The 57,541-nt window shown below is 39.9% G+C and carries 56 protein-coding genes and 1 pseudogene (2 of these 57 only partly in view); 41 read left to right on the plus strand and 16 right to left on the minus strand.

What is annotated here, in order from left to right; all coding sequences use genetic code 11:
* Positions 1 to 28, plus strand: partial view of a 3-deoxy-8-phosphooctulonate synthase gene (kdsA, locus tag ACG59Z_RS11040; protein ID WP_000080538.1) — the final stretch only. 830 nt of this gene lie to the left of the window's left edge; only the last 28 of its 858 coding nucleotides appear in the window; its start codon lies off the left edge, out of view; its stop codon occupies positions 26 to 28.
* 45 nt (positions 29 to 73) lie between these two features.
* A complete protein-coding gene (eno, locus tag ACG59Z_RS11045; RefSeq protein ID WP_004701335.1) occupies positions 74 to 1,363 on the plus strand; it encodes a phosphopyruvate hydratase in 1,290 nt (429 codons plus the stop codon).
* A 97-nt stretch (positions 1,364 to 1,460) separates the two neighbouring features.
* On the opposite strand, the gene ACG59Z_RS11050 is transcribed toward eno, so the two are convergent.
* Positions 1,461 to 2,138, minus strand: coding sequence for a YetF domain-containing protein (locus ACG59Z_RS11050; RefSeq protein WP_311070836.1), 678 nt, complete (start codon positions 2,136 to 2,138; stop codon positions 1,461 to 1,463).
* Between the two features lie 265 nt (positions 2,139 to 2,403).
* Between ACG59Z_RS11050 and ACG59Z_RS11055 the strand changes: the two genes are divergently transcribed.
* From ACG59Z_RS11055 to ACG59Z_RS11150, 20 genes are all read left to right on the plus strand, one after another.
* Complete coding sequence (locus ACG59Z_RS11055) at positions 2,404 to 3,132, plus strand: sulfite exporter TauE/SafE family protein (RefSeq protein ID WP_400199336.1); 729 nt, start codon at positions 2,404 to 2,406, stop codon at positions 3,130 to 3,132.
* Positions 3,133 to 3,364: 232 nt separating this feature from the next.
* Positions 3,365 to 3,754, plus strand: a complete 390-nt coding sequence (ftsB, locus tag ACG59Z_RS11060) for a cell division protein FtsB (RefSeq protein WP_004701341.1) — start codon at positions 3,365 to 3,367, stop codon at positions 3,752 to 3,754.
* Entirely contained in the window at positions 3,720 to 4,436 is a 717-nt protein-coding gene (gene ispD / locus ACG59Z_RS11065; RefSeq protein WP_400199338.1) for a 2-C-methyl-D-erythritol 4-phosphate cytidylyltransferase, read from the plus strand. The genes ftsB and ispD overlap by 35 nt, the downstream gene beginning before the upstream one ends.
* Before the next feature lie 348 nt (positions 4,437 to 4,784).
* Positions 4,785 to 5,456 (plus strand): 3-oxoacid CoA-transferase subunit A, encoded by a 672-nt coding sequence (locus tag ACG59Z_RS11070; protein ID WP_400199339.1) that lies wholly within the window; start codon positions 4,785 to 4,787, stop codon positions 5,454 to 5,456.
* 18 nt (positions 5,457 to 5,474) lie between these two features.
* Positions 5,475 to 6,128: a 3-oxoacid CoA-transferase subunit B gene (locus ACG59Z_RS11075; protein ID WP_400199341.1), complete on the plus strand. Its 654-nt coding sequence runs from the start codon at positions 5,475 to 5,477 to the stop codon at positions 6,126 to 6,128.
* Positions 6,129 to 6,140: 12 nt separating this feature from the next.
* Positions 6,141 to 7,352 (plus strand): 3-oxoadipyl-CoA thiolase, encoded by a 1,212-nt coding sequence (gene pcaF, locus ACG59Z_RS11080; RefSeq protein ID WP_400199342.1) that lies wholly within the window; start codon positions 6,141 to 6,143, stop codon positions 7,350 to 7,352.
* 2 nt (positions 7,353 to 7,354) lie between these two features.
* The gene (pcaB, locus tag ACG59Z_RS11085) at positions 7,355 to 8,713 is read left to right on the plus strand and encodes a 3-carboxy-cis,cis-muconate cycloisomerase (protein WP_400199344.1); all 1,359 of its coding nucleotides are present in this window, start codon (positions 7,355 to 7,357) and stop codon (positions 8,711 to 8,713) included.
* Positions 8,710 to 9,495 (plus strand): 3-oxoadipate enol-lactonase, encoded by a 786-nt coding sequence (pcaD, locus tag ACG59Z_RS11090; protein WP_400199346.1) that lies wholly within the window; start codon positions 8,710 to 8,712, stop codon positions 9,493 to 9,495. Before pcaB ends, pcaD (ACG59Z_RS11090) begins: the two co-directional genes overlap by 4 nt.
* Before the next feature lie 42 nt (positions 9,496 to 9,537).
* A complete protein-coding gene (locus ACG59Z_RS11095) occupies positions 9,538 to 10,893 on the plus strand; it encodes an MFS transporter (RefSeq protein ID WP_400199348.1) in 1,356 nt (451 codons plus the stop codon).
* Between the two features lie 15 nt (positions 10,894 to 10,908).
* Positions 10,909 to 11,322 (plus strand): 4-carboxymuconolactone decarboxylase, encoded by a 414-nt coding sequence (gene pcaC, locus ACG59Z_RS11100; RefSeq protein WP_000997505.1) that lies wholly within the window; start codon positions 10,909 to 10,911, stop codon positions 11,320 to 11,322.
* Between the two features lie 10 nt (positions 11,323 to 11,332).
* A complete protein-coding gene (gene pcaH, locus ACG59Z_RS11105) occupies positions 11,333 to 12,058 on the plus strand; it encodes a protocatechuate 3,4-dioxygenase subunit beta (protein WP_000077913.1) in 726 nt (241 codons plus the stop codon).
* 14 nt (positions 12,059 to 12,072) lie between these two features.
* Positions 12,073 to 12,702 carry a protocatechuate 3,4-dioxygenase subunit alpha gene (pcaG, locus tag ACG59Z_RS11110; protein WP_400199352.1) on the plus strand — a complete coding sequence of 210 codons (630 nt, stop codon included), beginning with the start codon at positions 12,073 to 12,075 and terminating at the stop codon, positions 12,700 to 12,702.
* 69 nt (positions 12,703 to 12,771) lie between these two features.
* On the plus strand, positions 12,772 to 13,599 hold the full coding sequence (gene aroD / locus ACG59Z_RS11115; RefSeq protein ID WP_400199461.1) for a type I 3-dehydroquinate dehydratase: 828 nt from the start codon (positions 12,772 to 12,774) through the stop codon (positions 13,597 to 13,599).
* Positions 13,600 to 13,618: 19 nt separating this feature from the next.
* Entirely contained in the window at positions 13,619 to 15,070 is a 1,452-nt protein-coding gene (locus ACG59Z_RS11120; RefSeq protein WP_400199354.1) for a NosD domain-containing protein, read from the plus strand.
* Positions 15,071 to 15,129: 59 nt separating this feature from the next.
* The gene (locus ACG59Z_RS11125) at positions 15,130 to 16,449 is read left to right on the plus strand and encodes a carbohydrate porin (protein ID WP_400199355.1); all 1,320 of its coding nucleotides are present in this window, start codon (positions 15,130 to 15,132) and stop codon (positions 16,447 to 16,449) included.
* Between the two features lie 82 nt (positions 16,450 to 16,531).
* Positions 16,532 to 18,961, plus strand: coding sequence for a glucose/quinate/shikimate family membrane-bound PQQ-dependent dehydrogenase (locus ACG59Z_RS11130; protein ID WP_400199357.1), 2,430 nt, complete (start codon positions 16,532 to 16,534; stop codon positions 18,959 to 18,961).
* A gap of 632 nt (positions 18,962 to 19,593) precedes the next feature.
* Complete coding sequence (locus ACG59Z_RS11135; protein ID WP_400199359.1) at positions 19,594 to 20,061, plus strand: DUF6438 domain-containing protein; 468 nt, start codon at positions 19,594 to 19,596, stop codon at positions 20,059 to 20,061.
* Between the two features lie 135 nt (positions 20,062 to 20,196).
* Entirely contained in the window at positions 20,197 to 20,610 is a 414-nt protein-coding gene (locus ACG59Z_RS11140; RefSeq protein ID WP_111854082.1) for a YeeE/YedE family protein, read from the plus strand.
* 4 nt (positions 20,611 to 20,614) lie between these two features.
* The gene (locus ACG59Z_RS11145; RefSeq protein WP_400199362.1) at positions 20,615 to 21,028 is read left to right on the plus strand and encodes a DUF6691 family protein; all 414 of its coding nucleotides are present in this window, start codon (positions 20,615 to 20,617) and stop codon (positions 21,026 to 21,028) included.
* A 4-nt stretch (positions 21,029 to 21,032) separates the two neighbouring features.
* Positions 21,033 to 21,899, plus strand: a complete 867-nt coding sequence (locus tag ACG59Z_RS11150; RefSeq protein WP_400199364.1) for an MBL fold metallo-hydrolase — start codon at positions 21,033 to 21,035, stop codon at positions 21,897 to 21,899.
* A 93-nt stretch (positions 21,900 to 21,992) separates the two neighbouring features.
* Here ACG59Z_RS11150 and pcaU read toward each other — a convergent pair whose 3' ends face one another.
* The gene (pcaU, locus tag ACG59Z_RS11155) at positions 21,993 to 22,805 is read right to left on the minus strand and encodes an IclR family transcriptional regulator PcaU (protein WP_000030964.1); all 813 of its coding nucleotides are present in this window, start codon (positions 22,803 to 22,805) and stop codon (positions 21,993 to 21,995) included.
* A 42-nt stretch (positions 22,806 to 22,847) separates the two neighbouring features.
* On the minus strand, positions 22,848 to 23,768 hold the full coding sequence (locus ACG59Z_RS11160; protein WP_400199366.1) for a LysR family transcriptional regulator: 921 nt from the start codon (positions 23,766 to 23,768) through the stop codon (positions 22,848 to 22,850).
* An 88-nt stretch (positions 23,769 to 23,856) separates the two neighbouring features.
* Between ACG59Z_RS11160 and ACG59Z_RS11165 the strand changes: the two genes are divergently transcribed.
* From ACG59Z_RS11165 to ACG59Z_RS11180, 4 genes and pseudogenes are all read left to right on the plus strand, one after another.
* Positions 23,857 to 25,101: an acyl-CoA dehydrogenase family protein gene (locus ACG59Z_RS11165; protein ID WP_400199368.1), complete on the plus strand. Its 1,245-nt coding sequence runs from the start codon at positions 23,857 to 23,859 to the stop codon at positions 25,099 to 25,101.
* 17 nt (positions 25,102 to 25,118) lie between these two features.
* On the plus strand, positions 25,119 to 26,240 hold the full coding sequence (locus ACG59Z_RS11170) for a phosphotransferase family protein (protein WP_400199369.1): 1,122 nt from the start codon (positions 25,119 to 25,121) through the stop codon (positions 26,238 to 26,240).
* Positions 26,237 to 26,935 carry a histidine phosphatase family protein gene (locus tag ACG59Z_RS11175; protein WP_400199371.1) on the plus strand — a complete coding sequence of 233 codons (699 nt, stop codon included), beginning with the start codon at positions 26,237 to 26,239 and terminating at the stop codon, positions 26,933 to 26,935. Before ACG59Z_RS11170 ends, ACG59Z_RS11175 begins: the two co-directional genes overlap by 4 nt.
* Positions 26,936 to 26,950: 15 nt before the next feature.
* Positions 26,951 to 27,694, plus strand: a pseudogene (locus tag ACG59Z_RS11180) (SDR family oxidoreductase).
* 36 nt (positions 27,695 to 27,730) lie between these two features.
* Here the strand turns inward: ACG59Z_RS11180 and ACG59Z_RS11185 are convergent.
* The 3 genes from ACG59Z_RS11185 to ACG59Z_RS11195 form a co-directional block, all read right to left on the minus strand.
* Complete coding sequence (locus tag ACG59Z_RS11185) at positions 27,731 to 28,987, minus strand: OprD family outer membrane porin (RefSeq protein WP_400199373.1); 1,257 nt, start codon at positions 28,985 to 28,987, stop codon at positions 27,731 to 27,733.
* A gap of 109 nt (positions 28,988 to 29,096) precedes the next feature.
* Complete coding sequence (locus ACG59Z_RS11190) at positions 29,097 to 30,446, minus strand: spinster family MFS transporter (RefSeq protein WP_400199375.1); 1,350 nt, start codon at positions 30,444 to 30,446, stop codon at positions 29,097 to 29,099.
* Between the two features lie 415 nt (positions 30,447 to 30,861).
* Complete coding sequence (locus tag ACG59Z_RS11195; protein ID WP_004701395.1) at positions 30,862 to 31,329, minus strand: MarR family winged helix-turn-helix transcriptional regulator; 468 nt, start codon at positions 31,327 to 31,329, stop codon at positions 30,862 to 30,864.
* 149 nt (positions 31,330 to 31,478) lie between these two features.
* On the opposite strand from ACG59Z_RS11195, the gene ACG59Z_RS11200 reads away from it, so the two are divergent.
* The 13 genes from ACG59Z_RS11200 to ACG59Z_RS11260 all read left to right on the plus strand — a co-directional run bounded on the left by ACG59Z_RS11200 (position 31,479) and on the right by ACG59Z_RS11260 (position 45,759).
* On the plus strand, positions 31,479 to 32,588 hold the full coding sequence (locus tag ACG59Z_RS11200; protein ID WP_400199376.1) for an amidase: 1,110 nt from the start codon (positions 31,479 to 31,481) through the stop codon (positions 32,586 to 32,588).
* Between the two features lie 36 nt (positions 32,589 to 32,624).
* Entirely contained in the window at positions 32,625 to 33,773 is a 1,149-nt protein-coding gene (locus ACG59Z_RS11205; protein WP_080759699.1) for an acyl-CoA dehydrogenase family protein, read from the plus strand.
* Positions 33,774 to 33,801: 28 nt separating this feature from the next.
* Positions 33,802 to 34,161 carry a hypothetical protein gene (locus ACG59Z_RS11210; protein WP_000387554.1) on the plus strand — a complete coding sequence of 120 codons (360 nt, stop codon included), beginning with the start codon at positions 33,802 to 33,804 and terminating at the stop codon, positions 34,159 to 34,161.
* A gap of 4 nt (positions 34,162 to 34,165) precedes the next feature.
* Positions 34,166 to 34,699 carry a nuclear transport factor 2 family protein gene (locus ACG59Z_RS11215; RefSeq protein WP_400199379.1) on the plus strand — a complete coding sequence of 178 codons (534 nt, stop codon included), beginning with the start codon at positions 34,166 to 34,168 and terminating at the stop codon, positions 34,697 to 34,699.
* A 29-nt stretch (positions 34,700 to 34,728) separates the two neighbouring features.
* On the plus strand, positions 34,729 to 36,006 hold the full coding sequence (locus tag ACG59Z_RS11220) for a Rieske 2Fe-2S domain-containing protein (RefSeq protein ID WP_013197690.1): 1,278 nt from the start codon (positions 34,729 to 34,731) through the stop codon (positions 36,004 to 36,006).
* A 10-nt stretch (positions 36,007 to 36,016) separates the two neighbouring features.
* Entirely contained in the window at positions 36,017 to 36,502 is a 486-nt protein-coding gene (locus ACG59Z_RS11225) for an aromatic-ring-hydroxylating dioxygenase subunit beta (protein ID WP_002120925.1), read from the plus strand.
* Between the two features lie 10 nt (positions 36,503 to 36,512).
* The gene (locus ACG59Z_RS11230) at positions 36,513 to 37,250 is read left to right on the plus strand and encodes an SDR family NAD(P)-dependent oxidoreductase (protein WP_032053853.1); all 738 of its coding nucleotides are present in this window, start codon (positions 36,513 to 36,515) and stop codon (positions 37,248 to 37,250) included.
* Positions 37,251 to 37,284: 34 nt separating this feature from the next.
* Complete coding sequence (locus ACG59Z_RS11235) at positions 37,285 to 38,238, plus strand: PDR/VanB family oxidoreductase (protein ID WP_400199384.1); 954 nt, start codon at positions 37,285 to 37,287, stop codon at positions 38,236 to 38,238.
* Positions 38,239 to 38,283: 45 nt separating this feature from the next.
* Entirely contained in the window at positions 38,284 to 39,240 is a 957-nt protein-coding gene (locus ACG59Z_RS11240) for a p-hydroxyphenylacetate 3-hydroxylase reductase component (protein ID WP_400199385.1), read from the plus strand.
* 198 nt (positions 39,241 to 39,438) lie between these two features.
* Positions 39,439 to 40,353, plus strand: a complete 915-nt coding sequence (feaR, locus tag ACG59Z_RS11245) for a transcriptional regulator FeaR (protein WP_001077876.1) — start codon at positions 39,439 to 39,441, stop codon at positions 40,351 to 40,353.
* Positions 40,354 to 40,561: 208 nt separating this feature from the next.
* Positions 40,562 to 42,877: a primary-amine oxidase gene (tynA, locus tag ACG59Z_RS11250; RefSeq protein ID WP_400199388.1), complete on the plus strand. Its 2,316-nt coding sequence runs from the start codon at positions 40,562 to 40,564 to the stop codon at positions 42,875 to 42,877.
* 144 nt (positions 42,878 to 43,021) lie between these two features.
* A complete protein-coding gene (locus tag ACG59Z_RS11255) occupies positions 43,022 to 44,239 on the plus strand; it encodes a hypothetical protein (RefSeq protein WP_400199463.1) in 1,218 nt (405 codons plus the stop codon).
* Positions 44,240 to 44,271: 32 nt separating this feature from the next.
* The gene (locus ACG59Z_RS11260) at positions 44,272 to 45,759 is read left to right on the plus strand and encodes an NAD-dependent phenylacetaldehyde dehydrogenase (RefSeq protein WP_400199390.1); all 1,488 of its coding nucleotides are present in this window, start codon (positions 44,272 to 44,274) and stop codon (positions 45,757 to 45,759) included.
* A 56-nt stretch (positions 45,760 to 45,815) separates the two neighbouring features.
* On the opposite strand, the gene pcaD (ACG59Z_RS11265) is transcribed toward ACG59Z_RS11260, so the two are convergent.
* From pcaD (ACG59Z_RS11265) to ACG59Z_RS11295, 7 genes are all read right to left on the minus strand, one after another.
* Positions 45,816 to 46,595, minus strand: a complete 780-nt coding sequence (gene pcaD, locus ACG59Z_RS11265; RefSeq protein ID WP_400199391.1) for a 3-oxoadipate enol-lactonase — start codon at positions 46,593 to 46,595, stop codon at positions 45,816 to 45,818.
* Positions 46,596 to 46,605: 10 nt separating this feature from the next.
* Entirely contained in the window at positions 46,606 to 47,820 is a 1,215-nt protein-coding gene (pcaF, locus tag ACG59Z_RS11270; protein WP_400199393.1) for a 3-oxoadipyl-CoA thiolase, read from the minus strand.
* Positions 47,821 to 48,314: 494 nt separating this feature from the next.
* Complete coding sequence (locus ACG59Z_RS11275; RefSeq protein ID WP_400199395.1) at positions 48,315 to 48,968, minus strand: 3-oxoacid CoA-transferase subunit B; 654 nt, start codon at positions 48,966 to 48,968, stop codon at positions 48,315 to 48,317.
* An 18-nt stretch (positions 48,969 to 48,986) separates the two neighbouring features.
* Positions 48,987 to 49,658, minus strand: coding sequence for a 3-oxoacid CoA-transferase subunit A (locus tag ACG59Z_RS11280; protein WP_005305950.1), 672 nt, complete (start codon positions 49,656 to 49,658; stop codon positions 48,987 to 48,989).
* Between the two features lie 135 nt (positions 49,659 to 49,793).
* The gene (gene catA, locus ACG59Z_RS11285) at positions 49,794 to 50,714 is read right to left on the minus strand and encodes a catechol 1,2-dioxygenase (RefSeq protein ID WP_001081620.1); all 921 of its coding nucleotides are present in this window, start codon (positions 50,712 to 50,714) and stop codon (positions 49,794 to 49,796) included.
* A 161-nt stretch (positions 50,715 to 50,875) separates the two neighbouring features.
* Positions 50,876 to 51,166, minus strand: a complete 291-nt coding sequence (catC, locus tag ACG59Z_RS11290; RefSeq protein WP_000897236.1) for a muconolactone Delta-isomerase — start codon at positions 51,164 to 51,166, stop codon at positions 50,876 to 50,878.
* Between the two features lie 23 nt (positions 51,167 to 51,189).
* Positions 51,190 to 52,296: a muconate/chloromuconate family cycloisomerase gene (locus ACG59Z_RS11295; protein ID WP_001986121.1), complete on the minus strand. Its 1,107-nt coding sequence runs from the start codon at positions 52,294 to 52,296 to the stop codon at positions 51,190 to 51,192.
* Between the two features lie 100 nt (positions 52,297 to 52,396).
* On the opposite strand from ACG59Z_RS11295, the gene ACG59Z_RS11300 reads away from it, so the two are divergent.
* Both ACG59Z_RS11300 and ACG59Z_RS11305 read left to right on the plus strand, forming a co-directional pair.
* On the plus strand, positions 52,397 to 53,311 hold the full coding sequence (locus ACG59Z_RS11300; RefSeq protein ID WP_019458833.1) for a LysR family transcriptional regulator: 915 nt from the start codon (positions 52,397 to 52,399) through the stop codon (positions 53,309 to 53,311).
* An 81-nt stretch (positions 53,312 to 53,392) separates the two neighbouring features.
* Entirely contained in the window at positions 53,393 to 54,187 is a 795-nt protein-coding gene (locus ACG59Z_RS11305; RefSeq protein ID WP_400199399.1) for a TorF family putative porin, read from the plus strand.
* Between the two features lie 61 nt (positions 54,188 to 54,248).
* Here ACG59Z_RS11305 and ACG59Z_RS11310 read toward each other — a convergent pair whose 3' ends face one another.
* The 3 genes from ACG59Z_RS11310 to ACG59Z_RS11320 form a co-directional block, all read right to left on the minus strand.
* On the minus strand, positions 54,249 to 55,235 hold the full coding sequence (locus ACG59Z_RS11310) for an NAD(P)H-quinone oxidoreductase (RefSeq protein ID WP_396481307.1): 987 nt from the start codon (positions 55,233 to 55,235) through the stop codon (positions 54,249 to 54,251).
* An 83-nt stretch (positions 55,236 to 55,318) separates the two neighbouring features.
* Positions 55,319 to 56,764 carry a coniferyl aldehyde dehydrogenase gene (locus tag ACG59Z_RS11315; protein ID WP_400199401.1) on the minus strand — a complete coding sequence of 482 codons (1,446 nt, stop codon included), beginning with the start codon at positions 56,762 to 56,764 and terminating at the stop codon, positions 55,319 to 55,321.
* Positions 56,765 to 56,813: 49 nt separating this feature from the next.
* A protein-coding gene (locus ACG59Z_RS11320; RefSeq protein ID WP_151768174.1) for an acetoacetate decarboxylase family protein crosses the window boundary here: on the minus strand, positions 56,814 to 57,541 show its 3' portion. 166 nt of this gene lie beyond the right edge of the window; the window shows 728 of its 894 coding nt (coding positions 167–894); its start codon lies beyond the right edge, outside the window; it ends in the stop codon at positions 56,814 to 56,816.

Raw genomic sequence — 57,541 nt, forward strand, 5'->3', positions numbered from 1 at the left:
AGGATTCAAAAAGTTAGATACTCATTGATGCAGGAACTTGCATCGCGTTATTCATTCAACAGAGGAATTGTTCATGAGCCAAATCGTTGACATTCGTGCACGTGAAATTTTGGACTCTCGTGGTAACCCAACCATCGAAGCAGACGTCATCTTAGAATCTGGGGTGGTTGGTCGTGCATGTGCACCGTCTGGTGCTTCAACTGGTTCTCGTGAAGCTTTAGAACTTCGTGACGGTGACAAATCACGTTACTTAGGTAAAGGCGTTCGTACAGCAGTTAACAACGTAAATACGTTGATTCGTGATGCTTTGTTGGGTAAATCAGTTTTTGAGCAAAAAGACATTGATAACACAATGATCGCGCTTGATGGCACTGAAAACAAAGAAAAATTAGGTGCTAACGCAACTTTAGCTGTGTCATTGGCTGCTGCACGCGCTGCTGCTGAAGAAAAGAAACTCCCTCTTTTTCAATATATCGCAGATCTTCGTGGTCAAACAATTTTGACAATGCCTGTTCCAATGATGAACATCTTGAACGGCGGTGAGCATGCAGATAACACTGTTGATATTCAAGAGTTCATGATTGAGCCTGTAGGTTTCACTTCATTTGCTGAAGCTTTACGTGCTGGTGCTGAAGTATTCCATTCTTTAAAATCAGTTTTAAAGAAACAAGGTTTGAACACTGCTGTAGGTGATGAAGGCGGTTTTGCTCCTAACCTTCGTTCAAACGAAGAAGCAATTACTGTAATTCTTCAAGCAATTGAGCAAACAGGTTATAAAGCTGGTTCAGACATGATGCTTGCACTTGACTGTGCGTCTTCAGAATTCTATAAAAATGGTCAATACGTTTTAGAAGGCGAAGGCAACCGTGCATTTACAAGTCATCAGTTTGCAGACTACTTAGCTGGTCTTGTAAATCAATATCCAATTATCTCGATTGAAGATGGTCTTGACGAGTCTGATTGGGAAGGTTGGAGCTACTTAACTTCAATTCTTGGCGATAAAATCCAATTAGTTGGTGACGATTTATTCGTAACTAACCCTAAGATTTTACAACGCGGTATTGATGAGAAGGTGGGTAACTCAATTCTGATCAAATATAACCAGATCGGTACATTGACTGAAACTTTAGATGCAATCTACCTTGCTAAAGCAAATGGTTACTCAACTGTTATTTCTCACCGTTCTGGTGAAACAGAAGATTCAACTATTGCTGATTTAGCAGTTGGTACAGCAGCAGGTCAAATCAAGACTGGTTCACTTTGCCGTTCTGACCGTGTTGCTAAATATAACCAATTGCTTCGTATTGAAGAAATGACTAAAGCGGCTTACCGCGGTAAAGCTGAGTTCAAAGGTTTAAACTAATCTTTTGAATAATGCTTTGCTTATTTAAATATTGATGAAAAATTAATATTTAAAATAAAAGTGCTATTTCTACTTCTTAGAAATAGCACTTTTTTATTTATCCTAAACGCCGAGTTTTTAAAGATTCAGCCCAACTATGATGATGACAACGAGAACATTCTTGATCGAGTTTATTTAAAACCTTAGTCTCGCCACATTTCATACAAGAATAAAAAGTATTAATTTTAAGTACATCAGCTTTACGATAGGCGTCTGGGAATAAAGGTAGACCCCATTTAACATCTTCATCCTCATAATAAAGTAAGCTCAAAATACCATCGGATTCAAGCAGTGCTGTTCTGACTTGACCTAAATGCTCTACGTTTTGCTGGCGCATTTCTGAGAAAAATTCGTCATGAGAATATGTCTGTTTTTGGAAGTCTTTATAGACGAGAAGGCCATCTTTGACGACGCAAAGAGCTCTTCCTTCTAACAAGTTTTCAATTTTTTTATGCTTTACCATACCCCATGTAACAAAACGATATAATGAAAGAATAACTATAAAAGCTACGAATGCGTGGGCAATGGGTAAATCTTTAGTAAACATAGGATCGCCAGCAGCAGATCCTAAACATAAAATGATAGCCAGTTCGAATAAGGAGAGTTGCCGTATACCGCGTTTACCAGATAGTCTTAAAAAACTAATAATGATAATGAACATGACAGTACAGCGAATTAATATTTCTAAAACAAAGGGCCACGTCGTGTCACCTATAAAAATATTAGAAAGATCCATCTTTTTTCTCACTTATTTAAAATATGTATCAAAAATACATTTAAAATTCTTATCAAAATAAAAATTAAAAAACTATACTTTTTAGGTGGTTATTGGTTAAAAGTATAAGAAATATGTGTTTTTAAAAAGCATTATTCATCTAAGCTCATAGGTATTTAATTATTTTTGAAAAATTTTTAAATGCCAAAAATAGAAGAGAGCTATAGTACGATTTTAAAACCTAGACTATTGTAGATACTTAAGAATAATTATTTTGGTTAGGCCTATGATCTATGTAGCACTTGCTGTTATTGGGATTCTATCAGGACTGATTAGTGGGGTAGTAGGGACTGGGTCATCTATTATTTTGTTGCCTATACTTTCTTATATTTTTGGGGCGAAACTTGCGGTACCTATTATGGCGATTGCTGCAATCATGGGGAATATTTCACGTGTAGTGATGTGGCGTAAAGAACTTAATATTAAAGCACTTCTTTTATTTACTAGTTTGGGCATACCAGCAACGATACTAGGAGCCAATACCTTATGGATCATGTCACCTGTATTGTCTAATTTATGTATAGGTATATTTTTCTTCTGTTTAATACCGATTAGGCATTACGCCAAACGCCATAGTTTTAAATTTAGTTCATGGCAAATGGTTATTGCAGGTGGTGTACTTGGCTATATTACAGGCGTTGTTTTCTCGACAGGCCCTTTATTACTCCCAGTTTTTAATGGTTTCGGTTTAACGAAAGGAGCTCTCTTGGCGACAGAGGCAGCCGCTTCATTTGGTATTTACGTAACGAAAAGCTTAACTTTTGGTGCTCTAGGCGTTTTACAACAAAATATTTTAATTGCGGGAGTTGCTGTCGGTTTTTCTCTAATTATTGGTAACTATATTGGCAAAACTTTTGTAATAAAGATGTCTGAGAAAACTTTTAATTTATTGCTGGATTGTATGTTAGTGGTTGCTGGTTTTTCTATGATATTTGCTGTTTTTACTCATTCTTAAGAGTAACTTTTATATCCATAGATTGATTTATAAACAGTTGTGTTTATAAACATTATTTTCCTTTCCAATTGAGTTTAATTTTGACAAAATGAAACATGTCGCAATGGTCAATTTAAAGTAATATGACCATTCATAGTTTTGCAGGAATTTTGCAGGTATTTTGCATGTCGCTTGTAAATTGTCATACAATACAAAAACTTAATAAAAGTTTTTAATTAAAGCTCTTAATGCTATGTTAGAAGTATTTCGATCCACTTCAAGCAAACTTATATTGCTACTGGTTATTGTTTTAGTAGCTATATTGCAATATCAGTTCTGGTTAGGTGAGGGTGGTTATTTTCCTCATCAAGCGCTTATGCAACAGATCCAACAACAAGCTGAAGTAAATGATGAGCTTAAAGAGCGAAACCGCATTTTGGCAGCTGAGGTTTTTGACCTAAAAAATGGTACAGAAGCAATAGAAGAGCATGCCCGTCTTGATCTTGGTCTAGTTAAGCCTCATGAAACATTTGTTCAAATGAGTACAATTAGTACTAATTATAAGCCTATTTATATTGACCCGAACGCTAAAGTAGATTTGGAAACGAATGAGACACCTCCATCCCCAGACATCCCAGATTAAATTATGGGCGGTTATCCCTGCTGCTGGTTCGGGAAGTCGGTTTTCCAAAACTGAATTAAAGCAATATCAATACATTCAAGAAGCTACTGTTTTAGAGCATACAGTTAAACGTTTAACTCAACTTCCACTAAGTGGCTATGTCTTGGCAATTGGTGCACAGGACACTTTTGCCTCGACTTTAGCTTTTCAGGATAAACATAAAGCCCATTTTTGTAATGGTGGTGCTGAACGTGTGCACTCAGTATTAAATGCTTTGAGTTATCTATTGCAGATTGCGGATGAAAATGATTGGGTATTAGTACATGATGCTGCAAGGCCTTGTGTGACTTTTGAATGCCTTAACGCTCTCGTTAAAACTGCAGTTGAAACAAACCAGAGTGCTATTTTGGCAATTCCTGTGCGCGATACGCTAAAACAAGTAAATAAAGAACAGCAGATTGACAAAACTGTGAGTCGAGAGTTGTTGTGGCAGGCTCAAACTCCTCAAATTGCTAAAATTGGAACCCTTAAAAAAGCAATAGAAACAGCGCTAAAAAATAATTTGACCATTACTGATGAGGCGAGTGCACTTGAGTCTATGGGAGAAAGTGTACAGGTAGTCCTGGGGCGTTCTGACAATATAAAAATTACTTACCCCGATGATTTAGAACTTGCTCGCTTGATTTTACAATCACAAACTTAAGATTTTATATACAGAAAAGGTGGTAATTTTCACCTTTAAAATAGCCTAAGTAGGGGTGGTATTTCTACATATCTATTCAAAATAATTAGTATTTTTTTACAACTTGAATTTGTAAGATTGAATAAGTGATTTACTTAGATAATGTTCGATTATCGAACAAAAAATATTTATACCGAACAAAACCATGGTTTGATAACTAGATCAAATTACAAAAATTATCAAGAATGTTTAAAAGGAAATCTAAGGGAAACACTCGGGATTGAGTGAAATATCTATCTGTTCATTCTGCCTCTGTGTGCCTAAATCTCTTATCTATTCCTTCCTGAATGAGCACAATGGAGTTGTCTAATGATTGACAAAAGTAAGTCCTCACTAAGCGAGGTTCTATCGCAGATTAAAGATGGTGCAACCATTCTGATTGGTGGTTTCGGTACCGCAGGACAACCCGCTGAACTCATTGATGGTCTTATTGAACTCGGTGTTAAAGATTTAACTATTGTCAGCAATAACGCCGGTAATGGCGACTATGGTCTGGCTAAACTGCTTAAAGCTGGTTCGGTTAAAAAAGTAATCTGTTCTTTCCCACGCCAGTCAGACTCTTATGTGTTTGATGAGCTGTACCGTGCTGGGAAAGTAGAACTTGAAGTTGTTCCGCAAGGTAATCTGGCTTGTCGTATTCAGGCAGCAGGTATGGGACTTGGTGCTGTATTTACCCCAACTGGCTTTGGAACACTTTTAGCTGAAGGCAAAGAAACTCGCCAAATTGATGGTAAAGATTACGTACTTGAATATCCGATCAAGGCTGACTTTGCCTTGATTAAAGCCTACAAAGGCGACCGCTGGGGCAATCTGGTTTACCGTAAATCTGCACGTAACTTTGGCCCGATTATGGCCATGGCTGCGGATATCACCATTGCTCAGGTTTCTGAAGTGGTTGAACTCGGTGGATTAGATCCAGAGCATATCATCACCCCAGGTATCTTTGTACAGCACGTTGTTCAAGTACAGCCAGCACAGTAAGCAATAAGGAGAAATAACATGAGCTACCAGAAACTCAGCCGTGACCAGATTGCAAAACGTGTGGCACAAGATATTCCAGATGGCGCCTATGTGAACCTAGGCATTGGCTTACCAACCAAGATTGCAAGCTACTTACCTAACGATAAAGATATTTTCCTTCACTCTGAAAATGGTCTATTGGCTTTTGGCCCACCGCCAGCGGCAGGTGAAGAAGACCCTGAACTGATTAATGCGGGTAAGGAGTTTGTGACCATGCTTGAAGGCGGCAGCTTTTTTCACCATGGTGATTCCTTTGCGATGATGCGTGGTGGTCACCTTGATATTGCGGTGCTTGGAGCCTTTCAGGTTGCAGCGAATGGCGACTTGGCCAACTGGCACACGGGTGCACCGGATGCAATTCCTGCTGTGGGTGGTGCGATGGATTTGGCAGTTGGTGCTAAAAAAGTATTTATCACCACAGATCATGTGACCAAACAAGGTGAACCGAAGATTGTGGCTGAGCTGAGCTATCCGGTAACCGGTAAACACTGCGTTGACCGTATTTACACCGATCTTTGTGTGATTGACGTGACCAAAGATGGTTTAAAGGTGATTGAGAAAGTGGAAGGTCTTAGCTTTGGTGAGTTACAGGCTTTAACAGGTGCAACTTTAATTGATGCGACTCAAGGGTAAGGAAGTAGGGAAATGACATTAAAAAACGCTTATATCATCGATGCCATCCGTACTCCATTCGGCCGTTATGCCGGTGGCCTTGCACCTATCCGTGCCGATGACCTTGGCGCTGTGCCGATTAAGGCGCTCATGCAGCGTAACCCAAATGTAGATTGGGAACAGGTCGATGATGTGATTTATGGCTGTGCTAACCAAGCCGGTGAAGACAACCGTAATGTCAGTCGTATGTCAGCACTGCTTGCAGGTTTACCGTATCAAGTGCCGGCAACCACTATTAACCGTTTGTGCGGTTCTTCACTCGATGCCATTGCCATTGCTGCCCGTGCCATTAAAGCAGGTGAAGCAAACTTGGTGATTGCCGGTGGTGTGGAAAGCATGAGCCGTGCACCTTATGTGATGGGTAAGTCTGACAGTGCTTTTGGCCGTAGCCAGAAGATTGAAGACACCACTATGGGTTGGCGCTTCATTAACCCTAAACTTAAAGAATTGTATGGTGTAGACACCATGCCCCAGACTGCCGAAAACGTGGCTGAACAGTTTAGCGTGAATCGTGCAGATCAGGACCAGTTTGCCTTGGTGAGCCAACAACGCACCGCAAGCGCGCAAGCCAAAGGCTTTTTTTCTAAAGAAATCGTGGCAGTTGAAATCCCTCAGCGTAAGGGTGATGCTGTGGTGATTGATACCGATGAACATCCACGTGCATCGACCACACTTGAAGGTTTAAGCAAACTTAAGCCTGTGGTTAAAGCAGATGGTTCAGTGACTGCAGGTAATGCTTCAGGGATTAACGATGGTGCAGCCGCATTGCTGATTGCTTCTGATGAAGCAGTTCAAGCTTACAACCTCAAACCACGTGCCAAAATCATTGCTTCAACAGCGGTGGGTGTAGAACCACGCATTATGGGTTTTGCTCCGGCACCAGCGATTAAAAAATTACTTAAACAAGCCAACCTGACTTTAGATCAGATGGATGTGATTGAGCTTAACGAAGCTTTTGCTGCACAAGCTTTAGCAGTAACCCGTGATTTAGGCTTGCCAGACGATAGCAACAAGGTAAATCCAAACGGTGGAGCAATTGCATTAGGTCATCCGCTTGGTGCATCAGGTGCACGCCTCGTGACCACAGCCTTAAACCAGCTTGAACAAACAGGTGGTCGTTATGCCTTATGTTCAATGTGTATTGGTGTAGGTCAAGGTATCGCATTGATTATTGAGAGAGTCTAATCATGAGCCAGTTATATGCCAGCTTGTTTTATCAAAAAGACGTCACCGACATCTTTAGTGACTCATCTTTAATCACATATATGATTCAAGTTGAAGTTGCGTTAGCTCAAGCACAGGCAAAAGTTGGCGTGATTCCTCAGAATGCGGCTAATACCATTGCCCAAGTAGCTGAGCAGGCAATAGAAAAGTTTGACTTTTCCGCTTTGGCTGTAGCCACAGGCTTAGCTGGAAATATCGCAATTCCATTTGTAAAGCAGCTTACGGCAATTGTTAAAGATGTGGATGAAGATGCTTCACGTTATGTGCATTGGGGTGCAACGAGTCAGGATATTTTAGACACAACTTGTATTTTGCAATGCCGCGATGCGTTAAATATTGTGGAAGTACAACTTCAACATTGCTACACCACAGCATTACAACAAGCTAAGCAATATCGTCATCAAGTCATGATTGGGCGTACATGGTTACAGCAAGCTTTGCCAATTACTTTAGGCCATAAACTCGCTCGTTGGGCTTCTGCATTTAAGCGTGATTTAGACCGTATACAGGCTATGAAATCACGTGTGTTCACTGCTCAGTTAGGTGGTGCTGTGGGTTCCTTAGCTTCTTTGCAAGATCAAGGTTCACTTGTGGTCAGTGCATTTGCCAAACAGCTGAATCTGACTGTACCGACAAGCACATGGCATGGTGAGCGCGACCGTATTGTAGAAATCGCAAGTGTGCTTGGCATGATTGTCGGGAATACGGGCAAGATGGCACGTGATTGGTCACTCATGATGCAAACTGAAATTGCAGAGTTGTTTGAACCAACTGCAAAGGGCCGTGGTGGTTCATCAACCATGCCGCATAAGCGTAATCCAGTTGCAGCAGCTTCAGTACTTGCAGCAGCAAATCGTGTACCAGCACTTATGTCTAGCATCTATCAAAGCATGGTGCAGGAACATGAGCGTAGTTTAGGAGCGTGGCATGCAGAATGGTTAGCGATCCCTGAAATTTTTCAGCTTTGTGCTGGCGCATTAAGTCGTACTGATGAAGTTTTACAAGGTTTTGAAGTTAATGCTGAGCATATGCAGCAGAACCTTGACTGTACCAACGGGTTGATTATGGCAGAAGCTGTGATGATGGCGCTTGCTCCAAAAATTGGCCGTTTAAATGCTCATCACTTGGTTGAAGCAGCTTGTAAAACAGCCGTGGCTCAAAACCAGCATTTATCTGAGGTTGTTAGTCAGTTAAATGAAGTAAAAGAACATTTTAGTCAAACAGAAATTTTGGAAATATTTAAAGCAGAGAACTATTTGGGCAACATTCAAGCTCAAATTGATGCTGTTCTGCAAGAAGCACAAGGAGGAGACATAAAGTGAAACAGCTTATAACCAATCGACAAGGTAAGCAGCTCTCTGTATATACCGACGGATTAAAAGATGCTCCAGCACTTGTGCTATCTAACTCGTTAGGAACAGATCATGGAATGTGGCAGCCGCAAGTAGATGAGCTTAAAAGTCATTTTAATGTCATTACATACGACACACGTGGTCATGGTGAAAGTAATGTAATTAGTGACACCACATTGCAAAACTTAGCTGAAGATGTGGTTGATATTTTAGATGCCTTAAAAGTTGAAAAAGCTCATTTTTGTGGCATTTCAATGGGTGGAATTACTGGACTTTGGTTGGGTATTCATCATCCAGAGCGCTTTTTAAGTATTACTGTCGCAAATTCGGCGGCAAAAATTGGACAGGCTGAGGCGTGGTTGAGTCGCGCAGAATCAGTAGAACAAAATGGACTGGCTGAATTGGTTAAAACCACGCACACACGTTGGTTTAGCGAAAAATTCGACTATCAACATAATGTGGTTGCACAAACGACGATTCAAAGTCTGGCAAACACACCAGCACAAGGTTATGCCAATGCATGTCGTGCTTTAGCAGATGCTGATTTAAGAGATGAAATTACACAAATCCAAGTTCCGGTACTGCTAATTGCAGGAACGGCAGATCCAGTAACAACAGTAGCAGATGCTGAGTTTATGCAGAACGCGATTGAGAACAGTCAACTCGTGAAACTAGAAGCTTCTCATCTTTCTAATATTGAGCAACCGCAAAGATTTACTCAGGAATTAACTAGGTTTATTCAGCAAATCTAATAGCTTAGTAGTTTAAAAGGAATTGGCCTTAAGGAGGCAAACATGGCGTCTCAGGATTACGCTGCACCAAATAAAAGTATCGATGCTCAAGCATTAATTAATGATGCTCCACTCAGTAAATATCAATGGATGATCGCGATCATCTGTTTCTTAATTATTTTCACTGATGGTATCGATACTGCTGCAATGGGTTTTATTGCTCCAGCTTTGGCTCAAGATTGGGGAATTGATCGTTCTCAGTTAGGTCCAGTGATGAGCGCAGCACTTGGTGGAATGATTATTGGAGCTTTGGTTTCTGGCCCAACAGCTGACCGCTTTGGCCGAAAAGTTGTTTTAGCTGTTGCAATGCTTGTGTTCGGTGGTTTTACCTTGGCATCTGCTTATGCAACTAACTTAGATAGTCTAGTTGTTTTACGGTTTTTGACAGGTATTGGGCTTGGTGCTGCTATGCCGAACGCCACTACATTGTTTTCTGAATACTGCCCAACACGCATTCGTTCATTACTCGTGACATGTATGTTCTGTGGCTACAACTTGGGTATGGCTACAGGCGGTTTTATTAGTAGTTGGCTTATCCCGACTTATGGTTGGCACAGTCTATTTTTACTTGGCGGCTGGTCACCTTTAATTTTAATGATTCTAGTGATTTTGGTCTTACCTGAGTCTTACCGCTTTTTAATTGTAAAAGGTAAGAACCCAGAAAAAGTACGCAAAATCTTAAATCATATCGCTCCAGCTCAGATCCAAAATGCGACTGCGTTTCACGTACCTGAAGAGAAAACTGAGACAGCTCAAAAGAAAAATGTCTTTGGAATTATGTTTTCTAAACCATATGCAAAAGGAACGCTTTTACTTTGGTTGACCTATTTCATGGGACTCGTGGTTGTTTACTTGCTTACAAGCTGGTTGCCAACGCTTATGCGTGAAACAGGTGCGTCAATGGAGCGTGCTGCATTTATCGGTGGATTGTTCCAGTTCGGTGGTGTGGTAAGTGCCTTGTTTATTGGTTGGGCGATGGACAAATTCAACCCGAATCGAGTGATTGCTATTTTCTACTTTGCAGCAGGTCTATTTGCGATTGCTGTTGGTCAAAGCTTAGGAAACTCAACATTACTTGCTGTATTGGTTCTTTGTGCGGGTATCGCAATTAACGGTGCGCAATCTTCAATGCCTGCGTTAAGTGCACGCTTCTATCCAACTCAGTGCCGCGCAACTGGTGTGTCTTGGATGACGGGTATTGGGCGTTTTGGTGCGGTATTTGGTGCGTGGATTGGAGCTGTGTTACTCGGCAATGATTGGTCGTTTACCGCCATTCTTAGTTTATTACTCATTCCAGCGACCGCTGCTGCTGTTGCGGTATTTATTAAATCAATTGTTGCGCATACCGATGCAACTTAATAGAGGTCTATCACAATGAATGATGAACAACGCTATAAACAAGGCATTGAGGTGCGGACTGAAGTTTTGGGTGAAAAACATGTTGGTCGGTCTTTGCAGAACCTAAATGACTTTAACCAAGATTTCCAAAATTTTATTAGCCGTTATGCATGGGGTGAAGTGTGGTCTCGCCCAGGCTTACCACGTCATACCCGTAGTTTAGTGACTATCGCAATTTTATTGGCACTGGGCCGTGAAGATGAACTACGCATGCATTTACGCGCTTGTTTCAACAATGGTGTAACTAAAGAAGATTTAAAAGAGTTGATCTTACATAGTTCACTCTATGCAGGTTTACCTGCGGCAAACGCTGCAATGCATATGGCTGAAGAAGTCTTTAAAGAGTTGGGGATAGAAGTAAACCCAATTGCAGCGAAAGAACAGGATTAAGGAGATAAAGATGTCACAACATAGCTGGGGTGCTTACGCCCAACGTAATACAGATGATCATCCACCAGCGTATACGCCAGGTTATAAAACAAGTGTATTACGTTCGCCAAAAAATGCATTGATCTCTATTAACGAGACCTTAACTGAAGTCACTGCACCGCATTTTTCTTCGAATCTGTTTGGCCCAAAAGATAACGATTTGATTTTGAACTATGCCAAAGATGGTTTGCCAATTGGTGAACGTGTCATTGTTCATGGCTATGTTCGTGACCAATTTGGTCGCCCTGTAAAAAATGCACTTCTAGAAGTATGGCAAGCCAATGCTTCTGGTCGTTATCGCCATCCAAACGACAAGTTTATTGGTGCAATGGATCCTAACTTTGGTGGTTGTGGTCGTACCTTAACTGATGAAAACGGTTTTTATATTTTCCGTACCATTAAACCAGGTCCATATCCATGGCGTAACCGTATTAATGAATGGCGTCCTGCCCATATCCATTTCTCTTTAATTGCTGATGGTTGGGCTCAGCGTTTAATTTCGCAATTTTATTTTGAAGGCGATACGCTCATTGATACTTGTCCGATTTTAAAAACAATTCCTTCTGAAGATCAACGTCGTGCCTTGATTGCGCTAGAAGATAAAAACAACTTTATCGAAGCCGATAGCCGTTGTTACCGTTTTGACATCACTTTGCGTGGTCGTCGAGCGACTTACTTCGAAAACGAATTGACTTAATCAGGAGCACGAGCATGAACAACTGGAATTTTCAGGAATTAAAAGAAACTCCATCTCAAACAGGTGGTCCTTACGTTCATATTGGGTTATTGCCACAACAAGCAAATATTGAAGTGTTCGAAAACAACTTTAATAACCAGCTAGTACAAGACCAAACCAAAGGCGAGCGTATTCGTCTTGAAGGTCAAGTATTTGACGGTTTAGGTCTACCGTTACGAGATGTACTCATTGAGATTTGGCAGGCTGATGCAAATGGTATTTACCCAAGTCAGGCAGATACACGTGAGCAAAAAGTTGATCCTGCATTTCAAGGTTGGGGCCGTACAGGTGCAGACTTTGAAACAGGCGTTTGGAGCTTCAATACGATTAAACCAGGCGCGACAGTTGGCCGTAAAGGTTCAACTCAGGCACCACATATTGCATTAGTCATTTTCGCTCGCGGTATTAACTTAGGTCTTCATACACGTGTTTATTTTGACGATGAAGCTGAGGCAAATGCTAATGATCCGATCTTAAATAGCATTGAGTGGGCACCGCGTCGCCAAACTCTTGTTGCTAAACGTTCTGAAGAGAATGGTGAAGTTGTTTACCGTTTTGATATTCGTATTCAAGGCGATGACGAAACTGTATTTTTTGATATTTAAGGAACACCTAAGGCTACACCTGATTATTCATGGATATGTGTAGCCTTTTTAAGGATGAATGATATGAAAATGAAAACATTATTAAGCTTAAGTTTGCTTACACTCCCATTTTTTGTAGCACAGGTGAATGCTGAACCTGTTGCTTTGGCTGCCCAGACACAACCTGCTATGACAACAGTTAAAACGATTGTTCCGATCACTGCAAAAACTAAAGAGCAAGCTTTAGCTCAAGCTCAAGTCATTGCAAATACAGCGGATGCTGATTTAGCTGAGTTTCGTATCGATTTACTCAGTTTTGCAAGTGATACAAAACAAGTGATTGCATTAGGGCATGAATTAAAAAAGATTTTAGGCAATAAGCCAATGATTGCCACCATTCGTACCAAAAACGAAGGTGGCCAGCTTGAAATTAGTGATGCTGATTATGGTAAGACTTATCAGGCTTATTTAAAAAATCCGTTCATGGATTGGTTAGATGTTGAGATGTTCCGTGATCAAAAAGTTGTTTCAGAGATTGTTCAAAAAGCACATCAAAAGAAAGTGCTGGTGGTCATGTCTAATCACGACTTCCAAAAAACACCAAGCCAAGATGAAATAGAAAAACGCTTATTAAAACAAGATAAAATGGGCGCAGATATTCTCAAAATTGCCGTAATGCCAAAATCTAAACAAGATGTTTTCACTTTAATGAACGCAACTTTAAAGGTAAGCCAGCAAACCACTAAACCATTATTGACGATGTCGATGGGGCAATTAGGTACGATTTCTCGTGTTGCGACTGCCAATATGGGCGGAAGTTATAGCTTTGGCATGATTGGTCAGGCTTCTGCACCGGGTCAAATTGATGTGACCAAGCTCAAACAGATTTTACAAACAGTTCAACCAACAAACCCATAAATCATAAGGATATGATGAAATGAATACATTACGTTTAACTACTCTTGCATTAGGTTTGATGGTTTCAGGAGTAGCGGCAGCACAAACTTATGTTGTTGACCGTTATCAAGACGATAGCAATAAAGGCTCTTTACGCTGGGCAATTGAACAAGCCAATGCAAACCCAAGCGAAGCGAGTGACATTTTGATTCAAGCAGTAGGCAAAGCGCCTTATGCAATTAAATTAAATAGTGCACTTCCTGAAATTAAAGCTCCTGTCAAAATCATTGGTACACAGTGGGATAAAACTGGTGAATACATCGCAATTGATGGATCAAATTACATTAAAGGCGAAGGGGCAAAAGCTTGTCCTGGTGCAAACCCTGAACAGTACGGCACCAATGTACGCACCATGACTTTACCGGGTTTTGTACTACGTGATGTCAATAACGTATCTTTAAAAGGCCTAGATATCCATCGTTTTTGCATTGGTGTATTGGTTAATCGTTCAAGTAATAACTTAATTCAGCATAACCGTATTAGTAATAACTATGGTGGTGCTGGTGTCATGATCACGGGTGACGATGGTAAAGGTAACCCAACTGCGACAACCACCAATAACAACAAAGTCTTAGATAACATTTTCCAAGACAATGGTGATGGCTTAGAACTGACACGTGGTGCAGCATTTAACTTAATTGCGAATAACCATTTTGTTTCAACCAAAGCAAATCCAGAACCTTCACAAGGTATTGAAATTTTGTGGGGTAATGACAATGCCGTAGTTGGTAATAAATTCGAAAACTATTCAGATGGCTTACAGATTAACTGGGGCAAACGTAACTATATCGCCTATAACGAAATGACCAATAACTCGATTGGTTTCAATATGACGGGTGATGGCAACATTCTTGATAGCAATAAAGTACATGGTAACCGTATTGGTGTAGCCATTCGCTCTGAAAAAGACGCAAATGCAAGAATTACATTGACTAAAAACCTGATTTGGGACAATGGTAAAGATATTAAACGTTGTGAAGCAGGTGGTTCATGTGTACCAGATCAGCGTTTAGGGGCAATTATATTTGGAGTACCCGCACTTGAGCATGAAGGGTTTGTTGGTTCTCGTGGTGGTGGTGTGGTGATTGAACCATCTAAGCTTCAAAAGACATGTACTCAGCCAAATCAACAGGACTGTAATGCTCAGCCGAATCAGGGTATTAAAGCTCCTAAGTTAACAGCGAATAAAGGTTCAGTTACAGTAGAAGTTAATGGCTTACCAAATCAACGCTATCAAGTTGAGTTTTTTGGCAACCAAAATGCAGCATCAAAAGAAGCTGAGCAATATTTAGGAACAATAACAGTAGCTACAGATGCCGAAGGTAAAGCAAAAGCCAATTGGAAACCAACAGTCAAAGTTGCCTCAATTACAGCAAATGTGACTGATCGCTTCGGTGCTACATCTGAGCTCGGGTTTGTGCAAGTTAAATAACAAAAAATAAGGCGCCTCAAAACAGGGGCGCATTTCAGAAAAGACAAAAGGGACTTGAAATGCCAAATGTAATGAAACTGAGTGTGCTAACAATTGCTGTATTGGGCAGCCAATTTGCACTTGCAAATGAGCCGTGGTCACAAGACCGTCAATGGTTGCTAGGCGACTGGAATGGAAAACGCCAGCAATTAGAGCAGCAGGGCTATAAATTTACGGCTTCTATTATGAGCCAAAGTGCCACAAATTTAGATGGTGGTTACAACGACAGCAATACTTTTGAAAATGCTGCACAACTTTCTTTAGGTGCCAACTTCGATTTAGAAAAAATTGCTGGTTGGAAAGATACAACAGCGAGCCTAGTCGTGACTAAACGTGACGGTAATGCATTAACTCTTGAGCGTATTAAAGACCCACGTTCTAGCCAATTGGGCAATGCTCAAGAAATTTATGGTCGCGGGAAAATTTGGCGTTTATCCCAAGCATGGGTGAAGAAGGGCTTTGTTGATAATACTGTACAGGTCAAATTTGGTCGTATGGGAATGTCAGAGGACTTTAATAGTTCTCAATGTGAGTTTCAGAACTTATTGCTTTGCGGTGGGCAGTTAGGAAAATCAATTGGTTCAATTTGGTATAACTCACCAGTCGGTGTTTGGGCTACAAACGTTAAATATCAGTTTGCACCTGAGTGGACTTTAGGTGTTGGTGTGTATGAGGTCAATCCAGACAACATTAAAACAGCATCAAATAGTGATGGTTTTAATCTGGATATGAATAATGTGAAGGGCGCAACTATACCGGTTGAGCTCGCATGGAAACCAAAACTTGCAGTCTTTAATGGTTTACCGGGTGAATATAAAGTAGGTGCGCTGTACTCAACCGCAGAAGCAAATGATATTAAAACTGCGGGTAAAGTGCATGACGGAAAACAAAGCTTCTGGATTAATGCACAGCAACAACTTAGCCATGCCGGCCAAGATCCGAAACGCGGTTTATATGTCAGTTTTAACAGCGTTGTAAATGATAAAGCAACGACTTTTGTTCAAAGTACGCAACAGCTTGCTCTTTGGTATAAGGGACCGTTTGATAGCCGTCCAAATGATTCGATTGGTTTTGGTATTGCCAATTATGTAGTCAATGATCGTGCTAAAGATAAACAGATCGCGACAAACGAAAGTCATGGATATTACAGTTATGATTCGATTGCATCTGACTATATTCCAATTCAAGACGACGAGTTAAATGTCGAGTTGAACTATACCTATCAATGGTCTCCGGCCGTCATGTTACGTCCAAACATTCAATATATCCATCAACCTGCTGGTGTGAAAGAAGTCGATGATGCTTGGGTGGCAGGCCTGAGTGTAAAAGTTAATTTTTAATAATATTGATGGCTGGTTAGACATAGTTTAACTGGCCCAAATGCTTGAACTATTCGGGTTCAGTATATGTGGAGTAGGATCTATGTCTGAGTCAGATTCTAAGTTTCATATCTTATTCAAAATATGGTGTTTTATTTTAGGTTTAGCTTTATTGGCTACTGGTATTTTTTATATCGTGGGCGGTGGAAAGCTAGTATCTCTCGGTGGTTCTTGGTATTTCCTTATCTCAGGACTGTTTATAACCATTTCAGCAATTAGTATTTTCCGAAAAAAAGCGCTGGGCGTCTGGATTTTTGCGGCTGTTTTTGTTGGTACCGTAATTTGGTCACTCATTGATGCTGGATGGGAGTTTTGGCCGTTATTCTCGCGCTTAATGTTTCCTGCTGGTCTTTTTGCTGCGTTGTTATTTACCTTACCTTCAATTCGACGCTACCAATTTCAAACTAGTTTGGCATCTTCAGCCTATGCAGTAGGTGGCTTAGTCGTTGTGGGTATGTTGATTGCGCTCTATCAAATGTTCCAACCGCATCCAACAGTAGCAAGCTCAGGTGAAAAACTACCTTTAGTACCAGTTGACCCATCTAAAAAACAGGTGAATTGGGAAAATTATGGAAATGATGCGGGTGGTAGTCGCTTTGTTGCTCTCGACCAAATTAACCGAGATAACGTTCATAAACTAAAAGAAGCTTGGCGCTTTAGAACAGGTGATTTTACAACGGGTAGCGGTAATGGTGCCGAAGACCAAATGACGCCGCTACAAGTTGGAAATAAAGTCTTTTTATGTACACCACATAACAACATTTTTGCAATAGATGCCGACTCGGGCAAACAACTCTGGAAAGCTGAGGTGAACTCTACAGCCGATGCTTGGGAGCGTTGCCGTGGTGTTGCATACTTTGATTCAACAAAAGCACTTGTACAACCAACATTAGCTGGCGCAACTCCGGTAACTACTGTTGCGGGTAACACAACATGTCCACGCCGTGTATATACCAATACACCAGATGCTCGTTTAATTGCAGTCAATGCAGATACTGGTGAGCGTTGTGCTGACTTTGGGGTGAATGGAACGGTTAACTTACTCGAAGGCTTAGGCGATGGAACAAAAGCTCCACGTTTTGAAGTGACTTCTGCACCAACAATTGCGGGTACAACCATTGTGGTGGGTAGTCGTATTGCCGATAACGTAGCAGCGGATATGCCGGGTGGTGTAATCCGTGGTTATGATGTGATTACAGGCAAACTCCGCTGGGCATTTGACCCACGTAATCCTGATCCTAACCATGTTCTAAAACCGGGTGAAACTTATAAACGTAGTTCGGCAAACTCTTGGGCCGCAATGTCGTATGACCCGCAAATGAATACGGTGTTCTTACCTATGGGTAGCTCATCTGTCGATATTTGGGGTGGTAACCGTAATCCTTTAGATCATAAGTACAACACTTCTGTTTTAGCACTTGATGCAACAACAGGTAAAGAGAAGTGGGTATATCAAACTGTTCATAACGATTTATGGGACTTTGACTTACCAATGCAACCAAGTCTAGTCGACTTCCCATTAAAAGATGGTACGACTAAACCGGCTGTTGTGATTGGAACCAAATCAGGCCAATTCTTTGTTCTTGATCGTGTAACGGGCAAACCGTTAACTAAAGTGATTGAGCAGCCAGTGAAAGCGGCAAATATTCCGGGTGAGCAATACAGTTTAACTCAACCACGTTCAGTTGAAATGCCTCAAATTGGTAATCAGACTTTAACCGAGTCAGATATGTGGGGTGCAACGCCGTTTGATCAACTTATGTGCCGTATTAACTTTAAGTCAATGCGTTACGAAGGTTTATTTACTGCACCGGGCACTGATGTTTCATTAAGTTTTCCAGGCTCTTTAGGCGGTATGAACTGGGGCAGCATTGCTTTTGATCCAACTCATCGTTATATGTTTGTGAACGATATGCGTCTTGGTTTATGGGTGCAACTCATAAAACAAACCCCTGAAGATATCAAGATTCAGGCGAGTGGTGGTGAAAAAGTAAATACTGGTATGGGTGCTGTACCAATGAGAGGTACACCATATAAAGTGAATAAAAACCGCTTTATGTCTGCTTTAAGTATTCCTTGTCAAAAACCACCATTTGGTACGATGACCGCAATTGACATGAAAACTCGTCAGGTTGCATGGCAAGTGCCACTAGGTACAGTTGAAGACACTGGACCACTTGGTATTAAGATGGGCTTAAAAGCACCGATTGGTATGCCGACTATTGGTGGCCCTATGGCAACTCAAGGTGGCTTAGTTTTCTTTGCTGCAACTCAAGATTATTACTTGCGTGCTTTTGATTCATCTACAGGTAAAGAGCTGTGGAAGTCACGTATGCCAGTAGGTAGCCAAGGAACTCCAATTAGCTATGTTTCTCCTAAAACAGGTAAACAATATGTGGTTGTTACCGCAGGTGGAGCACGCCAGTCTCCAGACCATGGTGATTATGTAATCGCATATAGCTTAGAGAAGTAAGTAAAGAGGGCAAAAGGATAAATTTTCTTTTGCCCTTATTCTTTTTAATATCTTTTTTCTATTAAAGTGTTTATGTAAATTCTATAATTTTAAAGAGATAGCTTTACCAAGTAGTAAAAAAGTGCTTGAAGTTATTGCTAAACTTAAAATATTCTTATAAATGATTCATCCTAAACACTAGAGATAGCCGAACTATTAAGCATTTTTTTATAATGTTTTACCTATAAATAAAACTTTAAACTTTATTAAGTTTTGTTTAACTTAAGGTTGTGAATTTTAATTAAAAATAAACATTATTAGGTTTTTAACCTTGAAAAACAGGTTTTTTTTGTTGGAAAAACAAGCGTAAATATATACTTATATTATATTTAAATAATGTATCGCATTACGATAGAATGGTTCCCGCAGGTTATTACTACCCAGTAATAATTTGTATTTCAGGAATTTAAGCTTTAATTGGCTTAAGGCTCATCGAAAGATGGGCCTTTTTTTATGTGCTTTCTATTGCAATTTTTTTATAATATTAAAAATAGCCTAAGTATTATTAAATAAAAATATGAAAAATGAGTCTTTAATGACAATTCAGATATGATTTGTTAGATTAAAGCCACTTGATAATAATAGGTGATGTAATGAGATTTTTAGTTCTTGCAACTTTATCCGGTTTGGCTTTAATGGGTTGCGCTTCTGTTCAGCAAGCTCCGAATACACAAGAAACAATTCGCTATGCTTCTAGTCCATGTTTTGGTGCATGTCCAATTTACTCAGTAGAAGTGGCGCCTACAGGTTTAATTCGTTTTGAAGGTAAACAATATACAAAAACACTTGGTGTTAAAGAAATCCAAGGTAGCGTAAAAGATTATCAAAAACTTGCAGATGAATTAAAAACTTACCGACCTCAAACAGGGACTCAATCTAAAACTGCGGGTTGTCAGCAAACAGCAACCGACATGTCTAGCTATTACATTACTTGGATTCAACCAAATGGTATTGAAACAAAATTAAGCCATTACACAGGTTGTATCTCTCCAGCAAATAATAGATTGAATAAAGTCATGGAAAAATTACCTGAACAATTAGGCATTAAAGATCTAATTTAGTGACAAAAGCCCCAAAATCTTGGGGCTTTTTCTTGTTAAGAAGAATTATAAACTCAAAAGTTTTATATTAAGTATTTCTAAAAGAATCAGCGTATAATACAGATTATAAAAACATATATTGTTAAGAGTGGTTATATGTCAAATATTGTCTATGCTTTTTTGGGTGGTTTATTACTCGGCATCGCAACAGTTGGATATTTATATATAAATGGTCGTATAGCCGGAATTAGTGGATTGCTTGCTCAAATCATTAATCCTACTAAAGATACTTTTAAAAGTTCTGCATTCTGGTTCATTGCAGGACTCGTGATTACACCTTTCATATATGGTTATTTTTATCAGCCTGAAATTGAAATTAAAGCCAATACATTTGCACTTATTTTAGCAGGTGTACTTGTTGGTTTTGGAACACGGCTAGGCTCTGGATGCACAAGCGGCCATGGCATTTGTGGTATGAGCAGGCTATCAAAACGCTCAATGATAGCGACAGCAGTTTTTATGTTTGCTGGGATGTTAACCGTTTATATCATTCGTCATGTGCTGGGGTAATCTTGTGAAAAACATTTTAGCTTTTATATTTGGTGGTTTGTTTTCATTAGGCTTAATGATTTCGGGCATGTCGAATCCTGAAAAGGTATTAGGTTTTTTAGATATCTTTGGGCAGTGGGATATCAGCTTAATGTTTGTGATGTTAGGTGCAATTGCTGTGGCATTTATTCCATTTCAAAAGGCTATAAAAAGTCCTAAAACGCTTTTTAATGAGAAAATTCAATTACCAATGAATACACAGATTGACCAAAGGTTAACTGTTGGTGCTTTTATTTTCGGTATAGGCTGGGGAATAGCAGGGATATGTCCAGCGCCAGCTTTAACACTTATCGGATTAGGACATTTTGAAGCGCTGTATTTTATTGTGGCAATGTTATTAGGAATGTTTATTTACCGAGTCTTAAATAAAGGAAATTAAACCTATGCAACAACCTCTAGTAAAAGATTTTTTTGATGAAAACACCAATACTTTTAGCTATGTTGTTGCGGATTTAGCGACTCGTCAATGCGCGATTATTGATAGCGTGCTTGACTACGATGCAGCTTCAGCCACTACAAAAACAACCAATGCTGATCTGATTGTCGATTATGTCTTGGCTGAAAACTTTAAAGTGCAATGGATTTTAGAAACCCACGTCCACGCCGACCATATGACTGCTGCCCAATATTTAAAATCTAAATTGGGCGGTGATATTGCAATTAGCCAGAAGATTTCAATCGTACAAGAAACATTTTCCGCTATTTATAATTTTGATTTTAAGAAATTCAATGAAAATCAACCGTTTGATTATTTATTTGAAGATCATGAACATTTCAAAATAGGGGATATAGAAGCCTATAACATTCCTACACCAGGGCATACACCCGCTTGCTTGAGCTATGTGATTGCCGATGCTGTTTTTGTCGGTGATACTCTATTTATGCCTGATTATGGCTCAGCGAGATGCGATTTTCCTAAGGGAAGTGCTGCTGCACTTTATGATTCGGTACAAAAACTTTATACACTTCCTGACAACATGCGCATGTTTTTATGCCATGACTATAAGCCCGAAGGTCGTGATGAATATGTCTGTCAAACAGATATTAAAACCCAAAAGCAAAGCAATATTCATTTAAATCGGCGCGTTTCCAAGGATTCATTCATAAAAATGCGTCAAGAAAGAGATGCTACTTTGGCAATGCCAAAATTAATTCTGCCTTCAATTCAAATTAATATGAACGGTGGAAACTTTCCGGAACCTGAAGCGAATGGCATCCGCTATTTAAAAATTCCATTTAATTACTTTTAGAAATAGCCTAAGCATTTATTTTAAATCGTTTTCATCCTCTAAATAGCCTAAGCGAATAATAAAATTTACTCTATAAAATAGCCTAAGTAAGATTTAAAGAACTTGTCTTAAGTCCCGCGAAGTCTCTTGCAATAAAGGCAGAATGTGTTGAACCAAATATTCTTCAGTTGTTTTCATGGTCGGAGAGACAATATTTAAAGCTGCAACAACTTTAAAGTCTTGTCCATAAATTGGTACGGCGAGCGCATGAACGCCTAATTCGTGTTCTTCACGTGAATAACACCAATCTTGTTCTCGAATCTCTTGTAGTAACTCTAAAAATTTATCATTTTCAACATGTGTATATTTGGTTAGACGTTGAAGAGGATATTTTTGGAGCCAATCTAATTGTTCTTCTTGGCTTAAATGTGCCAGTAAAATTTTACCCGCCGATGTCGCATGAGCAGGTAAGCGGTTACCCAAATGCAAGCCATATGGATTTACGCGGTCAGTTTGTTGGTGGGCAGCACTACGAGCAATGGTAATTGCTTCATAACCATCAAGTACCATCACTGAATAAATGAGAGAGGTTTGGTTAGTTAACAGATTTAATAAAGGCTGAGACACTTTTGGAAGCTGAGCTGCGCCCAAATAAGCTCCTGAAAATTTAAGAACTTTCGGGGTTAAATAGTAATAGTGGCCATCTGACTCAAGATATCCTAAGTATTCTAAAGTTAATAAGTGACGTCTTGCTGCTGCTCGGGTAAGTCCTGTTTTTTCAGCAGCCATAGAAATATTTAAACGATGTTGATTACTGCTAAAGCTATCTAAAATCGCCATGCCTTTACCGATGCCAGCAATGTAATCTTCATGACGAATCGTTTTTTTGTTGTCCTGATTCTGGATTATCCGTTCATCTTTACTCATTACTGGTCCTTGTACGATAGAAGCTTAGTAGATCAATTTGCTTTATTGAAAAAGTTTAATAATTTCATGTCGCAAAAATTGATGCCTTAAATTATCCCTTAAATCTTCGTGCCAAAACATACCCATTTTAATATTGGTTATCTCAAAAGGCAGAGAATGTAAGCAAATTTCAGGACTATAAGATAAATGCTGCAAAATCATACGAGGCATGGTCAGTATCGCGTTGGCTTGAGCCGCCAGAACTTGTAACGCCGTTGAGTAGTTTTGACAGCGCATAAATACATTTCTTGAAATTTTTTGATGCTGGTTTAAATAAATATCTTCAAGCAAAGCACCTGTACGGCGTGATGAAACACCAATGTGTCGTCCATTAATATAACGAGATAAATCGACTTCTTTAAGTTGGCTGCAAATGACGAACTCATCTGTTACCAAATGATCAAAGGTAATTTTTGGAGATAAGTATTGTTCTAGGTCAATCACGAAATCGAGCTGCTGCGTCGCCAAGTCCGCCATAATATGTTTTCGATCGAGTTTCATACTGACAAATTGCAAATCTAAATTAAGATTTTGAAAATGTTGAGCAAGCCGTGGAAGAATAATCGGTTCAATCTCATCATGAACGGCGATTTTTAAGTTTTTTAAGCTTGTTGGATCAAAGACATGTTTCTGTTGGCTAATATTTTGAATCGTTAAAAGTGCTTGCTTAACATTTGGATAAATCTGTTCTGCAAAAGGCGTTGCAGACATTTTATTGCCTACACGTATAAATACATCATCTTCAAGTTGCTGACGTAAACGCTGCAAAGCATGACTTGCTGCTGACTGTGTAATATTGAGACTGCTTGCTGCATTTGAAATACTTTTTTGCTCATAAATTGCGATAAATAGCGGATATAAATTGATATCAATTCGGTGAAAAAAGCTTAAGTCTAAACCGTGAAGGTTATGAATATTATTCATGTGAAGGTATTTAATAAAATCATTTCATTCATATTAAGTTTCAAGTTATGTTGATGTAAAGACCAGATAATCATGTAAGGGAAAAAGAATGTTTGAACTCTCCAAGAAAGCTCAGGATTTTACCGAGCGAACAAGAAAATTTATTTTAGAAGAAATAGAACCTGTAGAAGCAAAATTTTGGGAAGAAGTTCACGAGTTAAATCCAGATGGAAACTGGAAAAAATGGCAATGGCCTGAGCTTTTAGAAACTTTGAAATCTAAAGCAAAGCAAGCTGGTCTTTGGAATATGTTTTTACCCGATGAAAAGCTGGGTGCAGGTTTAACTGTTCAAGAATATGCGCACATAGCTGAATTAACTGGCCGTAGCTTATTGGCACCAACCGTTTTTAACTGTAATGCACCAGACACAGGAAATATGGAGTTGTTATGGCGCTATGGTAGTGAGCAGCAAAAACAGCAATGGTTAGAACCTTTATTGGACGGAAAAATTCGTTCGGTTTTTTGTATGACTGAACCTGATGTTGCTTCAAGCGATGCAACCAATATGCAAGCGACTGCGCTCATCGATGGTAATGAAATTGTTTTAAATGGCAAAAAGTGGTGGTCGTCTGGTTTAGGTGACCCAAATGCTAAAGTCATTATTTTTATGGCACATACTCCAGATGAAACCAAAGACCGTCATCATCAACATTCTATGGTTTTAGTACCGATTGATACGGCGGGTGTCGAAATTCAACGAATGTTACCTGTGTTTGGTGACTACGATGCACCGCATGGACACGGTGAGGTTCACTTTAATAATGTTCGAGTACCTCTTGAAAACTTTATTGGTGGAGCTGGCCAAGGTTTTGAAATTGCCCAAGGGCGTTTAGGACCAGGGCGTATTCACCATTGCATGCGCTGTATTGGAGCTGCTGAAAAAGCGCTAGAAATGATGATTGATAGAGGCATGTCTAGAACAGCGTTTGGTAAAGAAATTTTAAAACTTGGTGGTAACCTCGAACGCATAGCCGATGCGCGAGTCGCCATAGATCAAGCTAGACTTTTAACCTTGTATGCTGCTTATAAAATGGATACTTTAGGAAATATGGCTGCTTTAACAGAAATATCTGCAATTAAAGTAGTGGCTCCGAGTGTTTTAGAAAAAGTAGTCGACATGGCAATTCAGCTACATGGTGGTGCGGGCGTTTCAAGAGATACACCATTAACTGGTTTCTTTGCTCAAGCACGCAGTTTACGTTTAGCTGATGGTCCAGATGAAGTACATAAAGGCATGATTGCCAAATTAGAGTTGGCCAAACGTGGTTATTTCGGTCGTCATAAGAAAGTATAAGTTTAAAGGAAGTTAAGATGTCTGTAATTGATATAGGCGGTGAAGTACGTGAAGGTGAAGAGCTTGATATTGGGGCAGTGGAAAACTGGTTAAAAAGCCAAGGTGTTGAGTTGGTTGGCCCAGCAGTCGTTACTCAATATACGGGCGGGGCGTCGAATTGGACTTATCGTTTAAAGTATGAAAATACCGATTTAATTTTACGTCGTCCTCCAAAAGGAACAAAAGCGAAATCGGCCCACGATATGGCCCGTGAATATATGGTGCAAAAAAATCTTGCGCCTTATTATCCCGTGCTTCCTAAAATGGTGGCACTTTGTCAGGATGAATCGGTCATTGGTTGTGATTTTTATGTCATGGAACGCATCGAAGGTATTATTCCCCGTGCAAAATTACCGCCTGAGCTTGGCTTTAATGAAGAAAATGTTCATGAGCTCTGCGTAAATGTTATTGATAAGCTGATTGAGCTACATCAAATTCCTTATGAGAACACACCTTTAGCTGAACTAGGCAAAGGTGCGGGATATTGCCGTAGACAAGTTGAAGGTTGGGATAAGCGCTATGAAAAAGTCCGTACAATCAACGTTCCTTCATTTAAATATGTTCGAAAATGGCTAAACGATAATATCCCTCAAGACTCTACGACTTGCATTATTCACAATGATTGGCGTTTTGATAATGTGATTTTAGATCCAGAACATCCAACGGAAGTAATTGGTGTGTTGGATTGGGAAATGGCGACCTTAGGTGATCCATTAATGGATTTGGGCAGTGCTTTGGCCTATTGGGTTGAGCCCACGGATAATATGATTTTTAGATCGACACGCCGTCAGCCTACCCATTTAAAGGGAATGTTCTCTCGTAAAGAAGTCGTTGACTATTATTTGCAAAAAACTGGTCTGGAACCTCAAAACTGGACTTTTTATGAAGTCTTCGGTGTATTCCGTTTAGCCGTGATTGCTCAGCAAATCTATTATCGTTATTACCATAAACAAACCCGAAACCCTGCTTTTAAAGATTTCTGGATAGTGATCCATGCACTACATATCAGAGCTTTAAAACTTATCGCCCAGCAAAAATTACAAGAATCGGAATTTGCTCAGCAATCTCTACAGAAAATACAGGGTATTTTAAGAAGATGACCACAATTTATCTGGTAAGGCATGGACAGGCATCATTTGGTAAAAGTAACTATGATGAGTTGTCTGAAAATGGTGAAGCTCAAGCGACTTTATTAGGCCAATATTTTAAGAAAATATTGAAAGAACAACCTTATGTAGTTGCAGGAACTATGCAGCGCCATGAACAAACTGCAGAGCTTGCACTAAAAGAATGTTTTCCAGATGCGGTAATTCATCATAATAATTTATGGAATGAGTTTAACCATCAACAGGTTTTTGCTCGTTATGAGCCGCGTTTTGAACAGCCTGAACTATTAAAAGCTGACGTGGCGCAAGAACAGAACCCACGCGCATATCTTGCCAAAATATTTGAAGGTGCCATTGGACGATGGACAGATGGTGACTTTCATCATGAATATGATGAGTCTTGGCCACACTTTAAAGAAAGAGTCGAAACAGCATTGCAGCAACTTTGTGATGAGTTAGCAAAAACCAAACCTCGCTATGCAATTGTTTTTACCTCGGGTGGAGTGATTTCTGTAGCTATTGGAAAACTGCTTGAACTCAGTCCTAATCGAACTTTTGCGTTGAATTGGGCAATTGCTAATACAAGCCTCACGACTTTGCGTTTGGTTGGAAACGAAGCTCAGGTTTTAAGTTTAAATGAACATCATTTTATAAAAGCTGAGCGTCCAGATTTACTGACATGGATTTAAAATAAGGATAAAAGCATGGCAAAGACGATTTTAATTACAGGTGCAAGTTCTGGATTGGGCGCGGGTATGGCGCATGAATTTGCAGCAAAAGGTTATAACTTGGCGATTTGTGCACGCCGTTTAGACAGATTAGAAACTTTAAAAACTGAACTTGAAAATCAGTACGGTATTAAAGTAATTGCAAAAAGTCTGGATGTCACCAATTACGATCAGGTTTTTGAAGTATTTCGTGCCTTTAAACAAGAATTTGGCTATTTAGATCGAATTATTGTAAATGCGGGAGTAGGCAATGGTCGCCGTATTGGTAAAGGTAATTTTGAAATTAACAGAGCCACGGCCGAAACAAACTTTATTTCTGCTTTAGCACAGTGTGAGGCATCGATTGAAATTTTTAGAGCGCAAAATGCAGGTCATTTGGTGGTCATGTCATCCATGAGTGCAATGCGCGGATTACCAAAACATTTATCGACTTATGCGGCAAGTCAAGCTGCTGTTGCTCACTTGGCTGAAGGTATTCGAGCTGAATTATTGGATACGCCAATTAAAGTCTAAACAATTTTCCCAGGCTACATTCGTACTGAAATGAATGAAGGTGCTAAACATTTACCTTTTGAAGTCGATGCAAAAACAGGATGTAAAGCTTTAGTCAAAGCTATCGAAAAACAACCTGTAAAAGCGTATGTACCACAGTGGCCATGGCTACCAATGAGTATTGCCATGAAGGTTTTGCCTTTAAGATTAGTCAATAAATTAGGATAAAAAATTACCCCCTAAACTTTAGGGGGTAATTTTTATTTAGAATTTTTTGGTGTAATTGACGAATAAGCGGTCTTCGCCAAAGTCATTACCATGTTTTACGTTGTAATCAATACGAATATATTGCAGGGCAAAGCCTTTTAAGAGTGGCTGCTGAAAGGCATAGTTCAGAATGACATTGGACTCAGTTTCGTGGTTTTTCTCACCATTAGCTGCTTTAAAGTCATGACCGTAAACATATTTCACCATTGCGTTTAAGCCCGGAACGTAATCTTTAAAATCGTAGCCGTACATGACATGGTAAGACTTTTCATCTTCTTTAAAAAAGCCCGTGGCATTCCAGTTAATGAAATAAGTTTCTGGTAAGAAGCCATCTGGTAGCGGGTAAGCCGACTCACCGATAATCTGTTGATAACCCAAACCAAAGGTATGGTTTTTTACTTTAACGGTTTCAAGTAATCCAATGTTCTGCGCATCAATATCAAAAGTATTGCCGTCATCTTTTGCATTAAAGTACTTAAATTTAGAGGTAAGAGCAAAAGTTGGTTGCTTCCAATTATGCTCAAGGCCAACATAGTGTTTGTTATACAGATCTTCTAAATTACCAAAATAATATTCACCCTTTAAAGACGGCGTAAATTGATATCGCAGGTCAATGTAGTTCAAACCATCAGATTCTTTGGTAATTCCATTTGATGTAAAGGAAAACTTTTTAAAGTCTTCTTCATTTCGTGGCGACACTTTTTCCACTCGGCCAATTTCAGCATAGAGTTGATCTGAAAGTTGTGACTTTAAGTTGGTTCCCCAATACGAAGTGAGTAACTGACGACTAGCATCTACGGCAGTTACAGGTAAATCTAGCCAGAGTTCACCCACACTTAATAATGTTTTGTTATAGCCCAGCTTTAAAGTCGCGCCGTATTTTAAATAGTCTGAAGCCTGAGATTGCGTTTCTTTATTAAAAGGCAGAACAGTATCTGCGACATGTTTGTCTGAACTTAAGCGCACAGCATATTGAACAGATGCATCAGCCCCAATCGTAATCGGCTTATCTGCTATGACTAATGGAGTGTCATGCATTTTTGATTTATAAAATAAAGATGCTGCCTGAGACCAACTACCAGTATCTTTTAAGGCATCGTTATCAAAATTACGGTTGATATAGGCATTCTTTAAAGTGAATTTCCATTCATCTTCAGTTTGCTGATTTGGATTTGCGGCCCATGAGTTGCTGCACATCAGTAATAAAGTGGCAACGGCTAAAGTGTGTGGTTTAAAACGGTGAAATAATTCCATAATCCATTTCCCAGATGTATGCCAGTCCTCGGCACTACGTAATTTTGAATATTTCGGTACTCTCTAAGCGTTTAATTAGAGAGTACATTTTTGCAATTGGTGATACCTATTAATTTAATTTTTCAAGCTTCATACTTTCACTAAAGAATTTGCAGCCTTTAAAAAGCAGAATTAGAGCCAGTACACATGACAGACCACCCACAATAGATAAAGAAGAACCTACCATTAACGGACTACCAAAAACTTTATCTGTAATAATTGCTACCAATGTTGTACCAATACCGAGTCCAATTAAGTTGCTCACCAAAAGGAATAGGGCAGAAAGGCGTGCTCTAAATTGATTTGGGGCTAACATTTGTAATGCTGTTGCCGAAATTACTAGAGGGAAAGATGCGAAAAACATTGCAGGAATCAGTAAGCTGACTGAAAGCCATAGCTGATCTGTTTGGGTAAAAAAAACAATTGGAATAATTAGGCCAACAATTCCAATCACACCTGTGAACATCGGTGCATCTTGGCGTCCTTTTTTAATAAACCAGTCGTTTAGCCAACCTGCACAAAACACGCCTAATGTATTTGCAATTAACAGAATTGTGCCGAGCATGTAACCTGTTTCAGTCGGTGCAAGTTGAAACTTTCGAATATAAAATGCAGGTGTCCAGCTAGTCAGGCTGTAGAGTGCCATTGCATAAAAGGTAAAACCTAAATAATGACAAGCAAATGTTTTCGAATGCTTTTTAATAAACTGAAGACATTGTGAGAATTTAACTTGGTCAACTTGTCCATTTTGATTGAGCTGTTGGCCTTTACGTGCAGGGTCTTTAACGGTCAGAATAAATAGCAGACCAATAATGATGCCAGGTAAACCGACTACAAAAAAGGCAATTTGCCATGCTTTAAGTGCGCCTAATAGTGGAGCTTCAATGAGCGTTACGCCTTTAAGCAAATTAATGACATAACCGCCAACTAAAAAGGCGATACCACCACCTAAAAAAGCACCAATTGAATAAATTCCGACAGCACGACCTAGTTTGTCCTTACTAAACATGTCGCTGAACATTGAATAAGCGGCTGGAGATAACGCAGCTTCACCCACACCGACCGCCATACGGCTCAGGAACAGTTGAATAAAGTTTTTACTTAAACCACAAGTTGCCGTTGCTAGGCTCCAAACAATAATCCCGATTGAAATCAATTTTGGTCGTGAAAAACGATCGGCAATATAGGCTAAGGGTAAACCCATAACCGCATAAAACAGTGAGAAGGCAAGGCCATGTAATAGGCTAAATTGTGTATCTGAAAGTTGGAGATCTGCTTTGATGGGTTCAATCATCAGCGCTAGAATTTGGCGATCAATAAATGAAAATATATATGCCAACATACAAAGTGTGACGACATACCATGCATAAGCATTGCTTTTCTTTTGTGTCCTTTCAACAGCGATATTACTTTGGTTCATACACTTAATCCTTATGTATAAAACGCTTAAAGAAATTGATATCTAACTTTTATTATTCCTCTGAAGTTTTCGATATTTCCCCCTTTTAGATAAGAATAATAAATAGGCTAGAAATGAGTAATTTGGTCTCGTACAGACCGGAAGAGTGTGTCTAAACCCGATTAGAGTTAATGGGATTTTAAAAATCATGGAATTATTATTTTCTTTTTATATGTAAAATTCCATTACTTATTGAGTATGTTAGAATACCTAAAAAGTATGTTAAGTAAACAGATAGTAATAATTTATTGGACTAAGAAACTGATTTTTATTTATTTTTTAATATTAAAACTTATTTTAATAAAGAGCAGCGAGAAAAGAAGAACTATTTTCAGGCTGCTCTTGAGCGTATCTAACCCGATATCAAGTCAAATAATCAACTTGATGGCATGAGATCAAATAATTTTTTTAACTGGTGATTTAAATTGTGAAGCTCATCTTCTGAAAAGGCATTTAGGATGCCTGCCAAGGTAACCACACTAATTTGATTAATCTGTTCAACCAGCTCAACACCTTTGGGAGTTAATTTCACCATCGAGATGCGTTCATCGGTGGTAGAAGAGTAGACCTCGACAATTCCATCTTCTACTAAGCGATATACAGCTTTTGTTGCCGTAGTTAACTTTAAGGTAGAAAGATTAGCGATATCGGTAATACTGGCTTCACCCAAAGCATTAGTACTTAAAATGATTTTACGGCGTGTATTATCAATACCTAGTTTTTTTATTGATTTTTCAATGAGTTGTGAATATTTTCCGTTAACTTGGGAAACCCAAAAAAAAGGGAAGTTTTGAATACTCGACGGTTCTTTATTAGGAAGAAATTGTTCTAAATGATCAAGCATAGCTAAGCAATAACTTAGTGAAAAAAGGGTAATCCTATTATAAACAAAATTTTGGATATTTCCTTGGGAACAAATTATAAAAAATACTTGACAATTCCATTAAATTTTCCGATATTTTAATTAATGAATAAAAATACATGGAAAAGTGAATGAATATTATTAGCCAAAGCGTGCACAAAGGAAGTGGCAAGCTCAAGGTGATGGTCAAGGACACAATTGATATTCAAGGTCTAAAAACCATTGCTGGTAGTCGAGCTTTACTAAATGTTGAACCTGCTCAAGATGATGCTGAGGTGGTTAAAAACATTTTAAAAGCTGACTGTGAAATTATTGCAAAAACAAATTTGCACGAATTGGCTTTTGGCATTACAGGCATTAACCATGCTTTTGGTACACCCATCAACCCTAAATATCCTGAACTTATTCCAGGCGGATCTTCGAGTGGTTCGGCTGCGGCAGTTGCAGCAAAACAAGCAGATTTTACTTTAGGTACCGACACGGGCGGCTCTATCCGTATGCCCGCTGCGTGCTGCGGAGTTTTTGGTTTAAAACCAACTTTTGGCCGTGTGAGCAGAAAAGGCGTATATCCGCCGTCGAGTTCTTTAGATTGCGTTGGTCCTTTTGCAAATTCAGTCGAGATGATTGAAAAGGCCATGCAAATTATTGATCCAACTTTCAAACCTACGGAATTTACTCGTACACCAAAAATTGCTGTTCTCGATGTAAGCGCAGATCAGGTCGTTTGGAACTGTATTCATCAAGCACTTCAAAAAGCAAATTTAGAGACCGTTTTAGAAAAAGTTGAACATTTTGAAGCAGCTTATGATGCAGGCATGCAGATTATTAACTATGAAAATTGGCAAGCTTTTGGTGAGTTAACCCAAACAGGCTTAATTGGTTCTGATGTAAATGGTCGTTTATTAAAAGCAGCCCACACCACTTTAGAGCAAGTAAAGCAAGCAGAAGCTGTGAAAGCGCAGCTGACAAAGGAACTCGATGCTTTATTAGAAAAATATGATGCATTGGTTCTGCCGACACTTCCACAAATTCCACCAAAAGTTTCTGAAGCTGAAAACACGGTCGCTTTTTTGAACCTAACCGGTTTAGTTCGACCATTTAACTTATCAGGACATCCAGCCATTTCAGTGCCACTTGAAACCAGTGAAGGTTTGCCTGTGGGCTTACAGATCGTATCAAAGCATCAAAAAGATGAGCAATTATGTGCAATAGCTAAATTTTGTGTTGATGCAATGCAATAAATTACAAGGAGTTAGATGATGAATAAGTTGTCTAAAATGGAGTTTGCTTCTCAAGACAAAGCAGTTGATTTAGATGCTTTGTGCCAAGAAATTCGTGAGCGTGCCTGTGCAGGTGAGTTTGATAATCAGGCCTATGTGAGCCAAGACATTATCGAAAAACTTAAAAAAATTGGTGTTTACCGTGCCTTAGTGCCTAAACGTTTTGGTGGTGAAGAATGGTCACCGCGGCAGTTTTGTGAGTTGATCGAAACTTTATCTAAAGCTGATGGTTCAGTGGGTTGGGTGGCAAGTTTCGGTATGAGTCCTGCGTATTTAGGAAGTTTGCCCGAAGAAACGCTGAAAGAGTTGTACCAAAACGGGCCAGATGTCGTATTTGCCGGAGGTATTTTCCCACCTCAGCCTGCCGAAATTACCGATGAAGGTGTGGTGGTGCGCGGACGTTGGAAATTCTCAAGCGGCTGTATGGGAGCGGACATTGTTGGCGTGGGGATTTCACCCCTTAAAAATAATGAAATGCAAGGTTTACCACGCATGGCCGTGATGCCTGCCAACAAAGCCAAAATCGAAATGACATGGGACACTGTTGGCCTAAAAGGTACCGGAAGCCATGATTTGGTGGTTGAAGATGTATTGGTCGAAAAAAAATGGACCTTTGTACGTGGCGAACCTTCAAAACTCAGCGAGCCATTTTTTAAATATCCATCACTGTCTTTAGCGACTCAAGTGTTAACCGTGGTGGGTATTGGTGTTGCAGCTGCCGCATTAGAAGAATTTGAAAAATTAGCACCGGGTAAAGCATCTATTACAGGTGGGTCAGAAATTGCAAACCGACCAGTGACTCAATATGAGTTTGCTCAAGCTGATGCAGAGTTTCAGGCTGCAAAGTCTTGGTTTTATCAAACCATGGATATTGTCTGGAATGAAATTATTGCTGGTCGTGAAGCAACTGCTGAACAGATTAGTGATATGCGTTTGGCATGTACCCATGCAGCTCGCGTTTGTGCCAAAGTGACCCGAAAAATGCAAATGCTCGCGGGTATGACAGCGATTTATACCAACAATCCATTTAGCCGTTTTGTAAATGACACCAACGTGGTGACCCAACATGCCTTTATGGGTGATGCAACTTTACAAAATGCAGGCTCAATCAGTTTCGGGTTAAAACCAACCCCAGGTTATTTATAAGTTTTAATTTTTTAAAAAGGATATTGAAATGGAAGCTAAAAAATCATTACGCGTTTTGTTTTGCATGGGTATTAACCAAAACTTTTTTGACGCGGAACCTGCTGAAGCAAAAGCAGTTTGGGCCGCGTTTGGTGAAATGTGGAATGGCATTCATGACTTACCGGGCGTACATGTTTTTGGAAATCTTGATGATGACCAAAGCATGGTTGGTCCAAGTGCTGGTTGGCCTTGGACAACCTACTTGCTTGCTGATGTTCCGGATATTGAAACCGTACATGCCGCTTGTAACTTGTTTAGAACGACCGTAGTGGGTGAAGGGCCATACAAACTTTGGAAATATTGCAAAGTTGAAGCTCGTGTTGGGCGTGAATTGATTATCCAACGTTAAGGCGATGGCAATGAATGACAAAGTGAATATGGCAGAAATCATAGAGCGGCTAGACCAGTTAGAAGCGCACAACGCGATTCGTAACTGCCTGAACCGTTATATGGAAATCTGTGACGAGCTTAATGCAAATACAGATCTTGAAGAGCTGATGAATCTTTTTGATCAGGACTGTATTTGGGAAGGTATTGGCGAGAAATATGCCAAATCTTTTGGCCGTTATGATTCTTGGCAGTCGATTTACGACATGTTTAAAAGTTATACCCAAAAAGAATCTCACTTTGTTATGAATGCACACTTTGTAAATTCAGAACAAATTTATGTAAATCAAAATGATGCAAATGCTTCATGGCTCATGTTGCAAACTTCAACCTTTAAAGATGGCCGTAGTCATCTGAATACAGCAAAGCTCAATGTGAAGTTTCAAAAGCAAGCAGATGGAACATGGAAAATTAAACATTTCCAAACACAGAATATTTTCAGTCGTCCGGTATCGCATTGGCACAGTGAAGCTGAATTGCCGGTACCTTCCCAGGAATGACCCAGGATATATTTAAAAGGACTATTGATATGAACAGTATTATCCCGACGCATAACATTGGCACTGATTACGATACTTTGGTTCAAAGTGACCGTGCTCATACTTCTCTTTATAAAGATGAACGCATTTTTGATGAAGAAATGGAAAAAATCTTTTATAGCACTTGGGTGTGGGTTGCACACGCGAGTGAAATTCCGGAAGGTGGAAGCTATAAAACGATTAACATCGGTAAACAGCCTGTGGTTGTGGTGCGTGACCGTAAAAAGAAAGTCCATGTACTTTTAAACCGTTGCCGTCACCGTGCAGCAACCGTATGTGAACATAAAAAAGGAAAAACTAATAGTTTTGTATGTCCGTACCACGGTTGGAGTTATGCACTTGACGGTAGTTTACGTGGTGTGCCATCTCCGGAAAGCTACGGCGATTGTTTAGATAAATCAGAATTACCACTGGTGAGTCTACGGGTAGAAGAATATAACGGGATGATCTTCGCTTCATTTAAAGAAGACATTCAACCGCTTGAAGAGTTCCTTGGGCCTGCGAAAAAATGGATTGACCTGTTTATGAAACAAGGTGCGGGTTATCCAATTAAAGTGTTGGGTGAACACCGTTTCCGTTTTCCGGGTAACTGGAAAATCCAGCTTGAAAATACCACCGATGCATATCACTTCCCGTTGGTACATAAGTCATTCTTAAGTTCTGTCGATGAAAAAACAGAAGAACTCTTTAACTTCGAAAATCAGCCGGGCTTTGTTGAAGACTTAGGTAATGGTCACAGTGTTATGGTGATGATTCCTGAACTGGTTGATTTAGACGAAGAGCTTATGGAGCGACCAATTCAAGAGCGCTTTGAAGACTTGGCTCAAGCTTTGCGTGACGAAGGGCATGAAGAGTTAGAAGTACGTCGTATTGTCCGTGCAGTGGGTGGTTCAGGATTTAACTTAAATTTATTCCCGAATATTGCATGTTCGATGGCGTTCTTCCGTGTGTTACAGCCAATTTCAGTTGCTGAAACAGAAATTCATCACTCGGTGATTACGATGGATGGTGGCCCGCAAATTGCCAACCAATATCGCTTACGTTTGCATGAACATTTCCAAGGCCCATTTGGTTTTGGTACACCAGATGACTCAGAAGCTTGGGAGCGCGTACAACACGGTGCCAATGCGGGTAATGATTTATGGATTATGCTCAACCGCGGTTTACCGGGCGAAGTCAAAACCGAAGATGGTTTAAAAAGTGATGTCAGTGCTGAAACAGGTATGCGTGCAGCATATCAGCAGTGGAAAAAGATGATGACGGCTTAAGGAGAGAGCAATGAATATGAATCTGCAATTATTAAATGAAGTCACTGCTTTCATCTGGGCTGAAGCAGATATGTTAGACCACAGCGAATATCGTGAATGGCTCAATTTATGGAATGAAAAAGGGGTTTATATCATTCCGATTGACCCGAACCTCACAGACTACGAAAACAACTTAAATTATGCCTATGACGATAATCATATGCGTACTTTACGTGTACAGCGTCTTGAAAATGGTGAGGCAATTTCTACGGCACCAAAGGCGAATACGGTACGCAGTATTTCGCGAGTACGAGTCATTCAAGACCAAGATGATGAAATCGTTTTACGCTGTGCTCAAAACTTACGTGAATTCCGTAAAGAAAACCTCAAGCATTACACAGCAGATATTACTTACCATTTGACTCGTGATGCGGCCACAGGTTTTAAGATTAACCGTAAAATCATTAACTTGGTTAACTCAACCGATACCTTAGCTGGTATTAGCTACATTCTTTAGGAGCGGTAACATGAAACAGGTTGTTTTAGTGACAGGTGCTGCTTCTGGACTCGGTAATGTCATTGCTGAATATTTTGCGAGCCAAGGCCATCAAGTGATTTTGTCGGCAAGTACGCTTGAAAAAGCCGAAAATGCCAAGGCACAAAGTCAGTATGCCCAAAATATGTTTCCTTTAAAGCTGGATATTTCGGTTGAAGCAGATTTTCATGCAGCGGTGCAATGGATTGAAGAGAAATTTTCTAAACTTGATGTGTTGATTAACAATGCCACCGTCACCAAAGCAACGCCAGTATTAGAAATTACCGCAGCTGATTTTGATTGGGTGACCCAAGTCAACCAACGCGGCACCTTTCAGGCTTGCCAAATTATTGGCCAATATATGGCTAAAAAAGGCTATGGACGCATCATTAATATGGCGTCGTTAGCAGGACAAAACGGTGGTACTGCAACAGGTGCACACTATGCGGCAACCAAAGGCGCGATTGTGACGTTAACCAAAATTTTTGCCAAAGAGTTTGCGGCAAAAGGGGTAACGGTCAATGCAGTTGCACCGGGACCAATGGAATCTCCAATCGTTCATAGCGTGGTGCCAGACGAAAAAATGGAACAGTTCATCCAGAATATTCCAGTTAAAGCCTTAGGAAGTATGCACTTTATTGCTGAAACTTGTGGGTTGCTTGCGAGTCCAAATGCAGGGTTTGTGACTGGTGCAACATGGGATATTAACGGTGGTTTATTCATGCGTTAAGCCAATAGGCTACGCATGAAAAGGGAGTTGAATCATGACTACACTTTATGATGTTGTCGTTAAAAATCGCCATGTGGAAGGTGGAAATATTGCAGTCATGGAATTTGAATCTGCAACTTCTACAATATTGCCAAAAGTTGAAGCAGGTGCGCATATTGATGTGCACTTACCGAATGGCATGGTGCGCCAATATTCACTTTGCCAAAATCCAAATGATGAAGGTAAGTTTAGGCTTGGAATTTTACGTGACCCTGAATCACGTGGTGGCTCAGTCTCGGCTTTTGATGAAATTAAAGATGGCATGCAAATTCAGGTGAGCGAGCCAAAAAATTTATTTCCACTTTTAAAAGCTAAACACAGCGTATTGATTGGTGGTGGAATCGGGATTACGCCGTTAATCACGATGGCCTATCAACTTGCACACGAAGGTGCATCGTTCGAGCTTCATTACTGTGGTGCTAGCCCAGAAAACTGTGCTTTTGTTGATGAAATTAAAAATGGTGAGTTAGCACAATACACAACTTTCCATTTTAAATCCGAAGGCGCAAGCCATAGAGCATTTTTTGAATCTGCCATCAAAGATATTGACCTTGAGAGCCATATTTACACCTGTGGTCCAGTCGGTTTCATGGATTGGGTGATTAATCTTGCCACGACTCACGATTTTCCTGAACAGCAAATCCACAAAGAATATTTCCAAGTTGAAACTGATACTTCTGGAGATTCATTTGAGGTGGTGGCTGAGCGTAGTGGAAAAATCATTATGGTTGAAGCTGGCGAAACCATTTTGCAGGCATTGGCTAAAGAAGGCATCGAGATTGAAATGTCTTGTGAGCAAGGCGTATGCGGAACCTGCATGTGCGATGTAATTGAAGGTGAACCTGATCATCGAGATGTTTATTTTACTGATGAAGAAAAAGCCAGCAATGAACAAATATTGGTGTGCTGTTCGCGCTCTAAAACACCGAGACTAGTTTTAGATATCTAATGCTCTCGCGATTTATATGGATGTAAGAGAAGGTTTAGGAGAAAGATGATGAATGTATTACAACAAATAAATGAGTTTACGGTCGATCCACTACAGTTCCGACGAGCATTAGGAAATTTTGCAACAGGCGTTACCATTGTTACTGCACAAAATGCACAAGGTGAAAAAGTAGGAGTCACTGCAAATAGTTTTAACTCGGTGTCACTCGATCCACCACTTATTTTGTGGAGCATTGATAAAAAGTCTTCAAGTTTTTCGGTGTTTGAAGAAGCGGCACATTTTGCTGTCAATATTTTATCAGGCACTCAAATTGAGCTGTCTAATAAGTTTTCGAGACGCAATATTGATAAATTTGCAGACACCAATTTTCAACTTGGCGCAGGACGCGCCCCCATTTTAGAAAATTGTTCTGCGGTGTTTGAGTGCGAACGTTATCAAGTGATTGAAGGTGGTGATCACTGGATTATTATTGGTAAGGTGGTTCGTTTCCATGACCAAGGCCGAAGCCCGCTGGTTTACCATCAAGGTGCATATTCTTGTGTCATGCCGCATCCGAGCCTTCAAGTTAAGCAAACTGAACAGAGCGGCGTAGACCAAACACATTATGGGCACTTATATAACAATGTCTGCTATTTGATGAGTCGTGCTTTTAAAGCTTATCAAACCGACTATATTCCTAAGCAAATGGCTTCTGGTTTCCGGACCAGTGAATCACGTCTTTTGCTCGTTTTGGCCAGTGGTACTGCTTCAAGTAAGGAAGATTTACCGCGTGATATTGCTATGCCAATGCAAGAAGTTGAAAGATCGGCTGAAATTCTAAAATTTGAAGGCTTATTGGTTGATCAGGATAATTTGTATGCACTGACCGAAAAGGGTAAAAAAACGGCGCAGTATTTGTTTGATATTGCCGATAGCCACCAAAACGAGGTTTTTAAAAAGTATTCTGAGGAACAAAAGGATATTTTTATTACCATGCTGCGAGATTTTGCAGGAGTAGCATAAGTCCCATTAAGCTGATAAATTGAATTGATTTATCAGCTTATTCATATCTAGCTGACTATCATCAAAACAATTCCAAGGATAAGGAATTTTTGGCACACAATTTGTTTATCAATAAAACAAGATTGCAAATAAGCCAAGACAGTGCACCACCATAAACGCAAAATTTTGAGCGGTTGCACATGTATAGAGAGGTAAGGGATGAACCAATATGTAAGCGATGCATTACTCACATGGACGCACCATATTAAAAGCGTGTGTGGCAATTTTGAAACCGATTTTGACGGAACCCGTAATTTATTCATTGGTGAAGTTCAGTGCTTTTTATTGGGTGATACCGAAATTGCTTTTATCAAAAACAATGCCAATAAGATTGTCCGAAAAGCCGATGAAATCGATCGAGTGAATAATCGTTTTTGTTTTTTGATTTTGCAGTATTCGGGAAAAATGCTACTCGAATATAAAAATGAAACCTTAAGCCTAAATGAAGGCGATATTGTGTTGGTCGATCCGGTCGAAACAATTTCAATGTATCCGCAAGGTTTGGTAAGTCAGATTTCAGTCCATCTGTCGCGTGAAAAATTACTTAAAGAAAATATTAGTACCGAATATTTTGGAAAACTGATTACGCAAAATATGAGTGGTTTTTTACTCAAGAATATTTTGAAAAATATGTCTGCTGAAAACATTAAACTTTGGTACGCAACTGAAGATGGTAATGCTTTTGAAGATGCACTGATAGCCTTAATCAAACCCACAATTAATTATAAAAATATAAATAGCTCAAATAATCTGATGGAAAAAGCTGAGCGATATATTATAGAAAACTTAGCAAAACCAGATCTAACCCCTAAATTAATTGCAGAGCATATTGGGGTATCACTACGACATCTCTACCGTTTATTCCTTCAAGAAAATTTATCTATTAACAAATACATACAGCTCAAACGTCTAGAAAAAGTCAAAGCTGATTTGCTTGATAAAAAGAATAAACAAAGCTCAATTACCCAAATTGCCTTGAAATGGGGTTTTTGGGATGGGGCACATTTCTCAAAGATCTTTAAAAAGACTTATGGCATTTCGCCCAAAGAATTTAGAGAGGGTATGTCGGTTTAAATACTTCTTCTTTTAATGTCACTTTTAGACAAATTCGACGTCATTCTTGAACAAGCTAGCCCTATGTAACTGTGTTGAAATTAAATTCATTAGAGCAGGTTAGATAAGCTTAATAACCATAAAACTATTAAGTTGGTCTAATAAATTTCACTCACAGGAAGTGCATTTTAACTATCTGATTCAGATAGTTCAGGGATAGATGAAAAGGATGAAACCAATGCGTAAACAACGATTATTGAATGACATACAAAAAATACTGGCACTTAACTTATCAATCGCTGCAAGCTTTTGGGGACTCAATACTCAAGCGTTTGCGCATGGTGGCAAGGCCGAAATGGTCTCACTTTATCAAAACATGAGTGAGCAAGGCGCTAAAGTTGTCAAAGATGATTTTACCAATACTTATATGATTACCAAAGGCTCTATGGTGGTTCGAGCTAAACCTAATTCAGATCAGGTTTTAGTGAATGGAAAACCTCTAAAATTAAGCGTCCCATTATTAATTAAAGACAATAAACCTGTTATTGGAAAAGATTTTTTTAATGAAGTATTCCAGTCTGGGTTAGATCAAACTTTTAAAGTTGAAAATACGTTTCACCCGCTCAATAGCTTAAATTCTGATGAAATCAAAAAGACGTTTGATGTGATTAACCGCTCGAAATACGCCTATAAAAATATGCGTTTTGCCGAGTTAAAGCTTAAAGAACCAGAAAAAGCCAAAGTCTGGGATTACTTTATTAATCACAAAGAATTTAAAGAAGATCGTATGGCCTCATTTATTTTATTAAAAGGCAACCAGGCGATTGAAGGTGAAGTTAATCTTAACACTCAACAAGTCACAAAATGGAATGTACTTAAAGACACTCATGGAATGGTATTGCTCGATAATTTTGAAGCCGTACAACGTGTAATTGAAACGAGTAAAGAATATCAAGACGCGTTACGGAAACGCGGCATTACCGATGTGAAGAAAGTGATTGCTACACCGCTAACTGTTGGATATTTTGGCGGTAAAGATGGTCTGGACAAACAACTCAATATATTAAAAGTTGTTGCTTACCTTGATGTCGGTGATGGTAACTACTGGGCGCATCCTATTGAAAATTTAGTTGCTGTAGTCGATTTAGATAAAGAAAAAATTATTAAGATTGAAGAAGGTTCGATCATTCCTGTGCCAATGGCAAATCGACCTTATATGTCGAATAAGCCAGTAGCAAGTAAGCTAAAACCACTTAATATTACTGAACCTGAGGGCAAAAACTTTAGCATTACCGGTCAAACTATACATTGGGGAAACTGGTGTTTGCATGTGGCGTTAGACTCTCGTGTTGGCTTGCAGCTTTCAACCGTGACTTACAAAGATAAGGGCGTAAAGCGTAAAGTCATGTATGAAGGCAACTTGGGTGGAATGGTAGTTCCATATGGCGACCCTGATATTGGTTGGTACTTCAAATCTTATTTGGACTCTGGCGAATATGGTATGGGAACACTTACCTCATCTATTCTTCCGGGAACAGATGCACCCGACAACGCTGTTTTACTTGATGCCGTGATTGCAGACTACAAAGGCCAGCCTCAAGTAATTCCAAATGCCATTGCTGTGTTTGAACGTTATGCTGGGCCTGAATATAAACATCATGAAATTTTTGGTAATCAAGATGCCAGTGAAGCCCGCCGTGAACTTGTTGTGCGCTGGATTAGTACGGTTGGAAACTACGATTACATGTTTGACTGGGTATTTGCCCAAAATGGTGTAATTGGAATTAATGCGGGTGCAACGGGTATTGAAGCTGTTAAAGGCGTTAAATCACGCACCATGCATGACAGTACCGCAAAAGAAGACACCAAATATGGAACTTTAATTGACCATAATATTGTGGGTACAACGCATCAGCACATCTATAACTTCCGCTTAGATATGGATGTAGATGGGGAAAACAACAGCTTTATGCATATGGACCCTGTGGTGAAAGCCAATGACAAAGGTGGTGTTCGTACAAGCTCAATGCAAATTGATAGTAAAGTCATTACGAATGAGCAAAATGCAGCTGAAAAATTTGATCCATCCACTATTCGCTTACTCACGAATTTCAACAAGGAAAATAAATTAGGTAATCCAGTTTCTTACCAATTGATTCCGTTTGCAGGTGGAACACACCCTGTGGCAAAAGGAGCCAATTTCTCTAAAGATGAATGGTTATTTAAACGTTTGAACTTTATGGATAAGCAAATTTGGGTGACTCAGTACAATCCAGACGAACGCTATCCTGAAGGGAAATATTCAAATCGTTCGACTCATGACACAGGGTTAGGACAGTTCATTGGTAACAACGAAAATATTGAAAATAAAGACCTCGTGGTGTGGATGACAACAGGCACAACCCATGTGGCACGTGCTGAAGAGTGGCCAATCATGCCAACAGAATGGGTGAATACACTCATCAAACCTTGGAACTTCTTTGACAGCACCCCGACTTTAAACTTGGGTGAAGAAGAGCAAAACACTCAGCACGACCATCACTAAACGGGTGCATGATCTAGAGTGGGTAACGAATCGATTACCCACACTTGAGCACGGTTAGGCCGTTCGCAAAAAAGGAATTTCTCAATGAAAAATTTATTTTCTCAGGCTGTGAGAGGGACTCTCTTTGTCTCATTTTTTTCAACTGTGCATGCTGGTGAGCTTGAAATTAAGCCAACTTTTGAAGCAACTTTTGGGGCTTTTAGTAGCGGTAAAAGCTATAACGGCGAAAACCTAGATGATGAAAGAGTCAATTGGCAAGAAGGCCATCTTAAATATGGTGCTAAAGGACAATACACCTTTAAAAACAATCAGCTCTATGCAAGCTTGAGCGGTATTAGCTCGGCAACATTTGGTGATGGTGACGCCGGCCAAAATAGTAATGGCAAAGAACGTAAAACAGATGTGAATGAATGGATCATTGGTTTTAAAGACGGCACCAATAAAGATGAGTTAACGACCTATGATTTAAGTATTGGTCGACAAAATATCATGATTGGTGATGGGTTCTTCATTGCGGGTGATGCATTAAATCTCGGTAAAGCGCCTGCGGACGGCATACTAGATCGGGGCGGAGCATATTATCTGGCAGCTCGTCGAAGCTTTGATTTTACAAGTTTGCTTCAATACAAACCGCAAGAGAATACAACGTTAAAGCTGGCATATTTAAAGTCAGACAATAAAGCACAATTTTCACCTGAACTATTTGTGACTGATCTGATGTATCAGCTTAAAGATAAGGGCGTTGGGTTTACCTATTTAAATGTATTAGATATTGAAGATGCTGAACACGTTTCAGGACGCGAAGATCTTAAAAATTATGCTTTACGTTTGAATTATCAACCTTTACCAGAGCTACAAGTTAAAACTGAGTTTGTTGTACAAGATAAAAAAGATGGCCAAGAAAATGCTGGCTACTTAGCGATGAACTATAACTTTTTATCTTCAAAATATACACCCTCATTAGGCTATCGTTTTAGCCATTTTTCAGATCAATATGACCCTATGTTCTATGGAAATACAGTCGGGTTTGGTACATGGTTTCAGGGCGAAGTTGCCGGAAACTATGCTGGTCCATTCAATAAAAATGCAGATATTCATCAAGTCTCTTACATGATGAACTTGAAAGAAAATTTTATGTTGGGTGCTTTGGCCTATAAGTTCAAAACAGTAAATAAGTCTTTAACTAATGTAGACGGACATGAGCTGGATGTTTTTTCAGTCTGGTCGGTTAATAAAAAATTCAATGTTATTCCTTTAGTAGGACTCTATAAACCAAAACACGATATCCATAGCGGCGGTACTCAAAACTACGATGACAAGACCAATGTATATGCGCAGTTGATTCTGCAATACATCTATTAATAGATCCTTTTTAATGAATTGAGAGAAATAAAATGAGTGAAGTCCAGATTTTACAAAGCGTACAGCAATTTATGGCACGTCAACATGGACACTTTATTGATGGAAAGTTAGTTGCTGCCGAGCATTTAGACAAAGTGGATATTGTAAATCCATCGACTGAACAAGTTGTTGCTCAAATTAGTATTGGTAGTCAACACGATGTCGAAAATGCGGTGAAAAGTGCTGAACATGCTTTTCAAAATGCTTGGGCTGAAACTACGCCGTATGAACGTGGCGTTAAACTAAATAAGTTGGCAGATTTAATTGAACAACATGGTGAAGAACTTGCACAGCTCGAGACGTTGTCTACAGGAAAGCTTATCAATATTTCCCGTCATCTTGAAGTTACACAATCCGTTATTTTCTTAAGATATTTTGCTGGTTGGGCAACCAAAATTAATGGTCAAACCATGCAACCCTCTATTCCTTCTATGCAAGGTGAGAAATATACAGCCTTTACTTTAAGACAACCAATTGGCGTGGTTGCAGGGATTGTGCCTTGGAATTTCTCACTCATGATTGGCGTTTGGAAAATCGGTTCAGCTTTGACAACTGGCTGTACCATTGTGCTTAAACCAAGTGAGTTTGCCAGCTTATCTTTATTACGTTTAGCCGAACTTGCCATTGAGGCAGGTATTCCAGCGGGTGTAATTAATGTAGTGACAGGTAAGGGGGAGACAGGACAATATTTAATTGAGTCACCACTCGTTAAGAAAGTCTCATTTACAGGTTCAGTACCAACAGGTATTGCCATTGGTAAACTCGCGATGAGCAGTGATTTAACTCGGGTAAGTCTAGAGTTGGGTGGTAAAAATGCCATAGCGGTTTTGGCCGATGCAAATATTGATGAGATTTTACCAACTTTGCTACAAGCAACTTTTGTGCATCAAGGTCAGGTTTGTGCATCGCCAGAGCGTTTTTTTGTCCACCATACAAAACATGATGAACTTGTCGAGAAACTATCTAAAGCACTCTCTCAGTTTAAAATTGGATCGGCTATGGATGAAGGAAGTATGTTTGGTCCACTCTCTAATCAGCCACATTTTAATAAAGTGAAACATTATTTAGATATGGCTAAAGCCAACAACCAGATTATTGCTGGAGGTGAGGCTCTAGATCAGATAGGATATTTTGTACAGCCGACTTTGATTTCCTTCAAAAATACGGATGATCCTTTATTTTCAGAGGAAACTTTTGGTCCAGTAGTCGGGATAATGCCATTCGAAACTGATGAAGAGCTCATTCAACTGATGAATCAGTCGCGCTTTGGTTTAACCGCAAGTATCTGGACAAATGACTTATCTAAAACTTTACGTTTAATTCCTAAAATTGAAGCAGGGACCTTGTGGGTCAATATGCATACGTTCTTAGATCCATCTGTTCCATTTGGCGGGGTAAAAGCTTCAGGAATTGGCAGAGAGTTTTCAGATGCATTTATTGAAGATTACACCGAATTAAAATCGGTTATGATTCGTTATTAAGTTTCTACGAGATATAAAAAATGGCCTATAAAGGCCATTTTTTTGAATCATTAAAACTAACCTAATAAAAAATCCTTTAGGATTTTATTAAAAGCTTCTGGTTGTTCTATATTGGAAATATGAGAGGCATCTATTTCTGCAAGTTTTGATTGTGGAATGCGTTGCTGCATAAATTCACCATCTGCAACTGTAGTGACTGGGTCTTGAGTTCCAGCAATCACCAATACAGAAATTTTAATGTCTTTTAACTGCTCACGGACATCCGCTTTAGCCAAAGCCTCACAACAATTGGCATAACCGATTGCGCTGCCAGCACTTAAGTCGTTACACAGGTTGTTGACAATTGAAGCATGACTTTGGATAAAGGGATCTGTAAACCATCGCGAAGCTGCCGTAGCTGCGATTGGCTGTAAACCTTGCTCACGTACTAATTTTGCACGGTCAAGCCATGCTTGTTCTTGTCCGATTTTAGCGGCAGTATTTGCCACAATTACATGACTAAAACGGTTAGGGTAGTGAATCGCAAGCCATTGACCTGTTAAACCGCCCATTGAAATACCACAAAAAGCAGCTTTGCTAATATTCAGATGATCCAGTAAACGGACAACATCTTCACCTAATTGCTCTACAGTGTATGGGCCGTTAGGCGTAGATGATGAACCGTGACCACGAGTGTCATAGCAGATCACAAAAAATTGATCTTTTAACTCATTAAACTGTTTTTGCCACATGCCATAGTTGGTGCCCAAAGAATTGGAAAACATCAGAGCAGGGGACGACGGTTCGCCAAAAGTTTGATAGTTAATTTGTGCATCGGCAGATTGAAAAGATGGCATTTATTTCTCCTTAAAGTGCTTCAACACGTTCAATAATCAATGCGATGCCTTGACCTACACCAATACACATTGAACACAAGGCATAACGACCACCTGTCTGTTCAAGCTGGTTTAGGGCTGTAGTCACTAAGCGTGCACCTGATGCACCAAGTGGATGGCCCAAAGCAATTGCGCCGCCGTTTGGATTTACCTTGTCAGAATCATCTGGTAAGCCTAAATCACGGGTCACTGCTAAAGCTTGTGCAGCAAAGGCTTCATTTAACTCAATCACATCCATCTGATCTAAAGTCAGGTTGGCTTGTTTCAGTAATTTTTTAATCGCTGGTGCCGGAGCAAAACCCATAATGCGTGGTTCTACACCCACCGCTGTTGAAGCAATGATCTTGGCACGTGGTTTTAAATTGTAAGTTTGAACTGCTTCATCAGAAGCAATCAGCAATGCGGCTGCACCATCATTAATGCCTGAAGCATTGCCTGCAGTCACAGAACCATCCGCTTTCACAACAGGTTTAAGTTTGCTTAAACCTTCAAGCGTGGTCGATGCACGAGGATGTTCATCGGTATCAATTACAACAGCATCACCCTTACGCTGAGGGATTTCAACTGGCACGATTTCTTTAGAAAAAAAGCCTTTGGCTTGCGCGCTTGCGGTGCGTTGTTGGCTCACCAAGGCAAACTGGTCCTGATCTGCACGATTCACGTTAAACTGTTCAGCCACGTTTTCGGCAGTCTGGGGCATGGTGTCTACACCATACAATTCTTTAAGTTTAGGGTTAATGAAGCGCCAACCCATAGTGGTGTCTTCAATCTTCTGGCTACGGCCAAAAGCACTGTCAGACTTACCCATCACATAAGGAGCACGACTCATACTTTCGACACCACCTGCAATCACCAAGTTTGCTTCACCTGCTTTAATGGCACGGGCAGCAATGGCAATGGCATCGAGTGAAGAACCGCACAAACGGTTAATCGTGGTTGCTGGAACTTGATACGGTAAACCTGCAAGCAGTGCTGACATACGGCCAACATTACGGTTATCTTCACCGGCTTGGTTAGCACAGCCATAAATCACATCATCGACCTGTTCCCAATCTACATTCGGGTTACGTTGGATTAAAGCTTTAATCGGTGCAGCACCAAGGTCATCGGCACGGACAGGTGCAAGACCACCGGCATAACGGCCAAATGGGGTACGGATGGCATCGATGATATAAGCGTCTTTCATTCTTACATTTCCATTTTGAAATCTGTTGCTGTCATTGCCACATTGTTAGACTTTTCCAGATTTTGCTGGCGATCATCATGGTTACTAAGTTAAAAGTAGTCATGACAGAGTCTTATCGTGTTGAGTCAAATGCCAGTAGCTAATTCTTATCACTTTTTTAAAAAAGTAACCAAAAACCTTTGTTGAACAGAGGAAGCTTCCATGCCTCCCTGTCCAACGGGCGACATCCATGTCGCCTGTCACAATAGCGAATTACGGTAAAATCCAAATTAATAAGCAAGAACCGTGTTCAAAGAGTTCCATTCAGTGTTTCACGTTGGCGACATGGATGTCGCCTCGTTACTCAGCACAACAGGGATGTTGTGTCTGAGTAACAAAGGATTTTTGTTACTTTTTATCCTTAAAAAGTAAGGTATTGCTTATACAAAGGGCTTTCGAAGACCACTATCATTTATAGGCAATGACGGTAGTAGCATTGGCTATGCTGTTTAAACCTACCCTTGAGTCGAATCAATTAAAGTTGCACCAGTTAAAGCCTGTAACTCATCAAAGCTAAGACCTTCCACTTTCTCAATCACTTTTAAACCATCTTTAGTCACATCAATCACACAAAGATCGGTGTAAATACGATCAACACAGTGTTTACCCGTTACCGGATAGCTCAGCTCAGCCACAATCTTCGGCTCACCTTGCTTGGTTACATGGTCTGTGGTGATAAATACTTTTTTAGCACCTATAGCTAAATCCATCGCACCACCTACCGCAGGAATCGCATCCGGTGCACCCGTGTGCCAGTTGGCCAAGTCACCATTCGCGGCAACCTGAAATGCGCCAAGCACCGCAATATCAAGGTGACCGCCACGCATCATGGCAAAGGAATCACCATGGTGAAAAAAGCTGCCGCCTTCAAGCATGGTCACAAACTCTTTACCCGCATTAATCAGTTCAGGGTCTTCTTCACCTGCCGCTGGCGGAGGACCAAAAGCCAATAAGCCATTTTCAGAATGAAGGAAAATATCTTTGTCATTCGGTAGGTAACTTGCAATTTTGGTTGGTAAACCAATGCCTAAGTTCACATAGGCACCATCTGGAATATCTTGTGCCACACGTTTTGCAATCTGGTCACGGCTGAGTTTCTGGTAGCTCATGTTATTTCTCCTTATTGCTTACTGTGCGGGCTGTACTTGAACAACGTGCTGTACAAAGATACCTGGGGTGATGATGTGCTCTGGATCTAAACCACCTAGCTCAACCACTTCAGAAACCTGAACAATCGTGACATCAGCAGCCATGGCCATAATTGGACCAAAGTTACGTGCAGATTTACGGTAAACCAGATTGCCCCAGCGATCGCCTTTGTATGCTTTAATCAAGGCAAAGTCAGCCTTGATCGGGTACTCGAGTACGTAATCTTTACCATCAATTTGGCGAGTTTCTTTGCCTTCAGCTAAAAGTGTTCCAAAGCCAGTTGGGGTAAATACAGCACCAAGTCCCATACCTGCTGCCTGAATACGACAAGCCAGATTACCTTGTGGAACCACTTCAAGCTCAACTTTCCCAGCACGGTACAATTCATCAAATACATAAGAGTCTGACTGACGCGGGAAAGAACAGATTACTTTTTTAACTGAACCCGCTTTCAGCAGTTTAGCCAAACCGTAATCGCCATTACCGGCGTTATTACTCACAATGGTTAAATCTTTAATACCCAGTTCAATTAGTCCGTCAATGAGTTCAGCGGGTTGTCCTGCGGTACCAAAACCACCAATCAGAATGGTTGCACCATCTTTAATCTGCGATAAAACCTCGCTTAATGAGGACTTACTTTTGTCAATCATGTGAGAAACCTTAGAGCATGAAGTAACGTGATGTTATTACTACCGCTAAAAATTTATTTAAATTCTTAATGGTAGTAATAAATGGAGTAAATTTTGTGAGTCAAAAGCGAACTTTTAACTCACATACACTTTCAATTAAGCGCTAGCGCGACGACGTTCAACTTCAGTTGAAGGAGCTGCTGCAGCATCTTTAACAAGTTCGATGTTAAATGTGATGTGTTTGAAAGCGTGATCTAAACCACGGCGTTGGATTTCAGCTGGGTCAGTTACATCAACTGCTGTTGCCACTAAACCGTCACGAGTTGCGAAGGCAAAATCGTCCCATAAGTACTCATCACCCTCAATGTTGAATTGAGTAGTCAGCTTGCGGTAACCCGGTGCAGAAACGAAGTAATGAACGTGAGATGGACGGTTACCATGACGGCCTAACTTGTTAAGAAGGGCCTGAGTTGTACCTTCTGGCGGGCAACCATAACCTACAGGCATCGTGGTTAATGCAACATATTTACCATCAGCATCAGTTAAAATACTGCGGCGTAAGTTGAAGTCAGATTGAGACTTATCAAAGAATGAATAGTTACCCAAACTGTTAGCATGCCATACTTCAACTTTGGCATTTTCAATGATATTGCCATCAGTATCGGTCACAGTACCTTCAATAATTAAGGTATCGATTTTGCCAGATTCTGTGCCATCATCCATACGCGCAAAACCAACAGATTCAGGTGCACCCGCTACATAAAGTGGGCCTTCGATAGTACGAGGTGTACCGCCAGTAACGCCAGCTTTTGCATCAGCTTCATCTGCACGTAAATCAAGATAGTGCTCTAAACCTAAGCCAGCCGCCAAAAGACCAAGTTCGTTTGCTTGACCAGCATCTGTGAAATATTCCAAACCTTTCCATACTTCTGAAGGTTGGATGTCTAAATCTTCGATGGCTTGAAATAAATCCCCGAGAAGGCGCACTACAATTTGTTGAACACGTGCATCAACTTCGCCTTTTGCAGTGTCGACATTCATTTGTTTTACAAGCGCATCAATTTGTTGACGGTTCATACTAAAACTCCTTAAGTATGCAATACGGTTTTGGGTGGTAGCACTGCGGGCATGTTGTTTTGCTAGCGAATAAGTGCTGCCACGTTCCTTGTTACCTTCTGAATAAATATATTTAGTTTTTGAATGTGCTTCAGACCACACACTCAAACTATTTTCTTAGATTACGAATCATCATCACGAACAGATGAAGGGTGACGATTAAGTGCCATCACTTCGATGTTCATGTAAGGATAAAGTGGTAATCCCTGTAAAATATTGTGCAATTCTTCATTGCTCTCGACATCAAAAATACTGATGTTTGAATACTGGCCTGTAATTCGCCAGATGTGACGCCATTTACCTTGACGTTGTAAATCTTGCGAATAGGCTTTTTCAACGGCCTTAATTTCATTTGCTTTGTCGGCTGGCATATCAAGTGGAATATGCACATCCATACGTACATGAAATAACATGGGAAACTCCTTATCCTGTTGCCTTAACGACGTAACTTCTCAATCTTATCTTCATCAATTTCAATGCCTAAGCCCGGAGCTGTTGGCAAATGCAATTCAAAGTTTTCGTAACGTAGTGGCTCTTTTAAAATTTCTTCGGTAAGTAATAACGGACCAAATAATTCAGTGCCGAACGCTAACGTTTCAAAAGTTGCAAATACATGGGCCGATGCAATACTTCCTACAGGACCTTCAAGCATAGTGCCGCCATATAGATCGATACCAGCCAAACCAGCAATTTTGCCAACTTCACATGCTTCAATCAGACCACCAGATTGTTCAATTTTTACGGCAAATACATCTGCACCATGATTTTTTGCAATACGGTACGCGCTGTCAGGTCCAGTTAAAGCCTCATCAGCCATAATGGCTACATCAAAACGTTGGGTGAGGCGAGCAAGTGCTTCGGTATTTTGAATTGCACATGGCTGTTCGATTAAATCGATTCCACCATCTTGGAGCTGTTGAATACCATGAATACACTCAAGTTCTGACCATGCACGGTTTACATCTACACGTACACTAACATCAGCACCTAATGCTTTTTTAATAGCAATCACATGGTCAACATCTTGCTGTAAAGGACGCGCACCAATTTTAAGTTTGAACGTGTTGTGGCGCTTTAGCTCAATCATTTTGCGAGCTTCAGCAATATCTTTTTCCGTGTCACCAGACGCAAGCGTCCAAAGCACAGGTAAACTATTACGCAGACGTCCACCTAAAACTTCGCTTAATGGCACGCCTAAACGTTTGGCCTGAATATCAAGTAGGGCAGTCTGAATGGCACACTTAGCAAAGCGGTTACCATTAATATTTTTACGAATCAGTTTTAGTGTTTGTGCAACATTTAAATCTTTAACTGATGTCAGTAATGGTGCAAAGTAGGTATCAATATTGGCTTTGACACTCTCAGGACTTTCTTCACCATAGTTCAGCCCACCAATAGTGGTGGCTTCACCCCAACCGACAATACCATCCGTGGTCGTAATTTTAACGAGTACCAAAGTCTGGGTACGCATAGTAGTCACAGACAACTGGTGAGGACGGATAGTTGGAATATCCACAAGTATGGTTTCTATGGTTCTATACATGAAGTTTCAACTATTACGAACTTGTTTGTATACCATAGAAGAATGTAATAGCCTAAAATAGATATAGAACGGTATTTTAAGATACTAAAAAGGTATATTAATGGAATTAAGACATCTACGTTATTTTGTTACCGTGGTTGAAGAACAGAGCCTGACCAAAGCCGCAGAAAAGCTTTTTATTGCCCAGCCGCCTTTAACACGCCAAATCAAAAAACTAGAAGAAGAATTAGGGATCGATTTATTCGAAAAAGGCTCTCGTCCATTAAAAGTAACGGAAGCAGGGCTGTTTTTTTACCAACATGCGGTGCAAATTTTGACGCACACCGCTCAAGCTGCTTCGATGGCTAAAAAAATGAAGCTAGTCGAGAACGTTGTTAAAGTAGGGTATGTAAGCTCGCTTCTTTATGGGCGATTACCACAGGTCATCTATCTATTTAGACAAAAAAATCCTGACATTCATGTTGAGCTTATTGAGTGTGGTACACGAGATCAGGTTGAAGCATTAAAACTCGGTAAAATCGATTTAGGTTTTGGTCGCTTGCCAATTAGTGACCCTGCCATTAAAAGGCTTTTACTTCGCAAAGAAAAATTAAAACTCGCGATTCATAAAAAACATCCTTTAAGTGAGTTCCAAGAGTCAGGAATTTATTTATCTCAAATTATTAATGAGACAATTTTCTCTTATCCAACCACACCTAAACCGAATTTCTCGACCACTATTCAAGCTTTATTTACCAAATTAGGTCTAGTTCCAGCCAAACTGACAGAAGTCCGAGAAATTCATATGGCACTTGGACTAGTGGCATCTGGCGAAGGTATTTGTATTATTCCGGAAAGTGCCTGTGATATTGGTATGAAGAATTTAACTTACTTAAATATCTTGGACTTAGAAGCCTATAGTCCAATCTCTCTATCCATGCGCAACATGGATCAAAGTTCCTATATTCCTAAAATTTTAGATTGCATTGAAGAGATTTATAGCGAAGAAGATGTGTCTAGAAACTTGAATTTATAAACCTTTAAGGTTCTTAAAGTGGATATTTCATGTTATTTTAAAACTTTAAACCTATAGGTAATATGTAAAAGGAATTATTGAATGAGAAAAATTTTAGGTTTAGTTCCACTTATTATGTCTACGAGCGTTGTACATGCAGAACAATTAAAAGAACAAGAAAAAACCTCTCCATATAGCGCAAATGTTACTTTTGCTAGTCAATATATTTCACGTGGTTTCCAACAAACATGGGGTAAACCAGCCTTACAAGGTGGATTGGATTATGCCAATCCTAATGGTTTTTTTGTAGGGACTTGGGCATCAAGTGTCAGCTCTAACTATCTGCGAGATGCCTCGGTTGAATGGGATTTTTATACAGGTTATTTAAAAACAATTGATAAATTTTCAATTGGGATGTCGGTTTTTTACTACTACTACCCAGGTGCGAAAAGTACACCAGAAACGGGGAGTAGCAGTTATAACTATGGTGAGATTGTACCTCAAATTGGCTATGGCCCTTTAAGCCTTAAATACTTTGTGACTTATACACCAGATTATGCTGGGTATAACTCTAAAACCATGGGTGGACCTGCTGGTAAAAGGTCGAGAGGTTCAAGTTATTTAGATCTGAACTTTACCCAGTCGATTAATGACACTTGGACTTTTGGAGCCCATTATGGCTATGAAAGAATCAAAAACTTTTCAGAGTCGAACTTTCAGGATGTTAAAGCCGAACTCATAAAAGATTTAGGTGATGGTTGGAGTACAGGACTAGCCTATACCAAGGCATGGGATAAAAATAGTTACTATAAAAAGTATAGTAATGGTGAGGTGGGAGCACCTGTTTCAAATCCGATTGATTCGACTTTTACAGTGTCTGTAAAAAAGGTGTTCTAAGTTAAATTGATTAAGTAAAAATAAGACCAGTTAATACTGGTCTTATTTTTATTTTCAGTTTTTATTTCTTGATGATTAAAGCTAATTTACCTACATGTTGCCCTTGATCAAGGAACTCATGAGCTTGGCGTGCTTCTTCAAGATCGAATGTTTTATACAATAACGGTTTTATCTGTCCTTTTGAAATTAAAGGCCATACCTTTTCTTGCAGTGCTGCCATGACTTCAGCTTTAGCTTCTGCAGATTGAGAGCGTAGGGTAGCGCCTGTATGAGTTAGGCGTTTAGCGAGCATCGGGAAAATATTGACTTTGTCAGCTAGCCCTTTAAGCACACCTATTTGCAATATTGTGCCGTTCATTGCAGCGACTTCATAATTTCGCTGGATGTAATCTCCGGCAATAATATCCAAGACAAAATCCACACCTTTACCATCAGTATGTTTTTTTACAACTTCAACAAAGTCATCTTCATTATAATTTATGGCTACATCAGCACCAATTTTTAAACTCGCTTCTTGATGGTCTTTGCTCGAAACTGTTGTAAAAATTTGGGTTGCTCCAAAAGCTCGAGTTAACATCGTTGCGGTAGTACCAATTCCTGAAGTACCACCATGTATTAAAATTGAACTGTTTGGGCGGAATTTTGCATGTTGGAAAAGGTGTGACCAAACTGTCATGAAGGTTTCTAGTAAAATTCCACCTTCAATTAAAGTTAGACCTTCAGGAATAAAAAGTACGTTATCTTGATGGGCAACTACATATTCAGCATAGCCGCCACCCGGAACTAGCGCACAGACTTCATCTCCAGCTTTAAACTTAGTGACTTGCTTGCCTACTTGTTTAACAACTCCGGAAACTTCTAATCCAGGAATGTCTGTCACACCAGGCGGTGGTGCATACAAACCTTTTCGTTGCATTACATCTGGACCGTTAATACCTGCTGCAACAACTTCAATTAATATCCCATCATCTGTTAATTCAGGCATAGGTCTTTCACTAACTGTAATAACTTCAGGGCCGCCAGCACCGTTAAAAGTGATACATTTCATAAAGTTGTTTCCTTATTCGGTATTGTTTGTTAAATAAGCGGAATTTAGACTTAATGCTCAATCCCGCTTAGGATGAGAAATAATTAAGATTTAGCTTTTTTCTTACCCAAAGTAATGGCAAGTGCTAATTCCATGAATTTTCCAAAAGGAGCATGTAAGAAGCTTGGAAAATTCCAGCGGCCCTGATCAAAGACACCTTTTGCATGGCTCATAGAACGAAAACCTTCAATTCCGTGATAAGCACCCATACCACTTGGGCCGATGCCACCAAACGGTAGATCGTCTTGTGCCACATGAATTAAAGTATTGTTAATACCAACGTTACCTGAAGTGGTACGGCGTAGCAGTTTTTTGCAATTCGCATCTTTTTCACCAAAATAATATAAGGCGAGTGGGCGGTCTCGTTCATTGATGTAGTTAATCACTTCATCAATATCACGGTAGGTACGAACGGGTAGAATTGGGCCAAAGATTTCTTCTCTCATAATTGCATCATCATCTTTTGCTCCTACAACAAGTGTTGGAACAAGAGTACGAGTGCGATTCTTTGCCGATTCAGGTTTGATTCCTAGTTCAATGATTCGTGCGCCATTTTGTTCTGCATTATCAAGTAAGCCTTGTAAACGAGCATAATGACGTTCATTGACAATTGAAGTGTAATCATCACAATCTGGCCCGTTTGGATAGAACCGAGAGACTGTGACATTGTATTCTTCAATAAATGCTTCTAAATCATCTTCATGAACAAGAGCATAATCTGGAGCAACACATGTTTGCCCACCATTGGATAATTTTCCATAGGCAATACTGGTCATGGTTCTCGAATTTACGTGGCCTCGACCTACAATAGCTGGACTTTTACCACCTAATTCAAGAGTGAGCGGAACGAGGTTATCACTTGCTGCTTTCATGACTTTACGGCCTACAGGTGTGCTTCCTGTAAACAATAGATGGTCGAAAGGCAGTGCACTAAATTCAGCACCAACTTCAGGTCCACCTAAAACAACCGCAACTTCTTCTATAGAAAAGTTCGCCGCAAGCATGCGTGAGATCACTTCACTTGTTCGAGGGGTGAGTTCCGATGGTTTAAGCATTGCTCTGTTACCGGCAGCAATCGCTGTAGCAAGAGGAATAAGCGTAAGAGAAATAGGGTAGTTCCAAGGAGCCATGACCCCAATAACCCCTTTAGGCTGATATTCTATATGAGCACTAGCCGAGCGATAAAATAAGCTGACATGACGCTTTTCTGGCTTCATGAAACGGCGTAAATTACGCGTTAAATAATCGATGGACTGAACAATACCCACAAGTTCCATGACATCTGTTTCATGATATGAACGGTGTCCAAAATCTTCACTTGCAGCAACTTGTAATTCACTACGATATTCAATGACAGCAGCACGAAGCTTTGCAAGATTTGCTTTACGCTGTTGAAGTGTTGGTGGTTCAGCTTTCAAAAAAGCTTTGCGTTGTCGAGAGAGTATCTCTGATGCATTTAAAGTGCTGCTTACTTCATTGAGAGTATTCATCTTAAACCTCAAAACATAGCTTAACGATCCTAAGCTAACTGACTGATGATTAAAGTTTAGTCGGTAGATTTAATACGACCTGAGCATCTTCAATAACATCGAGACGAAGAATAGTAGATGCGCCTAACTGATCTAGAAGCTGGCTCACATGGCCGCCATGGCGTGTCACTTTTATCTTGCGCGGGAAAAGCTTTTCACCAAATGAGAGAACATTGGTTTGCACTAGAGTTTGATGCCACTCGTTATCGACTAAATGCAACATCGTGGCTTTACCCATGCGTGATTCAGACTTAACTCTTTTTAATGATGGAGTTGCGGTTGTTAGGCTGATATCTAATTTGTTGTAAGTTGAAAGTGTTGCTTCAACTTTTTTCTTATCAATCTTTACATCAATTTCAGCTAGCCATTTTGGAAGTTGATAACCATATACGCCACGTACACGTGCTATTTCAGTGTCGACAGGTAAAGCTAATACGTGCGCATAAAAATGACGTTTACGAATCGAGTTAATCAGCTCTAAAGCATGCGGACCATGAGCTTTAGGTTTACGCACGACAATAGCGACAGACGCTTCATTGTATGGATCATTATCACAAACTGAATAAGTGAAGAAGGTGAGCGCAACTAGTCCATAACCTGGAAAAGCTTCCAAGGGTACTAGAGGCGAAGGTAATTTTTTCTTTAACAGCTTAATTGGAGCAAGCATCAAAACTTGCACATTGCCGCTACGATAATAAAAGTTGGGAGCCCACACAGGTCCCACTCTTGATTCAACTA

Origin of the sequence: Acinetobacter sp. ABJ_C1_1 (genome assembly GCF_044684115.1) — a bacterium.
GTDB classification, from domain to species: domain Bacteria; phylum Pseudomonadota; class Gammaproteobacteria; order Pseudomonadales; family Moraxellaceae; genus Acinetobacter; species Acinetobacter nosocomialis_A.

What these genes read in the sequence shown, in the direction of transcription:
- ACG59Z_RS11225 (WP_002120925.1), top strand. Translation starts at nt 36,017, where the DNA reads ATGAATATGAATCTGCAATTATTAAATGAAGTCACTGCTTTCATCTGG.
- ACG59Z_RS11215 (WP_400199379.1), top strand. Translation starts at nt 34,166, where the DNA reads ATGGCAATGAATGACAAAGTGAATATGGCAGAAATCATAGAGCGGCTA.
- ACG59Z_RS11075 (WP_400199341.1), top strand. Translation starts at nt 5,475, where the DNA reads ATGAGCTACCAGAAACTCAGCCGTGACCAGATTGCAAAACGTGTGGCA.
- ACG59Z_RS11120 (WP_400199354.1), top strand. Translation starts at nt 13,619, where the DNA reads ATGAATACATTACGTTTAACTACTCTTGCATTAGGTTTGATGGTTTCA.
- aroD (WP_400199461.1), top strand. Translation starts at nt 12,772, where the DNA reads ATGAAAACATTATTAAGCTTAAGTTTGCTTACACTCCCATTTTTTGTA.
- ACG59Z_RS11240 (WP_400199385.1), top strand. Translation starts at nt 38,284, where the DNA reads ATGATGAATGTATTACAACAAATAAATGAGTTTACGGTCGATCCACTA.
- catA (WP_001081620.1), bottom strand. Translation starts at nt 50,714, where the DNA reads ATGAACCGTCAACAAATTGATGCGCTTGTAAAACAAATGAATGTCGAC.
- ispD (WP_400199338.1), top strand. Translation starts at nt 3,720, where the DNA reads ATGAGACACCTCCATCCCCAGACATCCCAGATTAAATTATGGGCGGTT.
- ACG59Z_RS11175 (WP_400199371.1), top strand. Translation starts at nt 26,237, where the DNA reads ATGACCACAATTTATCTGGTAAGGCATGGACAGGCATCATTTGGTAAA.
- ACG59Z_RS11205 (WP_080759699.1), top strand. Translation starts at nt 32,625, where the DNA reads ATGGAGTTTGCTTCTCAAGACAAAGCAGTTGATTTAGATGCTTTGTGC.
- ACG59Z_RS11280 (WP_005305950.1), bottom strand. Translation starts at nt 49,658, where the DNA reads ATGATTGACAAAAGTAAGTCCTCATTAAGCGAGGTTTTATCGCAGATT.
- ACG59Z_RS11275 (WP_400199395.1), bottom strand. Translation starts at nt 48,968, where the DNA reads ATGAGCTACCAGAAACTCAGCCGTGACCAGATTGCAAAACGTGTGGCA.
- ACG59Z_RS11070 (WP_400199339.1), top strand. Translation starts at nt 4,785, where the DNA reads ATGATTGACAAAAGTAAGTCCTCACTAAGCGAGGTTCTATCGCAGATT.
- ACG59Z_RS11195 (WP_004701395.1), bottom strand. Translation starts at nt 31,329, where the DNA reads ATGCTTGATCATTTAGAACAATTTCTTCCTAATAAAGAACCGTCGAGT.
- ACG59Z_RS11300 (WP_019458833.1), top strand. Translation starts at nt 52,397, where the DNA reads ATGGAATTAAGACATCTACGTTATTTTGTTACCGTGGTTGAAGAACAG.
- tynA (WP_400199388.1), top strand. Translation starts at nt 40,562, where the DNA reads ATGAAACCAATGCGTAAACAACGATTATTGAATGACATACAAAAAATA.
- ACG59Z_RS11295 (WP_001986121.1), bottom strand. Translation starts at nt 52,296, where the DNA reads ATGTATAGAACCATAGAAACCATACTTGTGGATATTCCAACTATCCGT.
- ACG59Z_RS11130 (WP_400199357.1), top strand. Translation starts at nt 16,532, where the DNA reads ATGTCTGAGTCAGATTCTAAGTTTCATATCTTATTCAAAATATGGTGT.
- ACG59Z_RS11095 (WP_400199348.1), top strand. Translation starts at nt 9,538, where the DNA reads ATGGCGTCTCAGGATTACGCTGCACCAAATAAAAGTATCGATGCTCAA.
- ACG59Z_RS11165 (WP_400199368.1), top strand. Translation starts at nt 23,857, where the DNA reads ATGTTTGAACTCTCCAAGAAAGCTCAGGATTTTACCGAGCGAACAAGA.
- ACG59Z_RS11260 (WP_400199390.1), top strand. Translation starts at nt 44,272, where the DNA reads ATGAGTGAAGTCCAGATTTTACAAAGCGTACAGCAATTTATGGCACGT.
- pcaU (WP_000030964.1), bottom strand. Translation starts at nt 22,805, where the DNA reads ATGAGTAAAGATGAACGGATAATCCAGAATCAGGACAACAAAAAAACG.
- ACG59Z_RS11050 (WP_311070836.1), bottom strand. Translation starts at nt 2,138, where the DNA reads ATGGATCTTTCTAATATTTTTATAGGTGACACGACGTGGCCCTTTGTT.
- ACG59Z_RS11315 (WP_400199401.1), bottom strand. Translation starts at nt 56,764, where the DNA reads ATGAATACTCTCAATGAAGTAAGCAGCACTTTAAATGCATCAGAGATA.
- ACG59Z_RS11125 (WP_400199355.1), top strand. Translation starts at nt 15,130, where the DNA reads ATGCCAAATGTAATGAAACTGAGTGTGCTAACAATTGCTGTATTGGGC.
- ACG59Z_RS11190 (WP_400199375.1), bottom strand. Translation starts at nt 30,446, where the DNA reads ATGAACCAAAGTAATATCGCTGTTGAAAGGACACAAAAGAAAAGCAAT.
- ACG59Z_RS11310 (WP_396481307.1), bottom strand. Translation starts at nt 55,235, where the DNA reads ATGAAATGTATCACTTTTAACGGTGCTGGCGGCCCTGAAGTTATTACA.
- pcaG (WP_400199352.1), top strand. Translation starts at nt 12,073, where the DNA reads ATGAACAACTGGAATTTTCAGGAATTAAAAGAAACTCCATCTCAAACA.
- pcaD (WP_400199391.1), bottom strand. Translation starts at nt 46,595, where the DNA reads ATGCCATCTTTTCAATCTGCCGATGCACAAATTAACTATCAAACTTTT.
- ACG59Z_RS11200 (WP_400199376.1), top strand. Translation starts at nt 31,479, where the DNA reads ATGAATATTATTAGCCAAAGCGTGCACAAAGGAAGTGGCAAGCTCAAG.
- ACG59Z_RS11185 (WP_400199373.1), bottom strand. Translation starts at nt 28,987, where the DNA reads ATGGAATTATTTCACCGTTTTAAACCACACACTTTAGCCGTTGCCACT.
- ACG59Z_RS11305 (WP_400199399.1), top strand. Translation starts at nt 53,393, where the DNA reads ATGAGAAAAATTTTAGGTTTAGTTCCACTTATTATGTCTACGAGCGTT.
- pcaB (WP_400199344.1), top strand. Translation starts at nt 7,355, where the DNA reads ATGAGCCAGTTATATGCCAGCTTGTTTTATCAAAAAGACGTCACCGAC.
- ACG59Z_RS11220 (WP_013197690.1), top strand. Translation starts at nt 34,729, where the DNA reads ATGAACAGTATTATCCCGACGCATAACATTGGCACTGATTACGATACT.
- ACG59Z_RS11230 (WP_032053853.1), top strand. Translation starts at nt 36,513, where the DNA reads ATGAAACAGGTTGTTTTAGTGACAGGTGCTGCTTCTGGACTCGGTAAT.
- catC (WP_000897236.1), bottom strand. Translation starts at nt 51,166, where the DNA reads ATGTTATTTCATGTACGTATGGATGTGCATATTCCACTTGATATGCCA.
- ACG59Z_RS11170 (WP_400199369.1), top strand. Translation starts at nt 25,119, where the DNA reads ATGTCTGTAATTGATATAGGCGGTGAAGTACGTGAAGGTGAAGAGCTT.
- ACG59Z_RS11140 (WP_111854082.1), top strand. Translation starts at nt 20,197, where the DNA reads ATGTCAAATATTGTCTATGCTTTTTTGGGTGGTTTATTACTCGGCATC.
- ACG59Z_RS11235 (WP_400199384.1), top strand. Translation starts at nt 37,285, where the DNA reads ATGACTACACTTTATGATGTTGTCGTTAAAAATCGCCATGTGGAAGGT.
- pcaH (WP_000077913.1), top strand. Translation starts at nt 11,333, where the DNA reads ATGTCACAACATAGCTGGGGTGCTTACGCCCAACGTAATACAGATGAT.
- ACG59Z_RS11210 (WP_000387554.1), top strand. Translation starts at nt 33,802, where the DNA reads ATGGAAGCTAAAAAATCATTACGCGTTTTGTTTTGCATGGGTATTAAC.
- feaR (WP_001077876.1), top strand. Translation starts at nt 39,439, where the DNA reads ATGAACCAATATGTAAGCGATGCATTACTCACATGGACGCACCATATT.
- pcaF (WP_400199393.1), bottom strand. Translation starts at nt 47,820, where the DNA reads ATGAAAGACGCTTATATCATCGATGCCATCCGTACCCCATTTGGCCGT.
- pcaF (WP_400199342.1), top strand. Translation starts at nt 6,141, where the DNA reads ATGACATTAAAAAACGCTTATATCATCGATGCCATCCGTACTCCATTC.
- ACG59Z_RS11055 (WP_400199336.1), top strand. Translation starts at nt 2,404, where the DNA reads ATGATCTATGTAGCACTTGCTGTTATTGGGATTCTATCAGGACTGATT.
- pcaC (WP_000997505.1), top strand. Translation starts at nt 10,909, where the DNA reads ATGAATGATGAACAACGCTATAAACAAGGCATTGAGGTGCGGACTGAA.
- eno (WP_004701335.1), top strand. Translation starts at nt 74, where the DNA reads ATGAGCCAAATCGTTGACATTCGTGCACGTGAAATTTTGGACTCTCGT.
- ACG59Z_RS11150 (WP_400199364.1), top strand. Translation starts at nt 21,033, where the DNA reads ATGCAACAACCTCTAGTAAAAGATTTTTTTGATGAAAACACCAATACT.
- ACG59Z_RS11160 (WP_400199366.1), bottom strand. Translation starts at nt 23,768, where the DNA reads ATGAATAATATTCATAACCTTCACGGTTTAGACTTAAGCTTTTTTCAC.
- ACG59Z_RS11135 (WP_400199359.1), top strand. Translation starts at nt 19,594, where the DNA reads ATGAGATTTTTAGTTCTTGCAACTTTATCCGGTTTGGCTTTAATGGGT.
- ftsB (WP_004701341.1), top strand. Translation starts at nt 3,365, where the DNA reads ATGTTAGAAGTATTTCGATCCACTTCAAGCAAACTTATATTGCTACTG.